This is a genomic window from Streptomyces sp. NPDC028991 (genome assembly GCF_055564775.1).
Genome location: NZ_JBVHVP010000035.1, coordinates 1 through 53,832, shown reverse-complemented (window position 1 = coordinate 53,832; position 53,832 = coordinate 1). Strand labels below are relative to the sequence as shown.

The following is a 53,832-nucleotide window of genomic DNA, read 5'->3' as shown; positions in this document are numbered from 1 at the left end:
TGGTGGTGGGAGGGGTTGGAAGACGAAGCGGGGGCAAGGCGGGGGGGGCTGGTGGGGGCGGGGTAATGTTGGAGTTGGGCAACCCGTCCCGGGCCGGCCCCCTTTCTGGTCCCGCGTCGCGTGCACCGTGAACCGGCCCCGGTCGACAGGGTGTCGGGCCTGGGCGGCGCTGCTCGACGCAGCGTCGATTGTCCCCGGCGGCGCGGGCGCGGGATCCTGCGGCCATGCCCCTGCTCCCGAAGACGCCCTCGACCACCCGTCGTACCCTGCTGCGCGGCCTGGGCGGCTCCGCCGCGCTCGGCGCACTGGCCGGCTGTGGCGTACCGGCCGCGTACGTCGCACCGGGCGACCGTGCCGCCTCCGATCGGTCCGCCACCGAACGACGGCTGACCTGGGCGAACTGGCCGCTGTACATCGACACCGACGACGAGCGCCCGAGCCGGCGGCCCACGCTGGAGGCGTTCGAGAAGCGGTCCGGCATCTCCGTCGAGTACATCGAGGAGATCAACGACAACGACGAGTTCTTCGGCAAGATCAGCCCGTCCCTGATGAACCACCAGCCCACCGACCGCGATCTGATCGTCATCAGCGACTGGATGTGCGGGCGGTTCGTCCGGCTCGGCTGGGTGCAGGAGATGGACCGCTCCCGCCAGCCCAACGTCACCGAGTACCTCGACCCGCTGCTGCGTTCGCCCGCCTTCGATCCGGGCCGGAAGTTCACCGTGCCCTGGCAGTCGGGCATCACCGGCATCGCGTACAACCGCCGCAGGCTGGGCCGGGAGATCAGGCACGTGTCCGACCTGTGGGCGGCCGACCTCAGGGGCCGGGTCACCCTGCTGTCCGGCATGGACGAGGCGTTCGCGCTGCTGATGCAGGGCAACGGCGTGGACATCACCGACTGGACGGCGGACGATTTCCACACGATCTGCGACCAGGTGGAGGAGCAGGTGGCCGGGGGGCAGATCCGCCGCTTCACCGGCAACGACTACATCAAGGACCTCTCCAGCGGGGACGTCCTGGCCTGCCAGGCGTACTCCGGTGACGTGATCCAGCTCCAGGCGGACGACCCGGACATCGAGTTCGTCGTCCCGGAGGAGGGCGCCGAGCTGTGGTCGGAGTCCCTGATGATCCCCAACCTGGCCCGACACAAGGCCAACGCCGAGCGGCTGATCGACCACTACTACCGGCCCGAGGTCGCCGCGGAGCTGGCCGCCTGGGTCAACTACGTCTGCCCGGTCCCCGCCGCCCGGGACGTTCTCGCCTCCTCCGCCGACGAGGAGACCGCCGCCCTGGCCGAAGACCCGCTGATCTTCCCGGACGCGGCGATGCGCGAACGGCTCGCGATCGCGCGGGACATCGCGGCGGGGGAGCGGACGGAGTTCGCGAAGCGGTGGAACGGGATCGTCGGTGTGTAGCAGCCTGACCGGGCGGTTGGTTCATCGAGTGGTGAACCGGGTGGTGAAGAGGCCGGGCTCACGGTGCCGCCGGGGCCGCCGGCCGCCCGGGCCCTGCACGGCGCCGAGGAACTGGCGGCCATGCCGGGCCGGTGTCCCGCGTGCCACGCGCCCGCGAGACCTCGCCCGGGGGCTGGGACCGGCGGGCGCGGCGACGGTCGTGTCGCACACGGTGGCGCGGCGGCTGACGGCGGCTACTTCAGCGCGGCCGCGGTGATCCCGTCGATGACCGGGTTCGGGTCCGCGCTCTTGGCGTCCGTGGCGTTGACCGAGTAGACCAGGGTGCGGCTCAGGTTGCGGGTGCCGCCGATGAGAGCGCTGTAGCCGTAGCGGGACCCCGACTTGCCCCAGAAGATCTCGCCGCCCACCTTCTTGTACTCCAGCCCCGCGCTGCGGTCCGCGTCCGGGAGGCCCGCCGGGGTGGTGAACATCTCCTCCAGCTCCGGCTGCGGCACGATCTGCCCCTCGAACAGCTTCGTGAGCAGCCGCTCCAGGTCGGCGGTGGTCGAGATCATGTCGCCGGCCGCCCACCGGTCGGCGTGGTTCCACTCGGTCACGTCGACCGGCCTCGTCGTCCCGTCCGGCTGCTTCACCGTCTGGTAGCCCCGGTTGTGCGGGCCCCGGATGCGGGGGTCGGTGCCCGGGAAGTAGGTGTGGCGCATGCGGGCCGGGCGCAGGACCAGGCGTGTGGCCTCGGAGGCGTACGACCTGCCAGTCACCTTCTCGATCAGCAGGCCGAGGACCGTGTAGTTGATGTTCAGGTAGTGCTGCTGCTCCCCGGGGTCGAACTCCGGACCCTTCGCGATCGCCGACGCCGCGACCCGCTGTGGGGTGAGCGTGTCGAAGCGGTGCGCGTACAACTCGGCGAAGTCGTCGCCGAGACCGTCGCCCGCCTGGATTCCACTGGTGTGGTTCAGCAGTTGGCGCACGCTGATCGGCTTCTCGAAGTCCGGCGTGAACAGGTCGGGGAGGTGGGCCTGCACCGGCGCGTCCAGGTCGATCCGGTCCTGCGCCGCGAGCCGCAGGACGGTGGCGGCCGTGACGACCTTGGTGACCGAACCGGCCCGGAAACGGGCATCGGGGCGGGCGGGCCGGCCGCTGGTCAGGTCGCGCACGCCCGCGCTGCCGCGCCACTCGCCGTGGATGCCGCCGACCCGCACGAGGGCGGCCGTCGCGTGCTGGTTCGGGACCGCGTCGAGCGCGTCGTGCAGCGCCTTCTCGTCCAACTCGTCCGACTCGTCCGTCCCGTCCGTCCCGTCCGTCCTGTGCCCGGTGGATGCGGAAGCGGCGGAGGCGGGCGGTGCGGCGAACGCGGGAGCCGCCAGTGGGCCGGCGGCGAGGGCGAGGACGAGGGAAGCTGCGAGGACGGAGGAGGTACGGGCACGCATCGACTGCTCCAGAGGGTCCGGGCGGGAAGGCCGCTGATCATCCTCGTCGTGCGCGAGCCATGGCGGATCGTCTGCGAGGAGGGCGCCCGTCCCCGGCCCGCACTCGGGGAAGTCCCCCACGAGCGAGGGGACTTGTCCGGGATCCCCCCTACGGGCGCGGGCCGGTGCCGCCGCCGCGCAGGGCGCACAGCGTGTCGATGCGGTTCGTCGTGATCGAGTCGACGCCCAGGGTGAGCAGCCGGCGCATGGAACGGCGGGTGTCGGGAGTCCACACGGACAGCAGGTGGCCGTCGCGGTGGACGCGTTCGGCCAGTGCCCGGTCCACCAGCCCGAACCGGTAGTTGAGCCAGCGCGGGCGCACCGCCGCGAGGAGCGCGGGCCGGGGCGGGGCGGCCGTCGTCCAGGTGAGGGCGATCTCCGCGGCGGGGTCGGCGGCGCGCACCGCGAGCATGGCGGCGGCGCCCGCCGTGTAGTACACGCGGTCCTGTGCCCCGCACTCGCGGACGACGTCCACGATGCGCCGGACCGCCCGCTCGCCCGGTCCGCCCGGCAGGTCGAGCATCAGCCGGCTGCCGTCGGTCGCGGCCAGCGCCTCGGCGAGCGTCGGCACCCGGCCGCCCGTCAGCCCGCGCACCTCCTCGGCCGACAGGGAACGCAGCGGCCGGTCCTGCCGCCACAGCCGTTTCAGCGTCTCGTCGTGCAGCAGCACGGGCACGCCGTCCCGGGTGAGGCGTACGTCGGTCTCCACCGCGTCCGCACCGCGGTCGAGCGCGGAGCGCAGTGAGTCGACGGTGTTCTCGCGGTACCGGTAGGGGTCGCCGCGGTGGGCCACGGCGGTCACGTCGCGGGGTGAGCTCATGTGACGGTCCGTCTCAGGAGGAGAGCCAGGTGGCGGTGTACGTGTCGATCTCGCCCCTGATCCGTGCCTTGCCGGGCACGTCGAGGAACGACGCCTCGACCGCGTTCCTCGCCAGGTCGGCGAGTCCCCGCTCGTCGAGGTCGAGGAGCCGGGCGGCGACGGCGTACTCGTTGTTGAGGTCGGTGCCGAACATCGGCGGGTCGTCGGAGTTGACGGTCACGAGGACACCGGCGCGCGCGAACTCCTTGATCGGGTGCTCGTCCAGGGTGCGCACCGCGCGGGTGGCGATGTTCGAGGTCGGGCACACCTCCAGCGGGATGCGCCGCTCGGCGAGGTGCGCCAGCAGCTCGGGATCCCGCGCCGAACTGGTGCCGTGCCCGATGCGCTCGGCGCGCAGGTCGGTGAGGGCGTCCCACACCGTCTGCGGGCCGGTGGTCTCGCCGGCGTGCGGCACTGAGTGCAGGCCTGCTGCGATCGCCCGGTCGAAGTACGGCTTGAACTGCGGGCGGGCCACCCCGACCTCCGGTCCGCCGAGCCCGAAGGAGACCAGCCCCTCGGGACGCAGCCGGTCGTCGGTGGCGAGCCGCGTCGTCTCCTCGGCGGACTCCAGACCGGCCTCGCCCGGGATGTCGAAGCACCAGCGCAGTACGGTGCCGAACTCGGCCTCGGCCGCCTTGCGGGCGTCCTCGATCGCGTCCATGAAGGCGGCCTCGTCGATGCCGCGCCGGGTGGAGGAGAACGGGGTGATGGTCAGCTCGGCGTACCGCACCTGCTGCCGGGCCATGTCCCGGGCCACCTCGTACGTCAGCAGCCGGACGTCCTCCGGGGTGCGGATCAGGTCGACCACGGAGAGGTACACGTCGATGAAGTGCGCGAAGTCCGTGAACTGGAAGTAGTCGACGAGGGCCTCGGGGTCGGTGGGGACCTTGGAGTCGGGGTGGCGCGCGGCCAGTTCCGAGACGATGCGCGGGGAGGCGGAGCCGACGTGGTGGACGTGCAGTTCGGCCTTGGGCAGTCCGGCGATGAAGGCGTGCAGGTCGCGCGGGACCTCGGGATCGACGAGGTGCTCGGTCAAGGGTTCCTCCCCAAAGTGGCGCCCCGGGCCGGTGCGGGCCGGCGGGACGCGGGTGATCGGCTGATCGGTGGTGCGGGGATCATCGTAGGCCGGTCTCACGCCGGACGGTCCGGGACCGTAGCATGGCGGGCACGATCGACCCAGGGGGACGGAAATGACGGACGCGATACAGCCGGGCGGGGACTCCAGCGGCGCCTATGACCCCTGGTCTCCCCCCGAGAGCCGGCCGTCGCCGGACAAGGGCCCCGACGCCGGCGCGGGACAGCCGCCGTCCGTGCACGATCAGGCCACGATGGCGTCGATGCCGTCCCCCGGATTCGGGGCTCCCCAGGGTGCCGTGCCGCCTCCGCAGGCCGCTCCCCAGGGCGCGGTGCCGCCTCCGCCGTTCGCGCCCGGCGGCCCCGGCGGCCCCGGCGGCCCGGGTGGGTACGGCTACCCCGGCTACCCCCAGGGCTACGGCTGGCCCGGGCTTCCGCTGCCTCCGCAGAACGGCGCGGGCACCGCGGCGATGGTGCTGGGCATCCTGGCCGTCTCCCTGTTCTGCCTGTACGGCGTGGTCTCCCTGGTGCTCGGCATCCTCGCCGTGGTGTTCGGAGTAAAGGGACGCCGGAAGGCCGAGCGGGGCGAGGCCAGCAACCACGGGCAGGCGCAGGCCGGCTTCATCATGGGCATCATCGGCATCGTCCTCGGTGTCGCCGTGATCGCGCTGATCGCCGTCGGGATCATCGCCGCGATCAACGACGACTCGGACTACGAGGACCCCTACTACGGTGCCCCGCGCCCGGCGGCGGTCTCCGCGGCGACGCAGGCGCACGGCTGACGACGCCGGCGCCGACGCCCGCGGCCCGGTCCGCGGGCGTCAGCCGCCTTCGCGCAGCCGTTCCCGTGCCGCCATCAGCGCGAACCCCAGCAGATTCTCCCCTCGCCACCGCTCGGGATCCGTCGCCGCCGCGTCGTCCGCGGCGAGACCGATGCCCCACACCCGGTCCACGGGGCTCGCCTCCACCAGCACCCGCTCGCCCGTGTTCAGCAGGAACGCGCGCAGGGCGGGGTCCGAGGCGAACTTGTGGACGCTGCCCTCCACGACGATCCGGAAGCGCTCCCGCTCCCACACCGCCTCGTCGAAACCGCGCACCAGCCGGCCCGCCTTCTTGGCCTCGGCGGGGTGAGCGGCCGAAAGCACTCGCCGCTCCGCCCGAGCGTCCTCGAAGAGCCGGGCCTTGCCCGCCATCATCCAGTGCTCGGCGGTCGCGTACTCCACCCCGGCAACGGTGAACGGCGACGGCCACCACTGGCTCAGACAGCCGGGCCCGGTCCGGCCGTCCGGCAGCGGCCGGTGCCCCCAGAAGCAGAGGTACTTGATCCTCGCGCCCGCCCCGAGCCGTTTGAGCAGCGCTTCCCTGCCGTCGGCGAGCTCTGCCGCCGGCCCGTGATCTCCGGCCCCCGTGGTCCTCTCCATGCACGCGAGTCTGGCACGCGCCACTGACACTCCGTCCGGCCTTTTCCGTGGCAACTCGACACCTGGTCGACAGATTCCGTCGCGTAATCAAATGGCAACAACGGAATCACTTGTTGGAGGCCTGGTGCTCTGCCAGGATCGGCACTCACATCGAGCCTGAGCCACGCCGGCCCCCGTCATGGGGAGACCGAGGAGAGCCGACATGCACCACCCGGACCACGCAACCCCGGACCGGTTCCCGGCCCGGGACCGCTTCGCGCAGGGGGCCCAGTACATCGCGGGCCGTCTGGCGAAGGGCACTTCCGGACGCACGCACACGGTCGTCGACCCGGCGACCGGCGAGGACGTCCTCACCTATGAGCTCGGCGGTCCCGACGACGTGGACGCGGCCGTCGCCGCCGCCCGGGAGGCGTTCCCTGGCTGGGCCGGCGCCACCCCGGGTGAGCGCTCCGACGCCCTGCACCGGTTCGCCGCCGTGCTCGCCGAGCGGGCCGAGGACTTCGCCCGCGCGGAGTCCCTGCAGTGCGGGAAGCCGCTGAAGCTGACCCGCGAGTTCGACGTGCCGGGCACGGTCGACAACGCGGCCTTCTTCGCCGGCGCCGCCCGGCACCTCCAGGGGCAGTCGGCGGGGGAGTACTCCGGCGACCACACCTCGTACGTCCGCCGCGAGCCGATCGGCGTCGTCGGGTCCATCGCGCCCTGGAACTACCCCCTTCAGATGGCCGCCTGGAAGATCCTCCCGGCGATCGCGGCCGGCAACACCGTCGTGCTGAAGCCCGCCGAGATCACCCCCCTGACCTCCCTGATGTTCGCCCAGGCGGCGACCGATGCCGGTATCCCGGACGGTGTGATCAACATCGTCACCGGCACCGGGAAGGAGGCCGGTGAGCACCTCGTCGGTCACCCCGACGTGGCGATGACCTCCTTCACCGGGTCCACCGCGGTCGGCAAGCGCGTCGCCGAGGTCGCCACCGCCACCGTCAAGCGCCTGCACCTGGAACTGGGCGGCAAGGCGCCCTTCCTCGTCTTCGACGACGCCGACCTCGACGCCGCCGTCCACGGCGCGGTCGCGGGCGCGCTCATCAACACCGGCCAGGACTGCACGGCCGCCACGCGCGCGTACGTGCAGCGCCCCCTCTACGACGCGTTCGTCGAGAAGACCGCCGCCCTCATGGACACCGTCCGGGTCGGCGACCCCTTCGCGCCCGGCACCGACCTCGGCCCGCTGGTCAGCCACGTCCAGCGCGACCGCGTCGCCGGCTTCGTCGACCGGGCCCGCTCCTACGCGCGCGTGGTGACCGGCGGTGAGGCGCCGCGGGGCGACCTCGGGTCCGGCGCCTACTACCGGCCCACCCTCATCGCCGGCGCGACGCAGGACAGTGAGGTCGTCCAGTCCGAGATCTTCGGGCCGGTCCTGGTCGTCCTGCCCTTCGACACCGACGACGAGGGCATCCGGCTGGCCAACGACACGCCGTACGGGCTCGCCGCCTCCGCCTGGAGCCGGGACGTGTACCGCGCGGGCCGCGCGACCCGCGAGATCAAGGCGGGCTGCGTGTGGATCAACGACCACATCCCGATCATCAGCGAGATGCCGCACGGCGGATACCAGGCGTCCGGCTTCGGCAAGGACATGTCCGCCTACTCCTTCGAGGAGTACACGCAGGTCAAGCACGTCATGTTCGACAACACCGCGGTGGCGGCCAAGGACTGGCACCGCACCGTCTTCGGGGACCGATAGCCACCACGAGAGGCCGCCGACCACGGCCGACCCACCCGAAAGGGCATCCACGCGCATGGAGCAGTACGAGCCCCACCGCCTCTCCCCGGCCCAAGCGGCCGCCATGCGGCGCAGTCTCACCAACGGCAGGGCCGCGCTCACCCGCCGCTCACTGCTGCGCGCCTCCGCGGGCGGCGTGCTCGCGGCCGGCGGACTCGGCACGCTGAGCGCCTGCGGCATCCCGGCGGCCGGCAAGACCGAGGGCGGCGTCTCCGCCGAGGACCGGTCCGAGAAGGAGAAGGAGGTCTCCTTCTCCAACTGGACCGAGTACATGGACGTCGACGACAGCGGCAACCGGCACCCGACCCTGGAAGCGTTCACCAAGCGCACCGGAATCAAGGTCAAGTACACCGAGGACATCAACGACAACAGCGAGTTCTTCGGCAAGATCCAGCCGCAGCTCGCCGCGGGCCAGGAGACCGGCCGCGACATCATCGTGCTCACCGACTGGCTGGCCGCCCGGCTCATCCGCCTCGGCTGGGTCCAGAAACTCGACCCGGCCAACCTGCCGCACGCCTTCACCAACCTGTCGCAGCAGTTCCGCGACCCCGACTGGGACCCGGGCCGCGCCTACTCGTACCCCTGGCAGGGCATCTCGACCGTCATCGCCTACAACAAGAAGGCGCTGGACGGCATCGAGGTCAGGACGGTCTCCGACCTGCTCGACAACCCGAAACTCAAGGGCCGCGTCGGCTTCCTCACCGAGATGCGCGACACCGTCGGCATGACGTTGCTCGACATGGGCAAGGACCCGGGCCGCTTCTCCGACGACGACTACGACGCGGCGATCGCCCGGCTCCAGAAGGGCGTCGACCGCGGCCAGATACGCCGCTTCACCGGAAACGACTACACCGCCGACATCACCAAGGGCGACTTCGCGGCGTGCCTGGCCTGGGCCGGAGACGTCGTCCAGCTCAAGGCGGACAACCCGGACGTCGACTTCGTCATCCCGGACAGCGGTTACATCACGTCGAGCGACAACATGCTGGTCCCCAACAAGGCGCGGCACAAGACGAACGCCGAACGGCTCATCGACTACTACTACGAGCCGGGCCCGGCCGCGGAGCTCGCCGCCTACATCAACTACGTCTGTCCCGTCGAGGGAGTGAAGGCGGAGCTCGCGAAGATCGATCCGGACGCGGCGGACAACCCGCTGATCATTCCCGACAAGGCCATGCAGGCCCAGTCCCGTGCCTTCCGCTCCCTGAGCGCGAAGGAAGAGACGGCCTACGAAGAGAAGTTCGCGAAGCTCACTGGGGCGTGACGACGATGACGACGAATACGACGAAGACCCGGTCAGACGCGACGGAGCGCGGCGGTGACGTCCGCCTCTCCGGCATCAGCAAGACCTACGGCTCCTTCACCGCCGTGCACCCGCTCGACCTGACCGTGCCCCAGGGATCCTTCTTCGCCCTGCTCGGCGCCTCCGGCTGCGGCAAGACCACCACCCTGCGCATGATCGCCGGCCTGGAGGAGCCCAGCGGCGGCACCGTCCACCTCGGCGACCAGGACGTGACCGGCCTCCCGCCGTACAAACGGCCGGTGAACACGGTCTTCCAGTCCTACGCCCTCTTCCCGCACCTCGACATCTTCGAGAACGTCGCCTTCGGCCTGCGCCGGCGCGGCATCAAGAGCGTGAAGAAGCAGGTCGGGGAGATGCTCGACCTGGTCCAGCTCGGCGAGCAGGCCCGCAAGAAGCCGCACCAGCTCTCCGGCGGCCAGCAGCAGCGCGTCGCGGTCGCCCGCGCCCTGATCAACCACCCCAAGGTGCTGCTCCTCGACGAACCCCTCGGCGCCCTCGACCTCAAGCTGCGCCGTCAGATGCAGCTGGAGCTCAAGCGCATCCAGACCGAGGTCGGCATCACCTTCGTGCACGTCACGCACGACCAGGAGGAGGCCATGACGATGGCCGACCAGGTCGCCGTGATGAACGCCGGCCGCGTCGAGCAACTGGGCGCCCCCGCCGACCTGTACGAGAACCCGCGGACCACCTTCGTGGCCAACTTCCTCGGCACCTCCAACCTGATCGAGGCCGAGGTCGACACCCGCAGCGGCGACGACGTCGTGGTGAAGGCGGCCGGCGACAAACTGGTCCTGCCCGGCACACGGTGTTCCGCGCCGGCCGAGGCGGGCGGCAAGGTCCTGGTCGGCGTACGCCCGGAGAAGATCAGCCTCACCCACGCGGACGAGGCGGGCTCCATCCCCGAGGGCCGCAACCGCATCACCGGCAAGATCAGCAGCACCAGCTTCATCGGCGTCTCCACGCAGTACGTCGTGGACTGCGCGGCCTGCCCCGGGTTCGAGGTGTACGCCCAGAACATCGACCGCGACGCCCGCCTCGCGCCCGGCGCCGACGTCGTCCTGCACTGGAACCCGGCGCACACCTTCGGCCTGGGCGCCGACCAGGACATCGACGCGGGCGTCGCCGAGGGCGAGGCCGCCTGATGTCCACCCTCACCGAGGCGCCACCGCCGCTCTCCCCGACCGCACCGCGGAAGAAGCCGCCGCGCAGGAGGGGCCGCTGGACGCCGTACTGGCTGCTGCTGCCCGGCATCCTGTGGCTGATCGTCTTCTTCGCGGCACCGATGATCTACCAGGCCTCCACGTCCGTGCAGACGGGCTCGCTGGAGGAGGGCTACAAGGTCACCTGGCACTTCGCCACCTACTGGGACGCGCTGTCCGAGTACTGGCCGCAGTTCCTGCGCTCGGTCGCCTACGCGGCCTCCGCCACCGTCCTGTGCCTGCTGCTCGGCTACCCGCTCGCCTACCTGATCGCCTTCCGCGCGGGACGCTGGCGCAACCTGATCATGATCCTGGTGATCGCACCGTTCTTCACCAGCTTCCTGATCCGCACCCTGGCCTGGAAGACGATCCTCGCGGACGGCGGACCGGTCGTCGGTGCCCTCAACACGCTGCACGTCCTGGACGTCACCAGCTGGCTCGGCTGGACGGCGGGCGACCGCGTGCTGGCCACGCCGCTCGCGGTGGTCTGCGGTCTGACGTACAACTTCCTGCCCTTCATGATCCTGCCGCTGTACACGTCGCTGGAACGCATCGACGGCCGGCTGCACGAGGCGGCGGGGGACCTGTACGCGAAGCCGTCCACGGTCTTCCGGAAGGTCACCTTCCCGCTGTCGATGCCGGGCGTCGTCTCCGGCACGCTGCTCACCTTCATCCCGGCGACCGGTGACTACGTCAACGCCTCCCTGCTGGGCTCGGCCGACACCGGAATGATCGGAAACGTGATCCAGTCCCAGTTCCTCAGGGTGCTGGACTATCCGACGGCGGCCGCGCTCTCCTTCATCCTCATGGCCGGGATTCTCGCCATGGTCACCTTCTACATCCGCAAGTCCGGGACGGAGGATCTGGTTTAAATGGCCTTCGTCAACTGGTTCAAGCGGAATCTCGTCGTGCTCGCCGGACTGCTCACGCTCGCGTATCTGCTGCTGCCCAACGTCATCGTCACGGTGTTCTCGTTCAACAAGCCGAACGGGCGCTTCAATTACGAGTGGCAGCAGTTCTCGGCGGATGCCTGGAAGGACCCGTGCGGGGTCGCCGGGCTGTGCGGTTCCCTGTCGCTCAGCCTCCAGATCGCCCTCTGGGCGACGCTCGGCGCCACCGCGCTGGGCACGGCGATCGCCTTCGCGCTGGTCCGCTACCGCTTCCGGGCGCGCGGTGCCATCAACTCGCTGATCTTCCTGCCGATGGCGATGCCCGAGGTCGTGATGGCCGCCTCGCTGCTCACCCTGTTCCTGAACATGGGTGCCCAGCTGGGCTTCTGGACGATCCTGATCGCCCACATCATGTTCTGCCTCAGCTTCGTGGTGACGGCCGTCAAGGCGCGCGTGATGTCGATGGACCCGAGGCTGGAGCAGGCGGCGCAGGACCTGTACGCGGGTCCCTTCCAGACCTTCGTCCGGGTCACGCTCCCCATCGCCGCCCCCGGAATCGCCGCCGGCGCGCTGCTCGCCTTCGCGCTCTCCTTCGACGATTTCATCATCACCAATTTCAACGCGGGCTCCACCGTCACCTTCCCCATGTTCGTCTGGGGATCGGCCCAGCGCGGAACGCCCGTTCAGATCAACGTCGTCGGTACGGCCATGTTCGTCATCGCCGTACTGTTCGTTCTGGCCTCCATGGTCATCGGCAACCGCCGAAATCGCCGCAAGGCGTAAACGCATCAGTGCATCAGTGCATCAGTAGGGAGTTGAAATCATGGCCCCGAGCGCCATGAGCCGCAGCAACGACTGGACGAGATCCCTCTCCGACGCCCAGCCGGTCGCGTACTGGCTGGACGACCCCGGCCGCCCCCGCCCGCAGCCCGCCCTCACCGGTGCCGAGACCTGCGACCTGCTGGTCGTCGGCGGCGGCTACAGCGGACTGTGGACCGCGCTGATCGCCAAGGAGCGCGACCCGGGGCGGGACGTGGTGCTGCTGGAGGGCCGCGAGGTGGGCTGGGCCGCCTCCGGCCGCAACGGCGGCTTCTGCGCCGCCTCCCTCACCCACGGCCTGTCCAACGGCCTCACCCGCTGGCCGGACGAGATCCACAGGCTGGAGGAGCTGGGCGCCCGCAACCTCGACGCGATCGAGGCGGCGGTCGCCCGCCACTCCCTCGACTGCGACTTCGAACGCACCGGCGAGATCGACGTCGCGACCGAGGAGTACCAGGCCAGGGAGCTCAAGGACTGGTACGAGGAGATCCGTGCCAAGGGCCTCGCCGACGGCGTCGAGTACCTGGACGGCGAGGCCGTACGGGAGCAGGTCGACTCCCCGACCTTCCGCGCGGGTCTGTACGACCGCCGTGGCGTGGCCATGGTCAACCCCGCCAGGCTCGCCTGGGGCCTCAAGCGCGCCTGTCTCGACCTCGGCGTCCGCGTCCACGAGAACACCCCGGCCCTCACCCTCCGCCAGTACGGCGCCGGCATGGCCGTACGCACCCCGTACGGCGGCGTCCGCGCCCGCACCGTCGCGCTCGGCACCAACATCTTCCCGAACCTGGTCAAGCGGGTGCGCTCGTACACCGTCCCGGTCTACGACTACGCCCTGATGACCGAGCCGCTCACCGACGGGCAGCTCGCGTCGATCGGCTGGAGGAACCGGCAGGGCCTCGGGGACAGCGCCAACCAGTTCCACTACTTCCGGCTCTCCGCCGACAACCGGATCCTGTGGGGCGGCTACGACGCCGTCTACCCGTACGGCGGCCGGGTGCGCGCCGAGTACGACGACCGCCCCGAGACCTACGCCAAGCTCGCCGGGCACTTCTTCGCCTGCTTCCCGCAGTTGGAGGGCGTCCGCTTCACGCACGCCTGGGGCGGCGCGATCGACACCTGTTCCCGCTTCTCGGCGTTCTTCGGTACCGCGCACCGGGGCAAGGTCGCCTACGCGGCCGGGTACACCGGCCTCGGCGTGGGCGCCAGCCGGTTCGGCGCCGAGGTGATGCTCGACCTGCTGTCGGGGGAGCGCACCGAGCGCACCGAACTGGAGATGGTCCGCAGGAAGCCCCTGCCGTTCCCGCCCGAGCCCTTCGCCTGGGCCGGCATCGCGCTCACCAAGTGGTCGCTGGCCCGAGCCGACGCGCACGGCGGCCGGCGCAACCTGTGGCTGCGGACGATGGACAAGCTGGGGCTCGGCTTCGACAGCTGAGCCGCGCACCGAGCGCGGGCCTGTGACCCGGTTCACCCCAACGAGGCGCCTCGACCCGCGTAATGCCCGCCGGTAGACCTCCCTCTCCTTCGTGACGCACCCCGCGTCCACGAGCGAGAGGGAGGTCTTCACATGCCTGGTGCGAAGACGGCGGTCGCGTGGCTGGCATCCGTCGCACCGGATCCCGAGTCCTGTCGGAAGGAGTGGGAGCGCAACCCTCTGGGGGTCGCGCTGCTGCCCGCCGGCAAGGCCTGGGACGTGCTCATCCTGCCCGGCAGGCTCGGCTATCCGACCCTCGACGTGCTCTCCCGCGTCCTGGACCAGCCGGGCCCGGTGCTGGCCGACTTCGGCGACGCGCGCACGGGCTTCTTCGTGCCGGCCGGCACGGCGGCCCGCTGGCTGGGCACCGGCGTCCGGACGGCCGGACTCGGCACCTGGATCGTGGTGCCGCACCCGGCTGGTCTGTCGTCCGGCGGCATCCGCTGGCTGATCCCGCCGGACGGTACCGGCACCCTCACCGATCCGTCACTCCTCGAACTGGCGATGCACGAGGCGGCGGCCCTCGCCGCGGAGGAGAACGAGCGGTGAGCCGCACGAGGGGGTGACAGCCGAATTGGTCTGGACCAAGTTGGGCGCCCTCCACCCTCCTCATCTCCCCCATGTCCGGAGGCACTTGTGGAACGCTCCAGACCGCTCGCCCGCCGACCCCTCGTCCCACTGCTCACCGCCGTGGCGCTCGCCGCGTCCGGCATGGCCGCGCTCTCGTCGGCCGCCCGTGCGGCCGACGCGGACCTCGTCCGCAACGGCGGCTTCGAGTCCGGCCTGGACGGCTGGACCTGCACGGCGGGTGCGACCGTGACCTCGCCCGTGCGCAGCGGCACCTCGGCCCTCGAGGCCACCCCGGCCGGCACCGACAACGCCCGGTGCGCGCAGACGGTGTCCGTGAGACCGGACTCCCAGTACACCCTGTCCGGCCACGTCCGCGGCACCTACGTCCACCTCCGCGCGAGCGGCACCGGCACCACCGACGTCTCCGCCTGGGCCCAGTCCGCCCCCGACTGGCAGCCGCTCACCAGCACCTTCCGCACCGGCCCGTCCACCACCAGGGTCACGATCCACACCCACGGCTGGTACGGCACCGGCGCCTACCACGCCGACGACATCTCATTGACCGGCCCGGGCGGGAAGACGGGCCAGCCCCCATCGGCCCCCGGCGGTCTGACGACCGGCTCCGTCACCTCCTCCAGCGTCGCCCTGTCCTGGCCACCCGCCCCGGGCGCCACGAGCTACGCCGTCTACCGCGACGGCACCAAGGTCCGCACGGTCACCGGCACCTCCACCACCGTCACCGGCCTGACCCCCTCGACGGCACACGCCTTCCGGGTCGCCGCGGTCAACGACGCGGGCGAGTCCACGCGGTCGGCCACCGTCACGGCGACCACCACCTTCCACATCGCCATGACCGACATGCTCCTCACCGGCTTCCCGGTCGCGGGCGACGCCGACAGCGTCTTGCGTCTTCCCGCCGCTGCGCCCGGACCAGGTCGCGATCGGCATGCCGGCCTCCACCAACGCCGGCAACGGCCACGTCTCCCCGGCCGAGGTCACCAAGGCCCTGAACTGCCTGACCAAGAAGACCGACTGCGGCTCCTACGCGACCCACGGCACCTGGCCGGCCCTGCGCGGCCTGATGACGTGGTCGATCAACTGGGACCGGTACGGGAACTGGGAGTTCCAGAAGAACTTCGACGCGTACTTCGGCTGACCGGCGGCATGCCCCGGCCGACCGCCAGCCGGACTCCGGCCAGCAGGACCGCCCCCAGGCACCAGCTGGCCACCACGTCGAGCGGCCAGTGGTAGCCCCGGCGCACCAGCCCGTAGGAGGCACCGAGGACGAGGGCCGCGCAGAGCGCGACGAGCACGCGGCGGACGGCCGGCGACCGCAGCAGCGGAAGGAGCAGCAGCGTCGCCGCGCCGTACGCGACGACCGCGGTGGCGGTGTGGCCGGAGGGGTAGTAGCCGGCGGCCGGAGGCACGGCCGGGGTGCCGGGGCGGTCGGTCCACTCCTTCAACGGGGCGACCAGCGCCGGCACCAAGGCCATCGCGAGGGCCCCCGCGAGGGGCGGCAACCACCAGTGGTCCACACCTCTGGCCCGCCCCCACCACGCGACGTACGCCAGCGCGACGGCGAGGACGGGCAGGGCCACCTGCACGTTGCCGAGGTCGGCCAGCAGCTCGGAGAGCCGGTCCGGGTGGACGAGCGCCCTGCTCAGCCGCTCGTCCACCCCGGTCAGCGGGCCGTCGGCGAGGACCTGCCAGGTGATCAGCGCGAAGAGGAGGGCGGGCGGCCCGACCAGGACGGGGAGCGCGCGGGGAGGGGAGGCGAGCATGACGCCCAGCTTCGCAGGCCCGTCGGCGACCGACACCGAAGGGCCGGCACAAGGGGGGGAGTGTGCCGGCCCTTCGGTGAACCGCCGTCCCGGGTGCCGGGGCGGCCGTCCTGACCGGAACGCCGCGCGCCCCGGGGGGTTTGGGGCGGGCGACCGTCCGATCGGTGAGGAGACCCGGAACGCCAGGGTTCCGGTTGTGTGCGCGAGGCACGACCAGGTCGAAGCTGGGGAGGCCCCGGCCTGAGATTCCGCCCACAGTCCCCTGTGGGCGGGTGTATCTCTCATCTGCGTAGAACCTACGACAGGGGGTGGGCCGAGGACAGGGCCATCGGCGACCTGTCATCCACCCCGCACACGTTCTTCACACGCTCTGCGGTTCGCCACGCCAGGCGTGCGAAACGCAGCTCAGATGCGCGTTCGGGTGCTCGCGCAGGTGCTCGCCCGGTTCCCCTTCAGGCCCTCGTCCGGGTGCCCCCTCACGCGCTCGCTCAGATGCGGGCGAAGGCCTGCTCGATGATGTCGAGGCCCTCGTTCAGCAGGTCCTCGCCGATCACCAGCGGCGGCAGGAAGCGCAGTACGTTGCCGTAGGTGCCACAGGTCAGGACCAGCAGGCCCTCCTGGTGGCAGGCCTTGGCGAGCGCGGCGGTCGCCTCCGGGTCCGGCTCCTTGGTGTCGCGGTCCTTGACCAGCTCGATCGCGATCATCGCGCCGCGGCCCCGGACGTCGCCGATGACGTCGAACTTCTCGGCCATGGCGGTGAGGCGGGACTTCATGACCGCCTCGATGTTCTTCGCCCTGGCGTTGAGGTCCAGCTCCTTCATCGTCTCGATGGCACCGAGCGCGCCCGCGCAGGCCACCGGGTTGCCGCCGTAGGTCCCGCCGAGGCCGCCGGAGTGCGCGGCGTCCATGATCTCGGCGCGGCCGGTGACGGCGGCGAGCGGCAGACCGCCCGCGATGCCCTTCGCGGTGGTGATCAGGTCCGGGACGATGCCCTCGTCCTCGCAGGCGAACCACTGGCCGGTGCGGCAGAAGCCGGACTGGATCTCGTCGGCGACGAAGACGATGCCGTTGTCCTTGGCGAACTCGCTGATGGCGGGCAGGAAGCCCTTGGCCGGCTCGATGAAGCCGCCCTCGCCGAGCACCGGCTCGATGATGATCGCGGCCACGTTCTCCGCGCCGACCTGCTTGGTGATCTGGTCCACGGCCTGGGCGGCGGCCTCCGGGCCGGCGTTCTCGGCGCCCGTCGGCCAGCGGTAGCCGTAGGCGACCGGGACCCGGTAGACCTCGGGCGCGAACGGACCGAAGCCGTGCTTGTACGGCATGTTCTTCGCGGTCAGCGCCATCGTGAGGTTGGTCCGGCCGTGGTAACCGTGGTCGAACACGACCACGGCCTGCCGCTTGGTGTACGCACGCGCGATCTTGACGGCGTTCTCGACCGCCTCGGCGCCGCTGTTGAACAGGGCCGACTTCTTGGCGTGGTCGCCCGGCGTCAGCTCGGCCAGCGCCTCGGCGACGGCGACGTAGCCCTCGTACGGCGTCACCATGAAACAGGTGTGGGTGAAGTCGGCGAGCTGTGCGGAGGCCTTGCGCACGACGGCCTCGGCGGAGGCGCCGACGGAGGTCACCGCGATGCCGGAGCCGAAGTCGATCAGGCGGTTGCCGTCGACGTCCTCGATGACGCCGCCGCCCGCGCGCGCGGTGAAGACGGGCAGGACGGAGCCCACACCCTGCGCGACCACGGCCGTGCGGCGGGCCTGCAGCTCCTGCGACTTCGGGCCGGGGATGGCGGTGACGACGCGGCGCTCCTGCGGAAGTGCGGTCATGGGGGCTCCTGGGTCTTGCGGATCTTACGGACGCTTGCCTTCTTTTCTCGCAGGCTAGGACCGGGACCGGGGAGCGGGCATGCTCCATGTGGGCGTTGTCCGCGGTGCCGGTTGTCCGCGATGGACATGTGGTGGACGCGGCGGCACAGGGACACGTCGACGCGGGCCCGGCCGTGTAAGCGGTGAACTCCCCCTGGGAGGGCGTTAGATTGGCCCGCGGACGGTGGACGCGGCGGCTGGTCAGGGGGCAAGGGCGATGGACAGCGACGGGAACCGGGACGCGCGGGGTACGCATGCGAATCCTGTACCGCGTCCGGCGGGGCCTCCCGCGGTGCCCGCGGTGCCGCCGCGGCCGGGTCGGGCACCGGACGCACCGCCTCTGCCCGAACAGGCTCCCCGGCCCCCGTCCACCGTCGCGGCCTGGCTCGACACGGCGCGGCCGACCGCCCGGCCCGGGATCTGGCGGTACGGCCACAGCCCGCGGGAGACCCCGGAGCGGCTCGCCCCCGTGACGGTCGCCGGTCTGCTGATCCCGCTCGTGCTGGCGATCGGGGCGTGGTCCCTCTGGCGGAGCGGCTACTTCCCGTACAAGCACGTCCCCCTGCGGATGTTCACTCCCAACCACTGGTGGGAGGCGGTCACCGTGGCCACGCCCAAGCCGGTCGAGGGGCGCACGGTGGCGGAACCGGGGTGGGACGCGCTGATGATCTACGACGGCGTCTTCTTCGCCGTACTCGTTCTGACGGTGGGCGTGCTCGGCAGCTGGCGCGCCATCGTCCGCCACTACGTGAGCCGCATGGCCCAGCCGGTACGCGCCCTGGTGACCGTACTTCTCGCCCTCGTCGTCCTCAGCTTCGTCTTCCCCGATGCCTTCCCGGGCGTCGGATGGTCCCCGGTACCGGTCGTCGCTCCGCTGCTCTCCCTGACCGTGCTGATCTCGGACAGCTACGAGCTGATGGCCTCCTCCCTTTTCACGGACACGCTGTACGCGGTCGTCACGCTGCTCGTGGTCTGGCCGTTCGCCCGCCTCGGCGACTGGGTGCCGTACGCGAGAGGGCTGTTCGCCGCCCGCCGGGCGCCTGCCGTCCCCGGCACTCCCGTGCCCGTCCGCCCCCGCTCCCAGTGGCCCGCCCTCCACGACGCCGGCCAGCACGAGGCCGCCGAGTTGCTCACCGCCGAGGTCGCCCGCAGCCGTATGAACGACGTCGACTGCGTCCGTGTCGAGCACGCCTTCGCCGCTGCCCGGAGCGGTGCCACGCTGAACGCCTTCCGCGACACCGTCCTGCGTCAGGGCGGTGCGGCCTGGACGCACCCGTCCGGCGCCCGCGACCTGCCCCGCAGGGCCGCCCGCCACGACCTGCTCGCCGACCAGGTGCGGATCGGCCGCTGGGTGGCGGGCGAGTACACCCCCGAGCCCTACCACGACGCCGGAGCGGCCCTGGGCCCGGAGGTGCTCGGCACCTCGCTGCTCGCCGTCGGCCCCTCCGGGTCCGGCAAGACCCGCGGCCTCGTCGAGCCGGTGACCGAGGCACTCGCGCTGCAGGCGCTCACCGGGCGCTGTGCCCTCGTCACCGTCTCCGCCCCCGGCAGGCCGCTGGGAGCGGACGCGGCCTTCGACGTGATCGTGCGGATCGGTGATCCGTCCTCGGTGCACGACCTCGACCCGTACGCCGAGGCCGACGACCCGGACGAGGCGGCCGCGATCCTCGCCGAGGCGCTGGTGGGCGACCTCGAGGGCGGCGCGCAGGGCGCCGGCACCGCGTTGGCCCAGTTGCTCGGCCCGTTCCGGGCGGTGCACGGCCGCTTCCCCTCCCTGCCGGAGCTGCGCGAGTTGCTGGAGGGCGAGGACAGGGCGCTGAACCGGCTGGGGGAGGCGCTCGACGCGAGCGGGAACGACGTCATGCGCCGAGAACTCGAGGCGCGCGTCCGGCAGACGGGGCGGCCCGGCGACGCGGGCCGGGCCCTGGCCGACCGGCTGGCGTTGCTGAACCGGCCGGTGTTCGCGGACTTCTTCGGCGGCGGCGGTCCGGCCCGGTCGTTCTCCCTGCGGGCGATCGCCCACCATCCGCTGCGGGTGCGGATCGACCTCCCCGAGCGCGGCCACGAGGAGGCCGGCCGGGTGATCACCCGGTTGGTCCTCGCACAGTTCCACTCCGTCGTCAGGACGGGCCGACGGGAACACTTCGCCTGCCTGGTCCTGGACGACGCGACGGGAACGGTCACCGCGGAGTCGGTGCGCCGCATCCAGCGGCTGCGTTCGCAGAACGCGGGCGTGCTGCTCGCCCTGCGCACCGTCGGTGACGTCCCCGAGGCGCTCCACGGCCCGCTGTACGGGGCGGTGGGCTGCCGTATGGCCTTCTGCGGCGTCTCCACCTGGGACGGCAGCCGGTTCGCGCAGGCCTGGGGCACCGAGTGGGTGGAGACGACGGAGGTCGCCAAGCACACGGTCTTCGCCGACCAGCCGATGACCAGGGCCTTCCACGCGCTGCGCAAGCTGGTGACGGGCAAGGCGGTGACGACGGACGCGGTGACCGTGCGGCAGGTCGAGCGCGAGCGCTGGTCGGCGTCCGAGCTGGCGCACGCCGTGCCCGCGGGACACGCGGTGCTGTCGCTGACGACCGTCGAGGGGGAGCACGCGCCGCCGCTGCTGGTGGATCTGCGCGGGTGATCTGTCCGGGACGGGCGCCCGGGGACCGTACAGTGAGGCAGAATCGACACAGGTCGTTCATACGCGGCGGCCAAAAGATCACAGAGATCTCACAGACCGCGTCCCTCACACCATCAGCCCGCATCCCACACCCTCGCGCAGATCCGAAGGCCCAGGCCCCATGCCCCCCACGCTCGCCTCCCTCGTCCACCACTCCGCGCTGAAACTGACCGTGCGCGCGGGCGAGGACCGCCTCGACGTGCCGGTGCGCTGGGCGCACGTCAGCGAGCTCGCCGACCCCGTGCCGTACATGGAGGGCGGGGAGCTGCTGCTGATCACGGCGCTCAAGCTGGACGCCGCGGACCCCGAGGCGATGCACCGGTACGTGAAGCGGCTGGCGGGCGCCGGGGTGGTGGGGCTCGGGTTCGCCGTCGGGGTCAACTACGACGCCGTTCCCGAGGCGCTGGTCGAGGCCGCCCGGCAGGAGGGACTGCCGCTGCTGGAGGTGCCGCGCCGCACCCCCTTCCTTGCCATCAGCAAGGCCGTGTCCGCCGCGATCGCCGCCGACCAGTACCGGGCGGTCACCGCGGGGTTCGCCGCCCAGCGCGAGCTGACGAAGCGGGCGCTGACCGACGGCCCGGAGGGGCTGCTGGCCGCACTGGCCGCGCAGGTCGACGGCTGGGCGGCGCTGTACGACGCCTCGGGCGCCGTCGTCGCCGCCGCACCGGAGTGGGCGGGCCGCAGGGCCGCGCGGCTCACGGCGGACGTGGAGCGGCTGCGGGAGCGCCCCGCGCCGGCCTCCTCCGTCGTCGGCGGAGCCGAGAGCGCGGACCGCCCCGAGAACACCGACCGCGTCGAACTCCACTCCCTCGGCACCTCCCGCAGGCCTCGCTCCGCGCTCGCCGTCGGCACGGCTTCCGCCCTCGGCACCGCCGAGCGGTACGCCGTCCACTCCGCCATCGCCCTGCTGACGCTCATCACGGAACGCTCGCGCTCCCTGCACGAGGCGGGGCTGCGCATCGACGCGGCCGTACTGCGCATGCTGCTGGCCGGCGAACCGGACCACGCGCGCACCGTCGCGGGGGACCTGTACGGCGGCCTGCTGGACGCGCCCTTCCGGATGATCGTCGCCGAGTCGGCGTCGGCGTCCGCCGCGTGGGCGCACGCCGGGCCCCACGCGCGCGTGCCCGCCGCCAGGACCAGGCCGTCCGCCGCCGCGCTGGCCGCCGCCCACACCGACGGCGACCCGCTCGGCGCGCTCGCCGAGGTCGTCGAGTCCGCGGCAGCCCGGTCCGGTGAGGCGGTGCTGGTCGTCCCCGAGGGCGAGCGGCTGGTGGTGCTGGCCACGGACGGGGGCGCCGCCGTCGCCGCCTGCGTCGAGTACGCCTCCGCGCTGGAGTCCGGCCGCCCGGCACCGGAGCCGACGGCGGGCGGTGACGAGGAGGGCCTGGTCGTCGGTCTGTCGGCGCCGTCCGGGCCCATCGCCGCGTCCGCCGCGTACAAGCAGGCCGAACAGGCCCTGTCGGTGGCCCGCCGGCGCGGGCGGGCCTGCGTCGAGCACGAGCACCTGGCGGCCGGCTCGGTCCTTCCCCTCCTCGCCGACGACGCGGTGCGCGCCTTCGCCGACGGCCTGCTGCGGGCGCTGCGCGACCACGACGCCACCGGCCGGGGCGACCTGGTCGCCTCCCTGCGCGCCTGGCTCTCGCGCCACGGCCAGTGGGACGCGGCGGCCGCCGAACTCGGCGTCCACCGGCACACCCTCCGCTACCGGATGCGGCGGGTCGAGGAGATCCTGGGCCGCTCACTGGACGATCCGGACGTGCGGATGGAGCTGTGGCTGGCGCTCAAGGCGACGTCGGCCGAATAGCCGGTGCCCGGGGGCGCGGTCCCGGGGCGGAGGGGGCTGAGAGGGTGGCCGGGACGGCGTCCCTCGGTCACCCGCCCCCACTGCGCTCCGCCAAACAGGCCACAACGTCGAACCCTCGACCCCCACCACTACGACTCGGACAAACGCCCCTCACCGGGCCCCGCCCTACCGTGGACCCCGCACCCCCGTACACACCCCCAACGCGGAAGGGCCGGGACTCGACATGACTTCCACCCACGCCTTCTGGCTCGCCGGCCGCCAGGCCACCGGCGAGGCCACCTTCGACGTCACGTCCCCCTGGGACGGCAGCCGGGTCGGCACGGTGAGCCTGCCGACCGACGCGCAGGTCGAAGAGGCCGTGGCCGCCGCGTACGCCGTACGGGACGAGTTCGCCGCCACCCCCGCCCACACCCGCGCCGCGGCCCTGGACCACGTCAGCAGGCGTCTGGCGGAGCGCACCGAGGAGATCGCCCGCCTGATCTCGGCCGAGAACGGCAAGCCGGTCAAGTGGGCCCGCGGTGAGGTCGGCCGCGCGGTGTCCGTCTTCCGCTTCGCGGCCGAGGAGGCCCGCCGCTTCAACGGCGGCGAGGCCCAGCGCCTCGACACCGACGCGGGCGGCCAGGGCCGCCTCGCCCTCACCCGCCGTTTCCCCAAGGGCGTCGTCCTCGGCATCGCGCCGTTCAACTTCCCGCTGAACCTCTGCGCCCACAAGATCGCCCCCGCGATCGCCGCCGGTGCGCCGATCATCCTCAAGCCGGCACCCGCCACCCCCCTCTCCGGCCTCATCCTCGGCGAGCTGCTCGCCGAGACCGAGCTGCCCGCCGGTTCCTGGAGCATCCTCCCGGTGCCCAACGACCGCATGCCCGCCCTCGTCCGGGACGAGCGGCTGCCGGTCATCTCCTTCACCGGCTCCGAGACGGTCGGCTACGCGATCATGGACTCGGTGCCGCGCAAGCACTGCACGCTGGAGCTGGGCGGCAACGGCGCGGCCGTCGTCCTCGGCGACTGGGCGAGCGAGGAGGACCTGACCTGGGCCGCGAACCGCATCGCGACCTTCTCCAACTACCAGGGCGGCCAGTCCTGCATCTCCGTGCAGCGCGTGATCGCCGACGCCGCCGTGTACGACCGCCTGCTGCCGCGCATCGTCGCCGCCGTCGAGGCCCAGGTCACCGGCGACCCGAACGACGACGCGACGGACGTCGGGCCGCTGGTCAGCGAGGCCGCCGCCGAGCGCGTCGAGGCCTGGGTGCGGCAGGCGGTGGAGGCGGGGGCCACCCTCCACACCGGCGGCAAGCGCGACGGAGCCTCGTACGCGCCGACCGTCCTCACCGACCTCCCGGCCGACACCACCCTCGCCCGCGAGGAGGTCTTCGGCCCCGTCCTCAGCGTGCAGAGGGTGAACGGCGAGACCGAGGCGTTCGCCGCCGTCAACGACTCCAAGTACGGCCTCCAGGCAGGCGTGTTCACCCACGACCTCCAGACCGCCTTCCGCGCCCACCGCGCGCTGGAGGTCGGCGGCGTCGTCATCGGCGACGTCCCCTCCTACCGCGCCGACCAGATGCCGTACGGCGGCGCCAAGCAGTCCGGCGTGGGTCGCGAGGGCGTGAGGTTCGCGATGGACGACTACACCTACGAGCGGGTGCTGGTCCTGACGGGCCTCGCGCTCTGACCGGAGCCACACCGTAGAAGGCCGGCGGCCCGAGCCCACTGTGCGGGGGCTCGGGCCGCCGGCGCGTACCGGCACCCCGACCGTCCTCGTCCTCGCCCTCGGCACGGCTTCGCCCGGCCGGGGCGCCGGGTGCGGCACGGGCATCGGCGCCGCCGGCCGCCTAGCCACCCACCAACGCGACCACCAGCCGGTGCATGGCCGGCCGCGGGTCGGGGGAGCCGGGCCAGCCGGTCATCAGCAGGTGGTGGGCGGTGCCGACGACGGCGAGGGCCACGGTGTGCGGGCCGACGGTATCCGGCAGCCGTCCGAGGGCTTGCTCGGCCTCCAGATAGCCGGCTATCGCCTCCTGGATGGCGGCGAAGCCCGGGCCGCCGTCCCGCATGGCCTCGCGGACGCGCGCCGCCGCGGCCGGACGTGTCATGGCCAGGCCCGACAGAGCCGGGCCACCGCGGTCCAGAAGCGAGAGGGCCACGGCGTCGAGATTCCCGGCCACCGTGCCCCGCCCGGCCAGCTCCGCCATGGCCCGCGCCTGCTCCGCCGTCCGCGCGAAACGGTCGAGGCAGAGATCGGCCACGAACTCGTCGAGCCCCGCGAAGTGCGTGTGCAGCAGCCCCTTGGCGCAACCCGCCTCGGTGGTGACGGACCGGCTGGTGAGCGCGCCCGGCCCGTCCCGCTCCACGATCCTCTCGGCGGCCGCGAACAGTCGCTCGCGCACGTCCGGCGTCGCCACTCCACGGGGTGACATGGGCCTCGCTTCCTTTCGGCGTCCGGCGCCGCGAGTGGCGCAACCTCTCGGATCGTAAGGGGATTGCCAGTATGGGCGCACGCCCATAGCGTTTGGGCGAACGCCCATTCTTCGTTCCGTACGCTATGCGGGAGGCACCGTGTCGGAGATCGTCAACACCGAGCAGGCACAGGCGTGGAACGGCCCGGAAGGCGCCCACTGGGCGCGCAACCAGGACCGGTGGAACGCCGTGAACGAGGGCTTCAACGAGCCACTGCTCGACGCCGCCGGGCTCGCCGAGGGCCACCGGATCCTCGACCTCGGCTGCGGTTCCGGGCAGACCACGCGCCTCGCCGCCCTCCGGGCACCACGGGGCAGTGCCATGGGCCTCGACCTGTCCGGCCCCATGCTGGCCGAGGCACGGTCCCGGGCGGCGCGGGAGGGCATCACCAACGTCACGTTCACGCAGGGCGACGCACAGGCGTACGCCTTCGAGCCGGGCACGTTCGACGCGGCGATCAGCCGCTACGGGGTGATGTTCTTCTCCGACCCCGAAGCGGCCTTCCGCAACATCGGCCGGGCGGTGCGGCCCGGCGGACGCCTGGCGTTCGTCTGCCCGGCGGAGCCCGCGCTCAACGGCTGGGTGACGGCCATCGGAGCACTGCGCGACCTCCTGCCGCTCGGCGACTTCGACGCGCCGGGACGGCCCGGCATGTTCTCCCTGGCGTCCCCGGACCGGATTCGCGCGGTCCTCGCCGCCGCCGGGTTCTCCGGCGTGGCCGTCGACCGGGTCGAGGCGTACGGGGCCTGGGGGCGCGGAGCCGATGACGCCACGGAGTTCCTGCTGAACACGGGGCCCGGCAGGCATTTCCTGGGCCAGGCCGACACGGCCGTACAGGCCCGCGCCCGCCGCGTGCTCACCGACCATCTGCGCGCCCACGAGGCGGCCGACGGCACGGTCCGGCTGCGCAGCACGTCATGGCTGGTCACGGCGGACCGCCCGGCCGGTCCGGCGGCCGCCTCCTAGGCCGGGGAGGGGCCCGCCTCACTCGGGGAGCGGGCCCCGCAGCGTCGCGTGGGAGTGGTCCAGGTCCAACCGTGCGCACCCGGTGCCCGCCCTTCCCGACGGCAGGGCATCGTGAGGGCGCCGGCAGCGGCGCGGAACGGCGGAAGCTCCTGGTGGGGGCGGCCGCCGGTGCAGACCACCAGCCCGGGACTCCCTCGCACCAAGCCGGTTGACGCCTGCTGGAGCCGCGCCACCGGACCGGGCCGTGATCGCCGCCCATGAGCCGCGCCACCGGACCGGGCCGTGATCGCCGCCCATGAGCCGCGCCCGGTCCGGGCGGGCGGTGAGTCGGGGGTCCGGCACCGGTGGACACGCGCCGGTGCCGGACCCCTTCCTCCGGCCGGCTTGCTCCGGACCCTCAACCGGAGAAGCCGACGTGCGCGAGCCGCAGAGAGCCGCGCAGCCTGATGTGCAGATCGTGTACGCCCCCGGCGGCCATCCCGGCGCCGATGCCCACGTAGTCGTACGGTCCCGGCGTGGGCTCCGCAGGGGTCAGCACCGCCACCGTCGGGCCTCCGTCGAGGGCGACCTCCACGGTTCCCTCGCCCGCGACCGTCACCGTCACCCCCGTGACACCGGTTCCGAAGTCGCAGGCCCGGTAGAGCAGTTCGCCCTCCCGGCCCGGCACCGGCGTCACCGCGTCGCCCGCGAGCTTCGTCCGGTCGACGATCCGCGTGCCGCTCTGCCGGTCGAAGTCGACGGCCTCCAGGCCGCGTTCGCGGACGGGGCGCGGCGCGGCGGGTTCGCCGTCGAGGGGCACGGTGGCCGACAGCCGTACGTCCTCGCTGGAGGCACCCACCAGCAGGGCGTACGGGCCCGGTTCCAGCCGCCACCGGCCGTGCGCGACGTCCCAGAACGCGAACGCGGACAGGGGGAGTGCGAAGGACACCTCCGCCGTGCCGCCCGGGGCGAGGGTGAGCCTGCGGTGGGCGAGGAGTTCGCGGCGCGGGCGCGGGACCGACGGATTCTCCGCGCGGGCGTAGAGCTGGGCCACCTCGTCGGCGGTGACGTCCCCCGTGTTGGTGACCGTGAAGGACACGGACACCTCCCCGTCCTCGACGCGCACCGCCGGGTCCGTGTACGCGAAGGACGCGTACGACAGACCGTGCCCGAAGGGGAACAGCGGCGTCCCCTCGAAGTACAGGTAGGTCTGGCGGCCGCCGATCACGTCGTAGTCGAGCAGGTCCGGCAGGTCGGCGTCGTCGGCGTACCAGGTCTGCGGGAGCCGCCCGGCGGGGGAGACGTCACCGGCGAGGACCCGGGACAGCGCGGTGCCGGCCGCCTGGCCGCCGTGTGCCGTCCACAGCACCGCCGGGAGCGTCGCCGCGTCGACGGCGTACGGGTAGGCGGACACGAGCGTCAGTACGGTGTCCGGATTCGCCGTGCGGGCCGCGCGCAGCAGCCGTTCCTGGTGGGCGGGCAGCCGCAGCGTCGTACGGTCCTCGGTCTCCCGGCCGTTGATGTGCGGGTCGTTGCCCGCGATCACCACGACCACGTCCGCCTCCGCGGCCACCCGCGCCACCGCGTCCTCGCCGCGCTCGGTGACGACCAGTTCGAAGACCTCCGGTGTCTCGTCGCCCGGGGAGGTGACCGGAGCGGCAACCTTCACGCCGTCGGCGGCGACACAGACGTGACCACCCGTCCCCGTGTGCCGGAGGAGGTGCCCGCTCCCGTGGGGTTCCAGGCGGAACGTCTCCTGCACGACCCAGCCGCCGGGCTGGTCGGCGGAGGCGCGGACGAAGCCGTCCTCGGCGACCGAGAGGTAGCGGCCGTCGGGGGCGCGCAGGGTGAGGACGCCCTCGCCCCAGTCGACGAGTGCGAGTTCGGTGCCGGTGGCGTCGGTGGTGAGCGGCGGCAGGTCGGTGCGGCCGGCCAGCAGGGCGGGGTCGAGGGCGCCCTCGGTGCCGGGCGCGTCGCCGGGGGAGTCGTCCGACGGGGGCACGTGCAGGAAGGTACCGGCGGCGGTCTTCAGCCGGATCCGGTCCACGCCCTCCGCGAAGCTCACGCGCTCGGCACCGAACCGCTCGTACAGGCCCTCCAGCGGAGTGGAGCGGTGGATGAGCGTGCCGCTGTACCAGTCGAGCTTGCACTCGTCGGCGAGCAGACCGACGACCGCGACGCGGGTGCCGGGCGCCAGTGGCAGCACGCCGTCGTTCTTGAGCAGGACGATCGCCTGCTCGGCTGCCTCCAGGGCCAGCGCGCGGTGCTCCGGCGTGTCGAAGCCGGCGGTGGCGTCCGCGGTGACGGCGTACGGGTCGTGCTCCGGGTCGAACTCGCCGAGCCGGAAACGGACCGACAACTGCCGTCGCACGGCCGCGTCGACGTCGGCCTCGGTCAGCAGGCCCCGCTCCAGGGCGCCCCGGACGCGTGCGACGGTCGCCGAGGAGTCCGTGCCGTGGTCGGTGAAGCTGTCCACCCCGGCCCGCAGCGCGGCGGCGGTCGCCTCCTCGTGGGTGTCGAAGTAGTGCTCGGAGTCGACCAGGTTGGAGGGGGCGCCCGCGTCCGAGCAGACCAGCAGGTCGTCCTCCGTCCACGCGCGCAGGTGTTCCCGCAGGTACGGGGAGACGTGGTTGGGACGGCCGTTGACCAGGTTGTAGGCCGGCATCACCCCGGCCACGGCGCCCGCCTCGACCGTCTCGCGGAAGGCGCGCAGGTCGTACTCGTGCAGGACGCGCGGACGGACGGACGACGAGCACGTGTCCCGGTCGGTCTCGTTGTTGTGCGCGAGCCAGTGCTTGAGGACGGGCGCGGTGCGCCAGTACGTCGGATGCCCGCCGCGCAGGCCGCGGGTGTAGGCGGTGGCGATGGCCGAGGTGAGCCTCGGATCCTCGGAGTAGCCCTCCTCGCCCCGGCCCCACAGGGGGTGGCGCAGCAGGTTCACGGTCGGGGCCCAGACGTTGAGGCCGACGCGGTCGTCGCGGGCGCGCATCGCCCGGGCCTCCTTGGACACCGCCTCGCCGATCCGGCGCACCAGGTCCTCGTTCCAGGTGGCGCCGAGCCCCACGGCCTGCGGGAAGACGGTCGCCGGGCCCATCCAGGCCACGCCGTGCAGCGCTTCCTGGCCGGTGCGGAAGGCGGCGATGCCGAGCCGTTCGACGGCGGGTGTGAACTGGTGCAGGAACCCGGTCTTCTCGTCGAGCGTGAGCCGCGACATCAGGTCGTCGACGCGCTTCGTGAACGGCAGGTGCGGATCACGGAATGGCGGCGTGGGCGGCGTGGGTGCGGTCACGTGGAGTTCCCTTGCGATGGTGCGGCCAGGCGCTTTCGAAGCGCTTCGATGCTCAGTCGGCCCGGGGGTGGGTGTCAAGCCACTTGGCGACAACGCCTCCGACTTCTCCTCGCAACCCGGGCGTTACAAGAGCCGGTTCGGCCACTCATGTCTCCCCGACACCTCGGAGGAATTCTGGAGTCGACTCTTGTGCACCCCCAGGCGTTCACTTAACCTCGCAGCAACATCGAAGCGCTTCGACTACGAGGCTCCCACCCGGAAGTGCCCCTGGTGCGCCTGGTGCACCCGGTGCACCCGGTGCACCTTGAGGTTGCGACGGAAACCGGGCAGTCCTCCGACGACCGCTTCAGCTCAGCCAGTTCCACTCGAGACACCGCAGCCGACGGCCACCGCCGGGTGTCCTGGTGCGCCACGAAGGGTTGACGCAATGACGCCGAACGCCGCCTCCGGCCCCAGCCGGAGAAAGTTCCTCGCCTCCACGGCGGTCGCCACCGCAGCGGTGGCGGGAGGGCTGCCGCTGCTCTCCGCCTGCGGCGGATCCGAGGGCGGCTCGAGGGACGGCACCACGTCGGACAAGGACGCCAGGGAACTGCTGCCGGCGTTCGTGGCCGGCAACGTGGTCACGCCGGACATCCCCAGCAAGAACGGCTCCTCGATCGGCTTCACCAGCAAGCTGGACCTCGCGGACCTGAAGACCTCGGTGCCCGAGAAGCTCGGCAAAGGCGGTGAGGTCACCGTCATGTCGCCGTTCTGGGGCTCACCGCCCGACGGCGGCAACGCCTACTACCGGGCGATGAACGACATGATCGGCGTCGACGTCCGGTGGCAGAACCAGGACGGCAACACCTACGAGCAGAAGCTCGGCGCGGTCCTCGCCTCCAGCGACGTCCCGGACGTGGTGGTCGTCCCGAGCTGGAACATGAACGGACGGATACCCAGCGCCATCACGGGCAAGTTCGCCGACCTCGGCCCCTACCTGTCCGGGGACGCGGTCAAGGACTACCCGAACCTCGCGGCGATCCCGACGGACGCCTGGCGGCGCTCCATCTTCGGCGGCAAGCTGCGCGGCCTGCCGCAGCCGGCCCCCTACGTCACCGGCATCGTGCCCCTCTACCGCAAGGACGTCTTCGAGAAGGAGGGGTACGAGGTCCCGCGCTCGGCGGACGAGTTCATGGCACTGGCCAAGGACATCACCAACGCCAAGGCGAAGCGGTGGGCCTGCCTGGACATGAAGTGGACCGCCTTCCAGGCCTTCGGCGTGCTCTCCGGCAGCGAGAAGCCGCTCGGCTGGAACCTCGTCGACGGCAAGATGGTGTACCGCATCGAGACCGACGAGTACCTCGAGGCACTGGAGTGGACCCGCAAGCTGTTCGCCGCCGGCGTCGTCCACCCGGACGCCAAGCTGGGCAAGAGCCAGGCCACCGACCCGGGTCCGAAGTTCGCGGCGGGCGAGTTCCTCATCTACGCCAACAACATCTCCCAGTGGTGGAGCCGCACCGCCGAACAGGCCGTGCAGAACCCGGAGTTCGAGGTCTGGGGCATGGACGTCTTCGGCCACGACGGCGGCGACCCGACCCTGTGGGCCGAACAGCCCGCCGGCATCTTCGCCTTCGTCAACAAGGAGGCGTCGAAGGACGTGATCCGCGACGTGCTGGCCGTCGCCAACGTCACCGCCGCGCCGTACGGCACCAAGGAGTACATGGCCACCAACTACGGCGTGGAGGGCACCCACTACACCGTGAAGGACGGCGTCCCCACCAAGACCGAGCAGGGCAACATCGACGTGCTGAACGCCTACGTGATGGTCGCCAGCCCCGCACCGACCACCGCGCACCCCGACTTCCCCGAGGTCGCCAGGGGCCAGGTGGAGTGGCAGCAGCGGATGGGCGCCTTCACCAAGAAGTCCGCCTTCTACGGCATGCAGATCACCGAACCCACCCGCTACACCAACCTCTCCAACGACTTCGAGCAGCTCGAGGACGACATCGTGCGCGGCCGCAAGAAGATCGGCGACATGCAGCAGGCCGTCTCCGACTGGCGGAGCAAGGGCGGTGACGAACTGCGCGACTGGTACAAGAAGCTGCTCGACGACAGCGGCTCCGCCGCGAGCTGACCGGCACCGAGGCAAGGAGAACGGCCGTGTCCCACAGCACGGTGCCTCGGAGCAGGGCCGAGGCCGAAGCGACGGAGAAGACCCCCGGGGCGCCCGACGGCGCCACCGGCACCGGGAAGAAACCACCCGCCGGAAAGCTGAGCCTGCGGCTGAGGTTCCGGCGCGACCGCGCGCTGCTGCTGATGACGCTGCCGGCCGTGCTGCTGGTGCTGCTCTTCAACTACCTGCCGATCCTCGGCAACGTCGTCGCCTTCCAGAACTACGACCCCTACATCAGCGACAACGGGATCGTCTCCATCCTGCACAGCCCCTGGGTGGGGCTGGAGAACTTCCAGCGCATCTTCGAGGACTCGGCCTTCTGGAACGCCGTACAGAACACCCTGGTGCTGTTCTTCCTCCAGCTGGTGCTGTACTTCCCGATCCCCATCCTGCTCGCGCTCCTGATCAACAGCGTGGTCCGGCCCCGGGTGCGGGCCATCTCGCAGGCCATCCTCTACCTGCCGCACTTCTTCTCGTGGGTGCTGGTCGTCGCCGTCTTCCAGCAGCTCCTCGGCGGCGCCGGGCTCCTGTCCACGCTGCTGCGCGACCACGGGTACGACGGACTCAGCGTCATGACCGACCCCGACACCTTCAAGTTCCTGGTCACCGCGCAGAGCGTGTGGAAGGACGCGGGATGGGGGATCATCGTCTTCCTCGCCGCGCTGGCCTCGGTCAGCCCCGACCTCTACGAGGCGGCGGCGATGGACGGCGCCAACCGCTGGCGCCGCATGTGGCACGTCACGCTGCCCGCACTGCGCCCGGTGATCGCCCTGCTCCTGGTGCTGCGCGTCGGTGACGCCCTGACCGTCGGCTTCGAACAGATCCTGTTGCAACGCGACGCCGTCGGACCGGGAGCGGCGGAGGTCCTGGACACCTTCGTGTGGTGGAACGGTGTGCGCAACCAGGACTTCGGCTTCGCGGCCGCGGCGGGGCTCGTCAAGGGCGTCATCAGTCTCGGCCTGGTCCTGATAGCGAACAAGGTGGCCCACCTCATGGGCGAGCAGGGGGTGTACAAGAAGTGACCGCCGTCATCGACAAGCCCGCACGCACGCCCGGCCGCTGGGCGGCCCCGCCCCGGCCGGTGTGGGAGGAGAAGCCCGGCCCGGCCGGGCTCGCGGCCAAGGGGCTGGTCCTGCTCCTCGCCTGCCTGGCCATCCTGTTCCCGCTGTGGATCGTCGTGGTCACCAGCCTGTCCACGCGCAAGGCCATCGACGAGGCCGGCGGTCTGGTGATGATCCCGACGGACGTCACCTTCGTCGCCTACCAGGAACTGCTCAGCGGCGGCCAGGTCACCCGCGCCGCGGCCGTCAGCATCGGCGTCACCCTGGTCGGCACCCTGTTCTCGATGGCGGTGTCGGTGCTGTGCGCCTACGGCCTGTCCCGCAGCGGGTCCCTCGGCCACCGCTGGGTCCTGATGGTCCTGCTGGCCACCATGTTCTTCAGCGCCGGCCTCATCCCCACCTACCTGCTGGTGCAGTCGCTGGGACTGACGGACAGCTATCTCGCGCTGATCCTGCCCAGCGCGATCAGCGTCTTCAACATCCTGGTGCTGCGCGGCTTCTTCATGGGCATCTCCCAGGAGCTGATCGACAGCGCCCGGATCGACGGCGCCGGCGACTTCCGCATCCTGTGGCGGATCGTGATGCCCCTGTCGCGGGCGGTCCTCGCGGTGATCACGCTGTTCTACGCCGTCGGGTACTGGAGCGCCTGGTTCAACGCCTCCCTGTACCTGAACGACCAGGACATGATGCCCCTGCAGAACGTGATGATCCAACTGGTGCAGAAGCAGGAGGCGCCGGTCGGCCTCGGCCAGGCGATCAAGACCGGGGAACTGTCCGGCCTCGCCGTGCAGATGGCCGTGATGGTCATGGCCCTGCTGCCGGTGGCCGTGCTGTCGCCGTTCGTCCAGCGGCACTTCAAGAAGGGGATGCTCACGGGCGCGGTCAAGGGCTGAGGCGCCAGGCGGGTGTGGCCGCTTCGGCCGTCGCGCCGTAGCGCCATCGCGCCGTAGCGGCTCCTCGCGCCCCGCGACGGAGCCGCACATCCGCACCGCCCAGTGCCCGGGTCTCCTCCATCCTCCGCCCATCCCAGAACGAGGTATGTCATGCACGCGTTCCCCCCGAGCCGGCGTGCTGTACTCGCCGGAACCGCGGCCGCCGCCGCACTCACCGCCGTTCCCTTCACCCCCGGCCGCGCCCAAGCCGCCGAGGAGACCGGGGGAGCCCGCCCCTACCGCTGGCGCAACGTCGTCATCGGCGGCACCGGGTTCATCACCGGTGTCCTGTTCCACCCCCGTGTCCGCGGGCTCGCCTACGCGCGTACCGACATCGGCGGCGCCTACCGCTGGGACGACCGGGCCGCCCGCTGGGTGCCGCTCCTGGACCACCTCGGCTGGGACGACTGGAACCTCCTCGGCGTCGAGGCGATGGCCGTCGACCCCGCCCACCCGGACCGGCTCTACCTGGCCTGCGGCACCTATGCCCAGGCATGGGCGGGCAACGGCGCGATCCTGCGCTCCGACGACCGGGGCAGGACCTGGCGGCGCACCGACCTCACCGTGAAACTCGGTGCCAACGAGGACGGCCGGGGCACCGGCGAGCGGCTCCTGGTCGACCCGCGCGACAGTGACACCCTGTGGCTGGGCACCCGGCACGACGGCCTGTGGAAGTCGACGGACCGGGGCACCACCTGGGCCTCCGCCACCGGCTTCCCGGCCTCCCCGAGCGCCACCGGCCAGGGCGTCACCCTCCTCGCCGCCGCCCACCGCACCGTCTACGCCGGCTGGGGCGACGCCGACGGCACCTCGCCGAACCTCTTCCGCACGCGGGACGGCACCGACTGGCAGCCCGTCGACGGGCAGCCCTCCGGCACCGCGGCCAAGGTCCCGATCCGCGCCGCGTACGACCGGTACACCCGCGAGCTGTACGTGACGTACGCCGACGCACCGGGCCCGAACGGCCAGTCGACCGGCAGTGTGCACAAGCTCCACACGATGAGAGGCCGCTGGAGCGAGGTCACGCCCGTCGAACCCGGCGGCACCACCCCCGACGGCTCCACCGACGGCTTCGGCTACGGCGGCGTCGCCGTCGACGCCCGCCGCCCCGGCACCGTCGTCGTCTCCACCAACAACCGCTGGGCGGCGGTCGACACCCTCTTCCGGACCACCGACGGCGGCCGCACCTGGACGTCGCTGAAGGACTCGGCCGTCTTCGACGTCTCCGAGACCCCGTACCTCAAGTGGGGTGAGGAGCAGCCCAAGTTCGGCTGGTGGATCCAGGCCGTCGCCCTCGACCCGTACGACTCCGGGCACCTCGTGTACGGCACCGGCGCCACCCTCTACGGCACCCGCGACCTGCGCCACTGGGCCCCGCAGATCCGCGGCCTGGAGGAGGCGTCCGTGACCCAGCTGGTCTCGCCCCCGGTCGGCAGGGCGCACCTGCTCAGCGGATCGCGGGACATCGGCGTCATGTACCACGAACGGCTCACGGCCTCTCCGGCACGCGGCATGGCGACGAACCCCGTGTCCGGGTCGGCGACGGGACTCGCACAGGCGGCGCGCAGACCGGCCTACGTCGTCCGGGCGGGCTGGGGCGAGAACGGCAACGGCGCGTACTCCCGCGACGGCGGACGGACCTGGGCGCCCTTCGCGGCCCAGCCCGGCATCGCCGAGAACGCACCGGGACCGATCGCCACCAACGCCGACGGCAGCGTGCTGCTGTGGTCCTTCGTGCACTGGGACGGCACGAAGCACCCCGCCCACCGCTCGGTGGACAACGGCACCACCTGGTCCGAGATCCCCTCCTTCCCGAAGGGCGCCACGCCGGTCGCCGACCCGGCCGACCCGACGCTCTTCTACGCATACGACACCGACACGGGAACGCTGCTCGCCAGCACTGACGGCGGCCGGTCCTTCACCGTCCGGGCGGGCGGACTGCCGGCCGGCGACAGCCAGTACAAGCTGGTGGCGGCGCCCGGCCGGACCGGCGACCTGTGGCTGAGCACCAAGTCCAACGGTCTCCACCGCTCCACCGACGGCGGCCGGAGCTTCACCAGGGTCGAAAGCTGCCGGGCCTCCCACACCCTCGGCTTCGGCAAGGCCGCGGACGGCGCCGGCTACCCGGCGATCTACCAGGTCGGCTCCACCGGGGCCGTCACCGCCGTCTACCGCTCCGACGACGAGGCGAAGAGCTGGACGCGGATCAACGACGACCAGCACCAGTGGGGGTGGACCGGCGAGACGATCACCGGCGACCCGCGCGTGTACGGCCGCGTCTACCTCGCCACCAACGGACGCGGCATCCAGTACGGGGAGCCGAGCTGATGCCCAACCTGTCGGACACCACCCGCCGCCGCATCCTCTACGGCGGCGACTACAACCCCGAGCAGTGGCCCGAGGAGACCTGGCACGAGGACGTCCGCCTGATGAGGGCCGCCGGCGTCAACTCCGTCACCCTCGGCGTCTTCTCCTGGTCGAGACTCGAACCCCGCCCCGGCGTCCACGACTTCGGCTGGCTGGACCGCCTGATGGACCTGACGCACACCAACGGCATCGGCGTCGTCCTGGCCACCCCCACCTCCTCGCCGCCGCCCTGGCTGGGCCGGCTCCACCCGGACACCCTGCCCCGCGACGAGGACGGCCGCACCGAGTGGTGGGGCGGCCGGCAGCACTTCTCGCACTCCAGCGCCACCTACCGCCGGCACGCCGCCGCCATCACCGAGGCCCTGGCCGCCCGCTACGCCGGCCACCCCGCCCTCACCATGTGGCACATCAACAACGAGTACTGCACCTACGACCACGGCGACGAGGCCGCCACCCGCTTCCGCCGCTGGCTCCAGGACCGCTACGGCACCCTCGACGCCCTCAACACCGCCTGGGGCACCGCCTTCTGGAGCCAGGGCTACGGCGACTGGGCGGAGATCCTGCCGGCCCGCCGCGCCCATTACCTGAGGAACCCGGCCCAGGTCCTCGACTTCCGTCGCTTCACCTCCGACATGCTCCTGGAGTGCTACGCCGCCGAACGCGACATCGTCCGCCGCCACACCCCGCACCTGCCGGTCACCACCAACTTCATGCCGCTCTGGTCCGGCCAGGACGCCTGGCGCTGGGCCGAGGAGGAGGACGTCGTCTCCGTCGACCTCTATCCCGACCCGCGCGACCCCCTCGGCGCCCAGGAAGGCGCCCTGGTCCAGGACATGACCCGCTCCCAGGCGCGCGGCCCGTGGATGCTCATGGAACAGGCGGCCGGCCCCGTCAACTGGCGCGGCGCCAACCACCCCAAGCCGCGCGGCCTCAACCGCCTGTGGTCCCTCCAGGCCGTGGCCCGCGGCGCCGACGCCGTCTGCTACTTCCAGTGGCGCCAGTCGAGGCAGGGCGCCGAGAAGTTCCACTCCGGGATGGTCTCCCACGCGGGGGCGGAGGGCCGTACGTACCAGGAGGTCAAGCAGCTCGGCGCCGACCTCGCGAAGCTCGGCCCGCACGCGGCGGACGGCACCGTCACCGCCGGCATCGCCGTCCTGCACGACTGGCACTCCTGGTGGGCCGGCGCCCAGGACGGCCGCCTCTCCACCCGCTTCGACTACCCCGACGTCCTGCGCGCCTGGCACCGCGCCCTGTGGGAGGCCCACCTCACCACCGACTTCGCCCACCCGGAACACGACCTGTCCCCGTACAAGGCGGTCGTCGTACCCCAGCTCTACGCCCTCACGGACGCGGCGATCGACAACCTCCTCGCCTACGCGCGCGGTGGCGGCACCCTCGTCTGCGGTTTCCTCACCGGCGTCGCCGACGAGGACGACCGGGTCAGGCCCGGCGGCATGGACGCCCGGCTGCGCGACCTGTTCGGCATCCGCACCCTGCACGAATGGTGGCCCCTGGAGACGGACGAGACGGCGCCCTGCGACGGCTTTGGCGGCACCCTCTGGTCGGAGGAGATCGAACCGGACGGCACCGCCACCGAGACCGTCCTCTACAAGGGCGGCGAGCTGGACGGAATGCCGGCCGTCCTGCGCAAGGGCCGTGCCTGGTACCTCTCCACCCTCCCCGAGCCGGCGGCGCTGCGTGACCTGCTCGCCCGCATCGCCGCCGACGCGGGCGCCCGCCCGGTGCTCGACGGTCTCCCGGCCGCCGTCGAGGCCGTACGCCGCGGCGACCTGCTGTTCCTCCTCCACCACGGCCGTGACCCGGTCACCGTCGACGTCCCGGGCACCCACCGCGACCTGCTGACCGACGCGACCGTCACCGACCGCGTCACCCTCGACCGCTACGGCGTGGCGGTCCTCACGGAGCCGGCCTCATGAGCGATACGCCCATGGCCGACGGGTCCACGGCCGACGGGTCCATGGGCGACGGGTCCACCGCCGACGAGTCCACGGCCGACGGGTCCACCGCCGACGGGTCCATGGCCCCTACGCCCCTGAGCGGTACGCCCATGACCGGCGGCCCCGTGCACGGCACCTGGGAGCCCGAACCCGCCGCCCGCTGGGAGGACGCCTTCCTGAGCGGCAACGGCCACCACGGCGCCCTCGTGTTCGGTGATCCGAACGCCGACCGTGTCATCGTCACCCACCACACCCTCGTCCGCCCGAACGGCGACGACGAGCACCGTCGGCCACCCCGGCTCGCCGCCGAACTCCCCGTCCTCCAGGACCGCCTGCTGGCCGGCGACACGACGGCCGCGGAGAGCTTCACCGACGGCCGCCCGAAACAATGGGTACGCCCCTTCCACCCCGCCTTCCAGCTCCGCCTGAACAGACCCCCCGGCGACACCCGCGCCTCCTACCGCCGCTTCGTCGACTTCACCACCGGCGAGACGACCGCCACCTGCGGAGCCTGGACCAGCCGCGTCTTCGTCTCCCGCGCCGACGACGTCATCGTCCAGCGCGTCACCGCCCCGCACCTCACCCTCGACCTGTCCCTCGACCCCCGCCTGCCCGGCGCCCCCGCCGGGCTGGGCGTCGGCCATGGCGCCGTCCTCACCCCCGGGGGCGCCCTGCTCAGCCTGCGCGCCCGCTACCCCGGCAGCGAGCTGGCGTACACCGGCGTCACCCTGGTCGCGGTCACCGGCGGCACCACGAAACTGGTTCCGCCCGGCGTCCTCGTCGAGGGCGCCACGGAGGTCCTGCTCCTCACCCGGGTGCGCCGCCACACCGGCGAGCTGGACGTGGTCGCCGAGGGCCGCGCCCTGCGCGACCTGCCGGACGGGACGCGGTACGAGGGCCTCCTCGACCGCCACCTCGCCCTCCACCGCACCGCCTACGACCGCGTCACCCTCGACCTCGCCGCCGACCCGGCCGAACGCGCCCTGCCCGGCTCCGCGCTGCTCGCACGCCCGCGCGGCACGGCCCTTGTGGAACGGCTCTTCGCGGCCGGCCGCTACCATCTGCTCTCCGCCAGCGGGATGCTCCCGCCCCGCCTGACCGGCCTGTGGACCGGCGACTGGAACACGGCCTGGTCCGGGGCGTTCACCACCAACGCCAACCTCAACCTCCAGACCGCCTCCGCCGCGACCGCCGCCCTCCCCGAGGTCACCGAGGCCCACGCCGCCCTCGTCCACGGGCAGCTCCCCCACTGGCGGGACAACGCCCGCGCCGTCTTCGGCACCCGGGGCGTCGTCGCACCGTCGCACACCGACGGCGAGTCCGGGCACACTTACCACTTCAGCCGCGAGTACCCGCTCCACCTGTGGACGGCGGGCGCCGACTGGCTGCTCAAGCCCCTCGTCGACCACGACGAGACGTACGGCACCCGCGATCCCCGCACCACCGCCGCGCTCGCCGAAGCCGCCCTGTTCTACGAGGACTTCCTCACCCGGACCGACGCCGAAGGACACGCGGTCGTGGTCCCCTCCTACTCGCCCGAGAACCGGCCCGCCAACGCCAGTTGGGGCACGGTCAACGCGGCCATGGACCTCTCCGCCGCCCGGCACGCCCTGCTGACCGCCGCCGACCGCCACCCCGGGCACGCCGACCGCTGGCGCAGCCTCGCCGACCGCCTCCCCCCACACCGGACCAACGCCGACGGTGCCCTGGCGGAGTGGGCGTGGCCGGGCCTGGCGGACACCTACGACCACCGCCACCTCAGCCACCTCTACGGCGTCTGGCCGCTCGACGAGATCAACCCGTACGACACCCCCGAGCTGGCCGAAGCCGCCCGTCGCGCCCTCGCACTGCGCGGCGCCGAGAACGACTCCGCCCACGGCCACCTCCACCACGCACTGATCGCGGCCCGCCTCCGGGACTCCGAGCGGGTCGCCCACGCCCTCGGCCAGGTGCTCGACGGCGACTTCTTCCACGCGTCCCTGATGAGCGCCCACTATCCCCGCCGCGACGTCTACAACGCCGACGCCGCGCACGCCCTCCCGGCCGTGCTCATCGAGATGCTCGTGCAGTCCACCCCGGACCGGCTGGTTCTGCTCCCCGCGCTCCCGGAGAGCTGCCGCGAGGGGCGGCTCACGGGCGTACGCACCCGGTTCGGAGCGGAGCTCGACCTCGGCTGGACGGCCGACGGCACGGCGACGGCCGTCCTGCGCCCGGGCCGCACCCACCGCATCGAACTGAGAACTCCCGCCGGCGCCGAACCGCTCGACCTCGCCGCCGGAGAGGACCGCGTCATCAGCGTCAAGGCGCGGTAGCACCACCGCAACTCCCCCCACCCATGGAAGGAAACCCATGGCACCACGCACACGCACACGCACACGCACCCTCACCGCCCTGCTGGCCCCGGCCCTCGCCCTCGGCGCCACCGTCGGCCTGGCCGCCGCCCCCGCCCAGGCGGCCGTCTGGAACTCCTGCGACCAGTGGGGCAACACGTCGCTGAACGGCTACACCCTCTACAACAACATCTGGGGCTCCGGCGCCGGCGGCCAGTGCGTCTGGGCCAACTCCGGTACCAACTGGGGCGTCTGGGCCGACCACCCGAACACCGGCGGCATCAAGTCCTACCCGAACGCCAAGAAGGTGATCAACAAGCCGATCGCCTCCCTCGGTTCGCTGAGCAGCAGCTACAACGTCACGGTTCCGTCGTCCGGCGCGTACAACACGTCGTACGACATCTGGGACACGGACTACGACTACGAGATCATGCTCTGGGTCAACTACCACGGAGCCGTCGGCCCGCTCGGCAGCCCGCAGGGTTCGGTCACCCTCGGCGGCCACTCCTGGAACGTCTACAAGGGGGACAACGGCGCCAACGAGGTCTTCTCGTTCCTGCGCACCTCGGACTCGAACTCCGGCACCGTCGACATCCTGCCCATCCTGAAGTGGATCAAGGACACCAAGGGCTGGATGGGCAACGAGACCATCGGTGACGTCCAGTTCGGCTACGAGATCACCTCGTCCGCCGGCGGCCTCGACTTCCGTACCAACAACCTGACGGTCAGCGGCGGCTGACCCCGTACCGCAGCACGGCGCGGGGGCCGGCCCCACCCGGGACCGGCCCCCGCGCTCACCCCGCGCTCACTCCGGCACCGGCAGCCGCGCCCCGTCCCGCAGGAACAGCGGGATCCGGTCCAGCGGCGCGTCCACCGTCACGGCCGCCCCGCCCTCGTACGCCTCCCCCGTCCACGCGTCCGTCCACCGCGCGCCCGCCGGAAGGTACGCCGTCCGGACCGTGGCGCCCGCCGTCAGCACCGGGGCGACCAGCAGGTCCCGGCCGAAGAGGTAGGCGTCGTCGACCTGCCAGGCCGCCGGGTCCCCGGGGAACTCCAGGAACAGCGGCCGCATCACCGGCAGCCCCTCCTCGTGCGCCTCGCGCATGACGTCGAGGACGTACGGCTTCAGCCGCTCGCGCAGCCGCAGGTACTTCTCGAGGATCGGGTACGCCTCCTCGCCGTACGACCACACCTCGTTCGGGCCGCCGGTCATGTCCGGGCCCAGCGGCATGCCCGGGTCGCGGAAACCGTGCAGCCGCATCAGCGGGGACAGGGCGCCGAACTGGAACCAGCGGACCAGCACCTCGCGGTACGCCGGGTCGTCCGGGTCGCCGCCGTGGAAGCCTCCGATGTCCGTGTTCCACCAGGGGATCCCCGACAGGGCGGTGTTCAGGCCGGCCGCGATCTGGCGGCGCAGGGTCGCGAAGTCGGTGCCGATGTCCCCGGACCAGAGCGCGGCGCCGTGGCGCTGGCTGCCCGCCCACGCCGAGCGGTTGAGGGTGATCACCTCGTCCACGCCGGCGGCGCGCAGGCCCTCGTCGAAGGCGCGGGAGTTCTCGGCCGGGTACAGGTTCCCGACCTCCAGGCCCGGGCCCGCCCAGTAGCGCAGGTTCTCCGGGAAACCGGGCTTCAGTTCGGGCTCGCAGGCGTCCAGCCAGAAGGCGGTGATGCCGTACGGGTCGAGGTAGTTCTCCTTGATCTTCGACCACACGAAGTCGCGGGCCTCGGGGTTGGTGGCGTCGTAGAAGGCCACCTGGACCGTCGACGCGACTTCCTTGTCCGGCCAGTCGGTGTGCGCCATCGGGCCGTACTGGGTGCCGATGAAGTAGCCGCGCTGTTCCATCACCGGGTGGTTCTCGGAGAGGGGGGACACCGACGGCCAGACGCTGACGACCAGCTTGATGCCCAGTTCGTCCAGCTCGCGGACCATGGCGGCCGGGTCGGGCCACTCGGCCGGGTCGAACTTCCACTCGCCCAGGTGCGTCCAGTGGAAGAAGTCGCAGACGATCGCGTCGATGGGCAGCCCGCGCCGCCTGTACTCCCGGGCCACGGCGAGGAGTTCGTCCTGCGTGCGGTAGCGCAGCTTGCACTGCCAGAAACCCGCCGCCCACGCGGGCAGCATCGGCGTACGGCCGGTCACCGCGCTGTAGCGGCGCTGTGTGTCGGCCGGGGCGCCGGCGGTGATCCAGTAGTCGATCTGGCGGGCCGAGTCGGCGACCCAGCGGGTGCCGTTGTGAGCCAGCTCCACGCGGCCGACGGCCGGGTTGTTCCACAGCAGCGTGTAGCCGCGGCTGGAGGTGAGGACGGGTATGGAGACCTCGGCGTTGCGCTGGACCAGGTCCACGACCAGGCCCTTCTGGTCGAGGCGGCCGTGCTGGTGCTGGCCGAGGCCGTACAGCTGTTCGTCGTCGTAGGCGGCGAACCGCTGCTCCAGCCGGTGGTATCCGTTGCCGACCGCCGTGTACAGGCGCGGGCCGGGCCACCAGAAGTGGGCGCGTTCCTCGGCCAGCAGCTCACCGCCGTCCGCGGTCCGCACGAAGCGCACCTGTCCCTCGGGGCCGACCTCCACGGTCAGCGCGCCGACGGTCAGCGAGCCGTGCCCGTCCTCGATCTTGACGGCGCTCTCGGTCGCCGGTGCCTCGGCGAGGAGTGCTCCCGGCAGCCCCTCCAGCACCGGTCCGCCGAGCCGGGCCCGGACCCGGACCGCGTCCGGCCCCCACGCCTCGATCCGGACGGTCTCCTGACGGCCGCTCCACTCCAGCGCGCCGTCCCGCTCGCGGAACGTTCCGACGGTGGGGGAGGACTGGGCGAGGCTGACCTTGGGCTGTGTCTCGGCAGGCTGGTTCACGGAAGCGGCTCCTGGGGGAGTGCGGGGAGAACGGGGGCTACTGAGAGAGCAGAGGCCTACTGGGAGAGCAGAGGCCTACTGGGAGAGCAGAGGCCTACTGGGAGAGCGGAGAGCTACGACCCGGCGGGCGCCGGCCCGGAGCTGGCCCGGACGGTCAGTTCGGGCGCGAGCAGTACGACCTCGTCGCTCCCGCGCCCGTCGAGCTTGGCGACCAGCTGCTCGACGGCGTGCCGGCCCATCTCCTGCGCGGGCACGGCCACCGACGTGAGCCGCACCGAGGCCTGGGTGGCGACCTGCTCGGGGCAGACCGCGACCACCGACACGTCCTCCGGCACCGCCCGGCCCTGCTGGCGCAGCAGGGCGAGCAGCGGTTCGACCGCGGACTCGTTCTGGACGACGAACCCGGTGGTGTCCGGGCGTTCGTCGAAGACGCGGGCGAGGGTCGCGGCCATCGCGTCGTACCCGCCCTCGCAGGGGCGGTGCAGCAGCCGCAGCTCCAGCTCCCGCGCGCGGGTGCGCAGCCCGTCGAGGGTGCGCTCGGCGAAGCCGGTGTGCCGTTCGTAGACGGCGGGCGCCTCGCCGATGACCGCGATGTCGCGGTGCCCCAGCTTGGCCAGATGCTCCACGCACAGCGCGCCGGTCGCCCGGAAGTCGAGATCGACGCAGGTCAGCCCGGTGGTGTCGGCGGGCAGACCGATCAGCACGGACGGCTGGTCGGTGCCGCGCAGCAGGGGCAGCCGCTCGTCGTCGAGTTCGACGTCCATGAGGATCATCGCGTCGGCCAGCCCGCTGCCGGTGACGCGGCGCACCGCGTCGGGGCCCTCCTCGCCGGTGAGCAGCAGGATGTCGTACCCGTGGGTGCGCGCGCTGGTCGCGACCGCGATGGCGATCTCCATCATCACCGGCACGTACATGTCGGTGCGCAGCGGGATCATCAGGGCGATGATGTTCGACCTGCTGCTGGCCAGGGCACGGGCGCCGGCGTTCGGGTGGTAGCCGAGCTTCCGGATGCTCTCCTCGACCCGCTGCCGGGTGGTGGTGGAGATGGACCGCTTGCCGCTGAGGACATAGCTCACCGTGCTCGCCGAGACTCCGGCGTGCTGGGCGACCTCGGCGAGGGTGACCATCCAGCTCTCCAAGTTATGTGAAGCGCTTCGACAGCGCGCGGGGTGGACCAAAGCGGGTGAGGGTGGTTCGACACTAGCCCCAGTGGGGGTGGGTGTCCATAGGGTTGTCGAAGCGCTTCGACGCCGCTCTTTCCCGCCGTTCCTCCGCCGCTCCCCTTCCACGGCATCGGCCGAACGGCCGCACGAAGGGTGGTGGGACCGCCCGGGATCGGGTACATACGATCGGGTAGCACCGTCTAGTAACGTACGTCCGCAACTTCGCGTATGACGAACCGTCGCGATCTCCGTGGACGTACCTCCCCCGATGCCGATTCGCGGCGAGGTGAGCCTCATGTCCGCACCAAACACCCCCTCCTCCCGACCCACCGTCACCGAACGTGAGGCCCGCGAGGTCGCGGAGGCGGCCCGGGAACAGGACTGGCGCAAGCCCAGCTTCGCCAAGGAGCTGTTCCTCGGCCGGTTCCGCCTCGACCTCATCCACCCCCACCCGCTCCCGGCCGACGAGGACGTACAGCGCGGCGAGGAGTTCCTCGCCAAGCTGCGCGACTTCTGCGAGACGAAGATCGACGGGTCCGTGATCGAGCGCGACGCGCGGATCCCGGACGAGGTGATCACCGGGCTGAAGGAGCTGGGCGCCTTCGGCATGAAGATCGACACCAAGTACGGCGGCCTCGGCCTCACTCAGGTTTACTACAACAAAGCCCTCGCCCTGGTCGGATCCGCGAATCCCGCGATCGGCGCGCTGCTCTCCGCCCACCAGTCGATCGGTGTGCCGCAGCCGCTGAAGATGTTCGGTACGCAGGAGCAGAAGGACACGTTCCTGCCGCGCTGCGCCCGCACCGACATCTCGGCGTTCCTGCTGACCGAGCCGGACGTCGGCTCGGACCCGGCCCGCCTGGCCACCACCGCCGTCCGGGAGGGCGACGACTACGTCCTCGACGGCGTGAAGCTGTGGACGACCAACGGCGTCGTGGCCGACCTGCTCGTCGTGATGGCCCGCGTCCCGAAGTCCGAGGCTCACAAGGACGGCGAGGGCGGCAAGGGCGGCATCACCGCCTTCGTCGTGGAGGCCGCCTCCGAGGGCATCACGGTCGAGAACCGCAACGCCTTCATGGGCCTGCGCGGCCTGGAGAACGGCGTCACCCGCTTCCACCGCGTCCGCGTCCCGGCCGCCAACCGCATCGGCCCCGAGGGCGCCGGCCTCAAGATCGCCCTGACCACCCTCAACACCGGCCGGCTCTCGCTCCCCGCCATGTGTGTCGGCGCCGGCAAGTGGTGCCTGAAGATCGCCCGCGAGTGGTCCGCGGTGCGCGAGCAGTGGGGCAAGCCGGTCGCGCTGCACGAGGCGGTCGGCTCGAAGATCTCGTTCATCGCGGCGACGACCTTCGCGCTGGAGGCGGTCCTGGACCTGTCGTCCCAGATGGCCGACGAGGACCGCAACGACATCCGCATCGAAGCCGCCCTCGCCAAGCTCTACGGCTCCGAGATGGCCTGCCTGATGGCCGACGAGCTGGTCCAGATCCGCGGCGGCCGCGGCTTCGAGACCGCGGCCTCCCTCGCCGCCCGCGGCGAGCGCGCGGTGCCCGCCGAGCAGATCCTGCGCGACCTGCGCATCAACCGGATCTTCGAGGGCTCCACCGAGATCATGCACCTGCTGATCGCCCGCGAGGCCGTCGACGCCCACCTCTCGGTCGCCGGCGACCTGATCGACCCCGACAAGACCCTGTCCGACAAGGCGCGGGCGGGCGCGCAGGCCGGCGTCTTCTACGCCAAGTGGCTGCCGAAACTGGTCGCCGGACCGGGACAGCTCCCGCGCTCGTACGCCGACTTCCATCCGTCCGGCCACCCCGACCTGTCCGGCCACCTGCGCCACGTCGAACGCACCGCCCGCAAGCTCGCCCGCTCCACCTTCTACGCCATGTCCCGCTGGCAGGGGCGGATGGAGACCAAGCAGGGCTTCCTGGGCCGGATCGTCGACATCGGCGCGGAACTGTTCGCGATGAGCGCCGCCTGCGTGCGTGCCGAGCACCTGCGCGCCGAGGGCGACCACGGCCGCGAGGCCTACCAGCTCGCCGACGCCTTCTGCCGCCAGGCCCGCATCCGCGTCGACGAACTCTTCGGCCGGCTGTGGACCAACACCGACGACCTGGACCGCAAGGTCGTCAAGGGCGTGCTGGGCGGCGCCTACGAGTGGCTGGAGCAGGGCGTCGTCGACCCCTCGGGGGACGGTCCGTGGATCGCGGACGCCGCCCCCGGGGAGTCACGGCGAGCCAACGTCCACCGCCCCATCAGGTAGCACGGGCGTACGTCGGGCCCCCGCCGGAGCCGTCCGGCGCCCCGGCGGGGAACGCCTCGGCGGCCCCGCACGGGTATCGCGACACCCGTGCGGGGGGCGCGCTGTCCGCCCGGACGGCGGTTGCGGCAACAATGGGGGGATGAGCGACAGTCCAGCCCCACTCGCCGACCCCCACCTCGTGTACGACCCGGTGGCGGGCGACGGCCCGAAGGACGTGGTGATCCTCGGGTCCACCGGGTCGATCGGGACCCAGGCCATCGACCTCGTGCTGCGCAACCCGGACCGCTTCCGGGTCACCGGCCTGTCCGCCAACGGCGGCCGGGTCGCCCTCCTCGCCGAGCAGGCGTACCGGCTGAGGGCGCGGACCGTCGCCGTCGCCCGCGAGGACGTCGTACCGGCGCTGCGGGAGGCGCTGCGCGACCAGTACGGCGGTGGGGAGCCGCTCCCCGAGATCCTCGCCGGACCGGACGCGGCCACCCAGGTCGCCGCCTCCGACTGCCACACCGTCCTCAACGGCATCACCGGCTCCATCGGGCTGGCGCCGACCCTCGCCGCCCTGGAGGCGGGCCGCACCCTCGCGCTCGCCAATAAGGAGTCGCTCATCGTCGGCGGCCCGCTGGTCAAGGCCCTCGCCAAGCCGGGGCAGATCATCCCGGTCGATTCCGAGCACGCCGCCCTCTTTCAGGCGCTGGCCGCCGGCACCCGCGCCGACGTGCGCAAGCTGGTCGTCACCGCGTCCGGCGGCCCGTTCCGGGGACGTACGAAGGAGCAGCTGGCGGGCGTCACCGTCGAGGACGCCCTCGCCCACCCCACCTGGGCCATGGGCCCGGTGATCACGATCAACTCCGCCACCCTCGTCAACAAGGGCCTGGAGGTGATCGAGGCCCACCTCCTCTACGACATTCCCTTCGACCGCATTGAGGTGGTCGTGCATCCCCAGTCGTATGTCCACTCGATGGTTGAGTTCACGGACGGATCGACACTGGCCCAGGCGACGCCCCCCGACATGGGCGGGCCCATCGCCATCGGTCTCGGCTGGCCCGAGCGCGTCCCCGGCGCCGCCCCCACCTTCGACTGGAGCAAGGCCTCGACCTGGGAGTTCTTCCCGCTCGACAACGAGGCCTTCCCCTCGGTGAACCTGGCCCGGCACGTCGGGGAGCTCGCGGGCACGGCTCCGGCGGTGTTCAATGCCGCCAACGAGGAGTGCGTCGAGGCGTTCCGCTCCGGCGCGCTGCCGTATCTCGGGATCATGGAGACCGTCACGCGGGTGGTCGAGGAACACGGCACCCCCCGGGCGGGAACCTCGCTCACCGTCGCGGACGTCCTCGAAGCGGAGACCTGGGCCCGCACCCGGGCCCGGCAACTGGCGGCACAGACGGCGGAGGCCCGTGCATGACGACCCTGATGTTCATCCTCGGCATAGTCGTCTTCGCGGTCGGCCTGCTGTTCTCGATCGCCTGGCACGAGCTCGGGCACCTGTCCACCGCCAAGATGTTCGGCATCCGCGTGCCGCAGTACATGGTCGGCTTCGGGCCGACGCTCTTCTCCCGGAAGAAGGGCGAGACCGAGTACGGGGTCAAGGCCATCCCGTTCGGCGGCTACATCCGCATGATCGGCATGTTCCCGCCCGGCGCCGACGGCCGGGTGGAGGCCCGCTCCACCTCGCCCTGGCGCGGCATGATCGAGGACGCCCGCTCGGCCGCCTTCGAGGAACTGCAGCCGGGTGACGAGAAGCGCCTGTTCTACACGCGCAAGCCGTGGAAACGGGTCATCGTGATGTTCGCGGGACCGTTCATGAACCTCATCCTCGCGGTGGTGCTGTTCCTCACGGTCCTGATGGGCTTCGGCATCTCGCAGCAGACCACCACCGTGAGCTCCGTGTCCCAGTGCGTCATCTCGCAGAGCGAGAACCGCGACGACTGCACCAAGTCCGACCCGGCCTCCCCGGCCGCGGCGGCCGGCCTCCGCGCGGGCGACAAGATCGTCTCCTTCGACGGCGTGCGGACCGACGACTGGGACCGGCTGTCCGACATGATCCGCGCCAACCCCGGCGAGAAGGTACCGGTCGTCGTCGAGCGCGGCGGCCAGGAGGTCACCCTCCAGGCGACGATCGCCACCAACCAGGTCGCGAAGAAGGACTCGAACGGCCAGATCGTCGAGGGCGAGTACGTCACCGCTGGCTTCCTCGGCTTCAGCGCCGCCACCGGCGTGGTCAAACAGGACTTCGGCCAGTCCGTGACCTGGATGGGCGACCGCGTCGGCGACGCGGTCGACTCCCTGGCCGCGCTGCCCTCCAAGATTCCCGCCCTGTGGGACGCGGCCTTCGGAGACGGGCCACGCGAGGCCGACTCCCCGATGGGTGTCGTCGGCGCCGCCCGCGTCGGCGGCGAGATCGCCACCCTGGACATCCCGCCGACCCAGCAGCTGGCCATGTTCGTCATGCTGGTGGCCGGCTTCAACCTCTCCCTGTTCCTCTTCAACATGCTCCCGCTGCTGCCGCTCGACGGCGGCCACATCGCGGGCGCCCTGTGGGAGTCGCTGCGCCGGAACGCGGCCAAGGTGCTGCGCCGCCCGGACCCGGGCCCGTTCGACGTGGCGAAGCTGATGCCGGTGGCGTATGTGGTGGCGGGCATCTTCGTCTGCTTCACGCTGCTCGTCCTGGTGGCGGACGTCGTCAATCCGGTGCGGATCAGCTGACGTAAGGACAGACCGGGCGATCCGGATGGTCCGGATGTTCCGGGCCATCAGTACGATCCGATGAGAAGCCCGATCCGGGGAGCATGTCCCTCCGGGTCGGGTCTCACGCCAGTCCCCGGCAGATGGACGCCAAAGGGTGTATCTCCCGTACGCCGTGTGCCCGGCGTTCATGTCCGTGCCGTAATCTCGGATGCCGGAGCCCGCCGCTGAACGGGGCCGGACCTTGATCCACGACTTGGGGTTGCACAGCAGATGACTGCGATTTCTCTCGGCATGCCGGACGTTCCGACCAGGCTCGCGGAGCGCCGCAAGAGCCGGCAGATCCAGGTCGGGCCCGTTGCGGTGGGTGGTGACGCGCCCGTGTCGGTGCAGTCCATGACCACGACGCGTACGTCCGACATCGGCGCGACGCTCCAGCAGATCGCCGAGCTGACCGCCTCGGGCTGCCAGATCGTGCGGGTGGCCTGTCCGACGCAGGACGACGCGGACGCCCTTGCCGTGATCGCGAGGAAGTCGCAGATCCCGGTGATCGCGGACATCCACTTCCAGCCGAAGTACGTCTTCGCCGCGATCGAGGCGGGCTGCGCGGCGGTCCGTGTGAACCCCGGCAACATCAAGCAGTTCGACGACAAGGTCAAGGAGATCGCCAAGGCGGCGAAGGACCACGGCACCCCGATCCGTATCGGGGTCAACGCCGGGTCGCTGGACCGGCGCCTGCTCCAGAAGTACGGCAAGGCGACCCCCGAGGCGCTGGCGGAGTCCGCGCTGTGGGAGGCGTCGCTCTTCGAGGAGCACGACTTCCGGGACATCAAGATCTCCGTCAAGCACAACGACCCGGTCGTGATGGTCGAGGCCTACCGGCAGCTCGCCGCCCAGTGCGACTACCCGCTGCACCTGGGTGTCACCGAGGCCGGCCCCGCCTTCCAGGGCACCATCAAGTCGGCCGTCGCCTTCGGCGCGCTGCTCTCCCAGGGCATCGGCGACACCATCCGTGTCTCCCTGTCGGCCCCGCCGGTCGAGGAGATCAAGGTCGGCATCCAGATCCTGGAGTCGCTCAACCTGCGTCAGCGCGGCCTGGAGATCGTCTCCTGCCCGTCCTGCGGGCGTGCCCAGGTCGACGTCTACAAGCTGGCCGAGGAGGTCACGGCCGGCCTGGAGGGCATGGACGTCCCGCTGCGCGTCGCCGTCATGGGCTGCGTCGTCAACGGCCCCGGCGAGGCCCGCGAGGCCGACCTCGGTGTCGCCTCCGGCAACGGCAAGGGCCAGATCTTCGTCAAGGGCGAGGTCGTCAAGACCGTCCCCGAGTCCAAGATCGTGGAGACCCTCATCGAGGAGGCCATGAAGATCGCCGAGCAGATGGAGGCCGACGGCGTGACCTCCGGCGAGCCCTCGGTGTCCGTCGCGGGCTGACTCACCCGGCTCCTGCCGCGTCGCCCCAGGGGGGCGGCGCGGCATATTCACGGCAGGTACAGTGCGGAGACCAGCAGATCTCAGGGTGAGGCCCCCGCACGTGTTGACGCAGACCACCTCCCGCGTGCTCGAACCGAGCGACCTGGACGCCGCGCTCGCCGTCCTGGACCGCGAGCCGGTCGCGAACGCCTTCGTGACCGCCCGGGTGCAGATCGCCGGCCTCGACCCGTGGCGGCTCGGCGGCGAGATGTGGGGCTGGTACGAGCACGGCATGCTGACCTCCCTGTGCTATGCGGGCGCCAACCTCGTCCCCATCTGCGCCACCCCGCGCGCCGTCCGCGCCTTCGCCGACCGGGCCCGGCGGGCCGGCCGCCGCTGTTCCTCGATCGTCGGTCCCGCCGACACGACCGCCCAGCTGTGGCGCCTGCTCGAACCGGGCTGGGGCCCCGCCCGCGAGGTCCGCGCCCGGCAGCCCCTCATGGTCACCGGCCGCATGCCCGCCGACGTCGCCCCCGACCCCTACGTCCGCCGCGTCCGCAAGGACGAGATGGAGCGGATCATGCCGGCCTGCGTGGCGATGTTCACCGAGGAGGTCGGCATCTCCCCGATGGCCGGCGACGGCGGCCTGCTCTACCAGGCCCGGGTCGCCGAACTCGTCGGCTCCGGCCGCTCCTTCGCCCGCTTCGACAACGACGGCAGGGTCGTCTTCAAGGCCGAGATCGGCGCCGCCACCGACCGGGCCTGCCAGATCCAGGGCGTATGGGTGGCCCCCGAATACCGGGGCACGGGCCTCGCGGCACCGGGCATGGCGGCCGTCCTCCGCTACGCCCTCGCGGAGGTCGCCCCGGTGGCGAGCCTGTACGTGAACGACTTCAACACGGCGGCGCGACGGACGTACCAGCGGGTGGGCTTCCAGGAGATCGGCGCCTTCATGAGCGTCCTGTTCTGAGCCACGACCGGCTCCCACCACCGGGCCCGGAACGACAGCCCGTATCCCCGCCCCTGTTCGACGAAGCGCTAGGCTCCCCGCCATGGAGTTCGTGATCGGCCCCTTGGACCTCGCCGCGCACGTGGACGAGGCCCTCGCGGTCCAAGCCGCCGCGTTCGGACTCGGCCCCGACGAGGTGGCCGTCCGCCGCCAGATCGTCCTGCGCCACATGACCCACCCCGGCGCCAGAGCCCTCGGTGCCACCGTCGGAGGCGACCTCGTCGGCTTCGTCTACGGCATGCCCAACGACCGTGCCCACTGGTGGTCCACCGTCGTCGAGCCCTACCTCCGCGCCCAGGGCAACGACGCCTGGCTCGACGACTCCTTCGTCATCACCGAACTCCACGTCCACCCCGCCCACCAGAACCGCGGCACGGGCCGCTCCCTGATCACCACGATCACCGACGCCGCCGCCGAGCCCCGCTCGATCCTCTCCGCGATCGACACCGAGAGCCCCGCCCGCGGCCTCTACCGCTCCCTCGGCTACCAGGACCTCGCCCGCCAGGTCCTCTTCCCCAGCGCCCCCAAGCCGTACGCGGTGATGGGCGCCCCGCTTCCGCTGCGCCGGGCCCACCAGCCGGCCGGGGCATAACCGATTTCCACCGCACTGGACCACCCGGCTAACCTCCTAGCACCACCCTTACGCAGCAGGAGACACGAGAACCATGGCCAACGCACCGGTCCAGCGCATGTCGAAGTTGATGGCGAAGACGCTGCGCGACGACCCGGCGGACGCCGAGGTCCTCAGCCACAAGCTGCTGGTCCGCGCCGGCTACGTGCGGCGCACCGCCGCCGGCCTGTGGAGCTGGCTGCCGCTCGGCAAGAAGGTCCTCGGCAACATCGAGCGCATCGTCCGCGAGGAGATGGACGCCATCGGCGCCCAGGAAGTCCAGCTCCCCGCCCTGCTGCCGCGCGAGCCGTACGAGGCCACCGGCCGCTGGGAGGAGTACGGCCCCGAGCTGTTCCGCCTCCAGGACCGCAAGGGCGGCGACTACCTCCTCGGCCCCACGCACGAGGAGATCTTCACCCTCCTGGTGAAGGACCAGGCGTCCTCCTACAAGGACCTCCCGGTCATCCTCTACCAGATCCAGAACAAGTACCGCGACGAGGCCCGCCCCCGGGCCGGCATCCTGCGCGGTCGCGAGTTCCTGATGAAGGACTCCTACTCCTTCGACGTCGCCGACGAGGGCCTCGCCGAGTCCTACGCCCTGCACCGCGCCGCCTACCAGCGCGTCTTCGAGCGCCTCGGCCTCGACTACCGCATCTGCGCGGCGACCGCCGGCGCGATGGGCGGCTCCAAGTCCGAGGAGTTCCTGGCCCCGGCCGAGGCCGGCGAGGACACCTTCGCGGACTGCCCGAACTGCGACTTCGCCGCCAACACCGAGGCGATCACCTACGCGCTCCAGCCGGCGGACGCGGCGGACGTACCCGCCGCCGAGGACATCCCGACCCCCGACACCCCCACCATCGAGACCCTCGCCGCGTCCCTCGGCGTCCCGGCCTCCGCCACGCTGAAGAACCTGCTCGTCAAGGCCGACGGCGAGATCGTCGCCGTGGGCGTCCCCGGTGACCGCGAGGTCGACATGGACAAGGTCGAGGCGCACTTCGCCCCGGCCGCCGTCGAGCTCGTCACCGCCGAGGACTTCGTGGGCCGCCCCGACCTGGTCCGCGGCTACGTCGGTCCGCAGGGCCTGGGCGACAAGGTGAAGTACATCGCCGACCCGCGCGTGGCGCCGGGCACCGCCTGGATCACGGGCGCCAACAAGGAGCACACGCACGCCAAGAACGTCGTGGCCGGCCGCGACTTCGAGGTCGACGCGTACGTCGACGTCGTCGTGGTCCGCGAGGGCGACCCCTGCCCGAAGTGCGGCACCGGTCTCAAGCTGGACCGCGCCATCGAGATCGGCCACATCTTCCAGCTGGGCCGCAAGTACACCGACGCCCTCAAGCTCGACGTCCTCGGCCAGAACGGCAAGCCGGCCCGCGTGACCATGGGCTCCTACGGCATCGGCGTCTCCCGCGCGGTGGCCGCCCTCGCCGAGCAGCACGCCGACGACAAGGGCCTCGTCTGGTCCAAGGAGGTCGCCCCGGCCGACGTCCACGTCGTCGCCGCCGGCAAGGCCCTGCAGACCGAGCTGGCCCTCGAGGTCTCCGGCAAGCTGTCCGCCGCGGGCGTCCGCGTCCTGGTGGACGACCGGGCCGGCGTCTCCCCGGGCGTCAAGTTCACGGACGCCGAACTCATCGGCGTACCCCAGATCCTGGTCGCCGGACGCCGCTCCGCCGAAGGCGTGGTCGAACTGAAGGACCGGCGTACGGGCGAGCGCGAGGAAGTGACGGTCGAGGAGGCCATCGCCCGCCTCACGGCCTGACACGCATCGGCCAGGCGCGAGTCGCCCGGCCGGGCAAGGACACGGAAGGGCGGCGTACACCGGCGGGATGCCGGAGTACGCCGCCCTTTGGCGGAACGTGCGGCCGGAGGCTGCCCGCACTGTCATGACGGCTACTTCGGGTCGCGGTTGAAGTTCGACGCCGACCAGAGGTAGCCGAGTACCGCCAGTCCCAGGCACCAGGCGGTGGCGAGCCAGCCGTTGTGGCC

General features: G+C 71.9%; 37 protein-coding genes and 2 pseudogenes. 28 read left to right on the top strand and 11 right to left on the bottom strand.

Translation table 11 applies throughout. From position 1 onward, the window contains the following. Nucleotides 1-224: 224 nt before the first annotated feature. The gene (locus tag ACZ4V1_RS33965) at nt 225-1,415 is read left to right on the top strand and encodes a polyamine ABC transporter substrate-binding protein (protein WP_468344363.1); all 1,191 of its coding nucleotides are present in this window, start codon (nt 225-227) and stop codon (nt 1,413-1,415) included. 233 nt (nt 1,416-1,648) lie between these two features. On the opposite strand, the gene ACZ4V1_RS33960 is transcribed toward ACZ4V1_RS33965, so the two are convergent. The 3 genes from ACZ4V1_RS33960 to ACZ4V1_RS33950 form a co-directional block, all read right to left on the bottom strand. After that, complete coding sequence (locus tag ACZ4V1_RS33960) at nt 1,649-2,842, bottom strand: serine hydrolase domain-containing protein (protein ID WP_468344360.1); 1,194 nt, start codon at nt 2,840-2,842, stop codon at nt 1,649-1,651. 148 nt (nt 2,843-2,990) lie between these two features. Then, a complete protein-coding gene (locus tag ACZ4V1_RS33955) occupies nt 2,991-3,701 on the bottom strand; it encodes a glycerophosphodiester phosphodiesterase (RefSeq protein WP_468344357.1) in 711 nt (236 codons plus the stop codon). Between the two features lie 13 nt (nt 3,702-3,714). Beyond that, complete coding sequence (locus ACZ4V1_RS33950; protein ID WP_468344354.1) at nt 3,715-4,875, bottom strand: adenosine deaminase; 1,161 nt, start codon at nt 4,873-4,875, stop codon at nt 3,715-3,717. Between the two features lie 55 nt (nt 4,876-4,930). On the opposite strand from ACZ4V1_RS33950, the gene ACZ4V1_RS33945 reads away from it, so the two are divergent. Next, the gene (locus ACZ4V1_RS33945; RefSeq protein WP_468344351.1) at nt 4,931-5,596 is read left to right on the top strand and encodes a DUF4190 domain-containing protein; all 666 of its coding nucleotides are present in this window, start codon (nt 4,931-4,933) and stop codon (nt 5,594-5,596) included. A gap of 39 nt (nt 5,597-5,635) precedes the next feature. Here ACZ4V1_RS33945 and ACZ4V1_RS33940 read toward each other — a convergent pair whose 3' ends face one another. After that, nucleotides 5,636-6,235: an NADAR family protein gene (locus ACZ4V1_RS33940; RefSeq protein ID WP_468344348.1), complete on the bottom strand. Its 600-nt coding sequence runs from the start codon at nt 6,233-6,235 to the stop codon at nt 5,636-5,638. A 202-nt stretch (nt 6,236-6,437) separates the two neighbouring features. Between ACZ4V1_RS33940 and ACZ4V1_RS33935 the strand changes: the two genes are divergently transcribed. The 8 genes and pseudogenes from ACZ4V1_RS33935 to ACZ4V1_RS33900 all read left to right on the top strand — a co-directional run bounded on the left by ACZ4V1_RS33935 (nt 6,438) and on the right by ACZ4V1_RS33900 (nt 15,420). After that, nucleotides 6,438-7,973, top strand: coding sequence for a gamma-aminobutyraldehyde dehydrogenase (locus ACZ4V1_RS33935; RefSeq protein ID WP_468344345.1), 1,536 nt, complete (start codon nt 6,438-6,440; stop codon nt 7,971-7,973). A gap of 55 nt (nt 7,974-8,028) precedes the next feature. Next, nucleotides 8,029-9,276, top strand: coding sequence for a polyamine ABC transporter substrate-binding protein (locus tag ACZ4V1_RS33930; protein ID WP_468344343.1), 1,248 nt, complete (start codon nt 8,029-8,031; stop codon nt 9,274-9,276). A gap of 5 nt (nt 9,277-9,281) precedes the next feature. Beyond that, nucleotides 9,282-10,457: an ABC transporter ATP-binding protein gene (locus ACZ4V1_RS33925; protein WP_468344340.1), complete on the top strand. Its 1,176-nt coding sequence runs from the start codon at nt 9,282-9,284 to the stop codon at nt 10,455-10,457. After that, nucleotides 10,457-11,386: an ABC transporter permease gene (locus ACZ4V1_RS33920; protein WP_468344337.1), complete on the top strand. Its 930-nt coding sequence runs from the start codon at nt 10,457-10,459 to the stop codon at nt 11,384-11,386. Before ACZ4V1_RS33925 ends, ACZ4V1_RS33920 begins: the two co-directional genes overlap by 1 nt. Further along, entirely contained in the window at nt 11,387-12,187 is an 801-nt protein-coding gene (locus ACZ4V1_RS33915; protein WP_468344334.1) for an ABC transporter permease, read from the top strand. A gap of 40 nt (nt 12,188-12,227) precedes the next feature. Continuing rightward, a complete protein-coding gene (locus tag ACZ4V1_RS33910) occupies nt 12,228-13,655 on the top strand; it encodes an NAD(P)/FAD-dependent oxidoreductase (protein WP_468344331.1) in 1,428 nt (475 codons plus the stop codon). 132 nt (nt 13,656-13,787) lie between these two features. Further along, nucleotides 13,788-14,243 carry a hypothetical protein gene (locus tag ACZ4V1_RS33905; protein WP_468344328.1) on the top strand — a complete coding sequence of 152 codons (456 nt, stop codon included), beginning with the start codon at nt 13,788-13,790 and terminating at the stop codon, nt 14,241-14,243. 87 nt (nt 14,244-14,330) lie between these two features. Continuing rightward, nucleotides 14,331-15,420 (top strand): annotated as a pseudogene (locus ACZ4V1_RS33900) (carbohydrate binding domain-containing protein). Here the strand turns inward: ACZ4V1_RS33900 and ACZ4V1_RS33895 are convergent. Together ACZ4V1_RS33895 and gabT are read right to left on the bottom strand one after the other, a co-directional pair. Then, on the bottom strand, nt 15,359-16,045 hold the full coding sequence (locus ACZ4V1_RS33895) for a phosphatase PAP2 family protein (RefSeq protein WP_468344325.1): 687 nt from the start codon (nt 16,043-16,045) through the stop codon (nt 15,359-15,361). The pseudogene ACZ4V1_RS33900 and the gene ACZ4V1_RS33895 overlap by 62 nt on opposite strands. A gap of 488 nt (nt 16,046-16,533) precedes the next feature. Beyond that, on the bottom strand, nt 16,534-17,868 hold the full coding sequence (gene gabT / locus ACZ4V1_RS33890; protein WP_468344322.1) for a 4-aminobutyrate--2-oxoglutarate transaminase: 1,335 nt from the start codon (nt 17,866-17,868) through the stop codon (nt 16,534-16,536). Nucleotides 17,869-18,124: 256 nt separating this feature from the next. On the opposite strand from gabT, the gene ACZ4V1_RS33885 reads away from it, so the two are divergent. The 3 genes from ACZ4V1_RS33885 to ACZ4V1_RS33875 all read left to right on the top strand — a co-directional run bounded on the left by ACZ4V1_RS33885 (nt 18,125) and on the right by ACZ4V1_RS33875 (nt 24,051). Further along, a complete protein-coding gene (locus ACZ4V1_RS33885) occupies nt 18,125-20,536 on the top strand; it encodes an ATP/GTP-binding protein (protein ID WP_468344319.1) in 2,412 nt (803 codons plus the stop codon). Between the two features lie 160 nt (nt 20,537-20,696). Beyond that, the gene (locus ACZ4V1_RS33880; protein ID WP_468344316.1) at nt 20,697-22,382 is read left to right on the top strand and encodes a PucR family transcriptional regulator; all 1,686 of its coding nucleotides are present in this window, start codon (nt 20,697-20,699) and stop codon (nt 22,380-22,382) included. 223 nt (nt 22,383-22,605) lie between these two features. Beyond that, on the top strand, nt 22,606-24,051 hold the full coding sequence (locus ACZ4V1_RS33875) for an aldehyde dehydrogenase family protein (RefSeq protein WP_468344313.1): 1,446 nt from the start codon (nt 22,606-22,608) through the stop codon (nt 24,049-24,051). 160 nt (nt 24,052-24,211) lie between these two features. On the opposite strand, the gene ACZ4V1_RS33870 is transcribed toward ACZ4V1_RS33875, so the two are convergent. Beyond that, nucleotides 24,212-24,796 (bottom strand): TetR/AcrR family transcriptional regulator, encoded by a 585-nt coding sequence (locus ACZ4V1_RS33870; protein ID WP_468344310.1) that lies wholly within the window; start codon nt 24,794-24,796, stop codon nt 24,212-24,214. Nucleotides 24,797-24,935: 139 nt separating this feature from the next. Between ACZ4V1_RS33870 and ACZ4V1_RS33865 the strand changes: the two genes are divergently transcribed. Further along, complete coding sequence (locus ACZ4V1_RS33865) at nt 24,936-25,802, top strand: class I SAM-dependent methyltransferase (protein WP_468344307.1); 867 nt, start codon at nt 24,936-24,938, stop codon at nt 25,800-25,802. Nucleotides 25,803-26,199: 397 nt separating this feature from the next. Here ACZ4V1_RS33865 and ACZ4V1_RS33860 read toward each other — a convergent pair whose 3' ends face one another. Then, entirely contained in the window at nt 26,200-29,070 is a 2,871-nt protein-coding gene (locus ACZ4V1_RS33860; RefSeq protein ID WP_468344304.1) for a glycoside hydrolase family 3 C-terminal domain-containing protein, read from the bottom strand. 427 nt (nt 29,071-29,497) lie between these two features. On the opposite strand from ACZ4V1_RS33860, the gene ACZ4V1_RS33855 reads away from it, so the two are divergent. The 7 genes from ACZ4V1_RS33855 to ACZ4V1_RS33825 all read left to right on the top strand — a co-directional run bounded on the left by ACZ4V1_RS33855 (nt 29,498) and on the right by ACZ4V1_RS33825 (nt 40,609). Next, nucleotides 29,498-31,183 carry an extracellular solute-binding protein gene (locus tag ACZ4V1_RS33855; protein WP_468344301.1) on the top strand — a complete coding sequence of 562 codons (1,686 nt, stop codon included), beginning with the start codon at nt 29,498-29,500 and terminating at the stop codon, nt 31,181-31,183. Nucleotides 31,184-31,209: 26 nt separating this feature from the next. Beyond that, nucleotides 31,210-32,244 (top strand): ABC transporter permease, encoded by a 1,035-nt coding sequence (locus ACZ4V1_RS33850; protein ID WP_468344298.1) that lies wholly within the window; start codon nt 31,210-31,212, stop codon nt 32,242-32,244. After that, nucleotides 32,241-33,176 (top strand): carbohydrate ABC transporter permease, encoded by a 936-nt coding sequence (locus ACZ4V1_RS33845; protein WP_468344295.1) that lies wholly within the window; start codon nt 32,241-32,243, stop codon nt 33,174-33,176. Before ACZ4V1_RS33850 ends, ACZ4V1_RS33845 begins: the two co-directional genes overlap by 4 nt. 150 nt (nt 33,177-33,326) lie before the next feature. Continuing rightward, nucleotides 33,327-35,543: a 1,4-beta-glucanase gene (locus ACZ4V1_RS33840; protein WP_468344292.1), complete on the top strand. Its 2,217-nt coding sequence runs from the start codon at nt 33,327-33,329 to the stop codon at nt 35,541-35,543. Further along, nucleotides 35,543-37,519 (top strand): beta-galactosidase, encoded by a 1,977-nt coding sequence (locus tag ACZ4V1_RS33835; protein ID WP_468344289.1) that lies wholly within the window; start codon nt 35,543-35,545, stop codon nt 37,517-37,519. Before ACZ4V1_RS33840 ends, ACZ4V1_RS33835 begins: the two co-directional genes overlap by 1 nt. A 131-nt stretch (nt 37,520-37,650) precedes the next feature. After that, nucleotides 37,651-39,852, top strand: a complete 2,202-nt coding sequence (locus ACZ4V1_RS33830) for a glycosyl hydrolase family 95 catalytic domain-containing protein (protein ID WP_468344369.1) — start codon at nt 37,651-37,653, stop codon at nt 39,850-39,852. A gap of 37 nt (nt 39,853-39,889) precedes the next feature. Continuing rightward, nucleotides 39,890-40,609, top strand: a complete 720-nt coding sequence (locus ACZ4V1_RS33825; protein WP_468344286.1) for a glycoside hydrolase family 12 protein — start codon at nt 39,890-39,892, stop codon at nt 40,607-40,609. 66 nt (nt 40,610-40,675) lie between these two features. On the opposite strand, the gene ACZ4V1_RS33820 is transcribed toward ACZ4V1_RS33825, so the two are convergent. Together ACZ4V1_RS33820 and ACZ4V1_RS33815 are read right to left on the bottom strand one after the other, a co-directional pair. Beyond that, the gene (locus ACZ4V1_RS33820; protein WP_468344283.1) at nt 40,676-42,718 is read right to left on the bottom strand and encodes a glycoside hydrolase family 31 protein; all 2,043 of its coding nucleotides are present in this window, start codon (nt 42,716-42,718) and stop codon (nt 40,676-40,678) included. A gap of 113 nt (nt 42,719-42,831) precedes the next feature. After that, entirely contained in the window at nt 42,832-43,845 is a 1,014-nt protein-coding gene (locus ACZ4V1_RS33815; RefSeq protein WP_468344280.1) for a LacI family DNA-binding transcriptional regulator, read from the bottom strand. A 331-nt stretch (nt 43,846-44,176) separates the two neighbouring features. On the opposite strand from ACZ4V1_RS33815, the gene ACZ4V1_RS33810 reads away from it, so the two are divergent. The 7 genes from ACZ4V1_RS33810 to ACZ4V1_RS33780 all read left to right on the top strand — a co-directional run bounded on the left by ACZ4V1_RS33810 (nt 44,177) and on the right by ACZ4V1_RS33780 (nt 53,605). After that, nucleotides 44,177-46,141 (top strand): acyl-CoA dehydrogenase family protein, encoded by a 1,965-nt coding sequence (locus ACZ4V1_RS33810; RefSeq protein WP_468344277.1) that lies wholly within the window; start codon nt 44,177-44,179, stop codon nt 46,139-46,141. A 139-nt stretch (nt 46,142-46,280) separates the two neighbouring features. Continuing rightward, the gene (dxr, locus tag ACZ4V1_RS33805) at nt 46,281-47,537 is read left to right on the top strand and encodes a 1-deoxy-D-xylulose-5-phosphate reductoisomerase (protein WP_468344274.1); all 1,257 of its coding nucleotides are present in this window, start codon (nt 46,281-46,283) and stop codon (nt 47,535-47,537) included. An 8-nt stretch (nt 47,538-47,545) separates the two neighbouring features. Next, nucleotides 47,546-48,838, top strand: a complete 1,293-nt coding sequence (locus tag ACZ4V1_RS33800) for a M50 family metallopeptidase (protein ID WP_468344366.1) — start codon at nt 47,546-47,548, stop codon at nt 48,836-48,838. A gap of 252 nt (nt 48,839-49,090) precedes the next feature. Further along, entirely contained in the window at nt 49,091-50,248 is a 1,158-nt protein-coding gene (gene ispG, locus ACZ4V1_RS33795; RefSeq protein ID WP_468344272.1) for a flavodoxin-dependent (E)-4-hydroxy-3-methylbut-2-enyl-diphosphate synthase, read from the top strand. A 100-nt stretch (nt 50,249-50,348) separates the two neighbouring features. Continuing rightward, nucleotides 50,349-51,197, top strand: coding sequence for a GNAT family N-acetyltransferase (locus tag ACZ4V1_RS33790; protein ID WP_468344269.1), 849 nt, complete (start codon nt 50,349-50,351; stop codon nt 51,195-51,197). 82 nt (nt 51,198-51,279) lie between these two features. Next, entirely contained in the window at nt 51,280-51,828 is a 549-nt protein-coding gene (locus ACZ4V1_RS33785; RefSeq protein ID WP_468344266.1) for a GNAT family N-acetyltransferase, read from the top strand. A gap of 73 nt (nt 51,829-51,901) precedes the next feature. Next, a complete protein-coding gene (locus tag ACZ4V1_RS33780; RefSeq protein WP_468344263.1) occupies nt 51,902-53,605 on the top strand; it encodes a proline--tRNA ligase in 1,704 nt (567 codons plus the stop codon). Nucleotides 53,606-53,736: 131 nt separating this feature from the next. Here ACZ4V1_RS33780 and ACZ4V1_RS33775 read toward each other — a convergent pair. Then, nucleotides 53,737-53,832 (bottom strand): annotated as a pseudogene (locus tag ACZ4V1_RS33775) (ABC transporter permease); the annotation flags it as partial.

Bases quoted from the DNA above. Each gene is read 5' to 3' on its own strand.
- ACZ4V1_RS33855 (WP_468344301.1), top strand. From the start codon at position 29,498: ATGACGCCGAACGCCGCCTCCGGCCCCAGCCGGAGAAAGTTCCTCGCC.
- ispG (WP_468344272.1), top strand. From the start codon at position 49,091: ATGACTGCGATTTCTCTCGGCATGCCGGACGTTCCGACCAGGCTCGCG.
- ACZ4V1_RS33940 (WP_468344348.1), bottom strand. From the start codon at position 6,235: ATGGAGAGGACCACGGGGGCCGGAGATCACGGGCCGGCGGCAGAGCTC.
- ACZ4V1_RS33955 (WP_468344357.1), bottom strand. From the start codon at position 3,701: ATGAGCTCACCCCGCGACGTGACCGCCGTGGCCCACCGCGGCGACCCC.
- ACZ4V1_RS33815 (WP_468344280.1), bottom strand. From the start codon at position 43,845: ATGGTCACCCTCGCCGAGGTCGCCCAGCACGCCGGAGTCTCGGCGAGC.
- ACZ4V1_RS33870 (WP_468344310.1), bottom strand. From the start codon at position 24,796: ATGTCACCCCGTGGAGTGGCGACGCCGGACGTGCGCGAGCGACTGTTC.
- ACZ4V1_RS33960 (WP_468344360.1), bottom strand. From the start codon at position 2,842: ATGCGTGCCCGTACCTCCTCCGTCCTCGCAGCTTCCCTCGTCCTCGCC.
- ACZ4V1_RS33825 (WP_468344286.1), top strand. From the start codon at position 39,890: ATGGCACCACGCACACGCACACGCACACGCACCCTCACCGCCCTGCTG.
- gabT (WP_468344322.1), bottom strand. From the start codon at position 17,868: ATGACCGCACTTCCGCAGGAGCGCCGCGTCGTCACCGCCATCCCCGGC.
- ACZ4V1_RS33830 (WP_468344369.1), top strand. From the start codon at position 37,651: ATGACCGGCGGCCCCGTGCACGGCACCTGGGAGCCCGAACCCGCCGCC.
- ACZ4V1_RS33895 (WP_468344325.1), bottom strand. From the start codon at position 16,045: ATGCTCGCCTCCCCTCCCCGCGCGCTCCCCGTCCTGGTCGGGCCGCCC.
- ACZ4V1_RS33910 (WP_468344331.1), top strand. From the start codon at position 12,228: ATGGCCCCGAGCGCCATGAGCCGCAGCAACGACTGGACGAGATCCCTC.
- ACZ4V1_RS33920 (WP_468344337.1), top strand. From the start codon at position 10,457: ATGTCCACCCTCACCGAGGCGCCACCGCCGCTCTCCCCGACCGCACCG.
- ACZ4V1_RS33835 (WP_468344289.1), top strand. From the start codon at position 35,543: ATGCCCAACCTGTCGGACACCACCCGCCGCCGCATCCTCTACGGCGGC.
- ACZ4V1_RS33840 (WP_468344292.1), top strand. From the start codon at position 33,327: ATGCACGCGTTCCCCCCGAGCCGGCGTGCTGTACTCGCCGGAACCGCG.
- ACZ4V1_RS33885 (WP_468344319.1), top strand. From the start codon at position 18,125: ATGGACAGCGACGGGAACCGGGACGCGCGGGGTACGCATGCGAATCCT.
- ACZ4V1_RS33905 (WP_468344328.1), top strand. From the start codon at position 13,788: ATGCCTGGTGCGAAGACGGCGGTCGCGTGGCTGGCATCCGTCGCACCG.
- ACZ4V1_RS33875 (WP_468344313.1), top strand. From the start codon at position 22,606: ATGACTTCCACCCACGCCTTCTGGCTCGCCGGCCGCCAGGCCACCGGC.
- ACZ4V1_RS33800 (WP_468344366.1), top strand. From the start codon at position 47,546: ATGTTCATCCTCGGCATAGTCGTCTTCGCGGTCGGCCTGCTGTTCTCG.
- ACZ4V1_RS33880 (WP_468344316.1), top strand. From the start codon at position 20,697: ATGCCCCCCACGCTCGCCTCCCTCGTCCACCACTCCGCGCTGAAACTG.
- dxr (WP_468344274.1), top strand. From the start codon at position 46,281: ATGAGCGACAGTCCAGCCCCACTCGCCGACCCCCACCTCGTGTACGAC.
- ACZ4V1_RS33935 (WP_468344345.1), top strand. From the start codon at position 6,438: ATGCACCACCCGGACCACGCAACCCCGGACCGGTTCCCGGCCCGGGAC.
- ACZ4V1_RS33925 (WP_468344340.1), top strand. From the start codon at position 9,282: ATGACGACGAATACGACGAAGACCCGGTCAGACGCGACGGAGCGCGGC.
- ACZ4V1_RS33810 (WP_468344277.1), top strand. From the start codon at position 44,177: ATGTCCGCACCAAACACCCCCTCCTCCCGACCCACCGTCACCGAACGT.
- ACZ4V1_RS33915 (WP_468344334.1), top strand. From the start codon at position 11,387: ATGGCCTTCGTCAACTGGTTCAAGCGGAATCTCGTCGTGCTCGCCGGA.
- ACZ4V1_RS33945 (WP_468344351.1), top strand. From the start codon at position 4,931: ATGACGGACGCGATACAGCCGGGCGGGGACTCCAGCGGCGCCTATGAC.
- ACZ4V1_RS33785 (WP_468344266.1), top strand. From the start codon at position 51,280: ATGGAGTTCGTGATCGGCCCCTTGGACCTCGCCGCGCACGTGGACGAG.
- ACZ4V1_RS33965 (WP_468344363.1), top strand. From the start codon at position 225: ATGCCCCTGCTCCCGAAGACGCCCTCGACCACCCGTCGTACCCTGCTG.
- ACZ4V1_RS33930 (WP_468344343.1), top strand. From the start codon at position 8,029: ATGGAGCAGTACGAGCCCCACCGCCTCTCCCCGGCCCAAGCGGCCGCC.
- ACZ4V1_RS33780 (WP_468344263.1), top strand. From the start codon at position 51,902: ATGGCCAACGCACCGGTCCAGCGCATGTCGAAGTTGATGGCGAAGACG.